This is a genomic window from Flavobacterium sp. NLM, assembly GCF_002210235.1.
In the GTDB taxonomy this organism is placed as follows: domain Bacteria; phylum Bacteroidota; class Bacteroidia; order Flavobacteriales; family Flavobacteriaceae; genus Flavobacterium; species Flavobacterium panici.
The window spans coordinates 57,672-103,305 of sequence record NZ_LIAC01000019.1 but is presented as its reverse complement, the minus strand read 5'-3'; the positions used below and the strand labels follow the sequence as shown (position 1 = coordinate 103,305).

Sequence of the window (45,634 nt, the reverse complement as noted above, 5' to 3'; positions counted from 1 at the left end):
TTTGTCATTTCGACGAAGGAGAAATCTCCGCGAGAAGCTCTACAAAGATTGGACTTTCGTTGCAGAGTTACTTGTGGAGATTTCTCCTTCGTCGAAATGACAATGATTGGGATTATATTGTTTAAAACTAAAGTTTCCCTAAGGTCTTGTTTTAAATTTATATTTTTAAACAAACTCATACCCCGCATAAACCTGCTCAATTTCTTTCATAATGGCAAACAAATCTTCTGGAGCATCAGTCGTAACTAATTTCTGTTTGAATTCTTTAAAAGAATGAATCCCTTTAAAATAGTTCGTATAATGACGTCGCATTTCAACAATTCCCAAACGCTCGCCTTTCCAATCCATTGACCATTGCAAATGATTTCTCGCAGCTTCAACACGATCAATAACAGTTGGGGCAGGTAAGTGTTCACCCGTTTTAAAATAATGCTTGATTTCATTAAAAATCCACGGATAACCAATCGCCGCTCGGCCAATCATGATACCGTCAATTCCGTATTCATTTTTATATTTTAATGCTTTTTCAGGACTGTCGATATCACCGTTTCCAAAAATGGGCATTGTAATTCTTGGGTTATTTTTTACACGCGCAATATGCGACCAGTCAGAATGACCTTTATACATTTGAGCGCGAGTTCTGGCGTGAATAGTCAAAGCCTGAACACCAATATCCTGAAGTCTTTCGGCAACTTCATCAATATTAATAGAATTTTCGTCCCAGCCTAAACGTGTTTTTACCGTAACAGGTAAATCTGTCCCTTTGATAACGGCTTGCGTCAAACGCACCATCAAATCAACATCTTTTAAAACCCCGGCACCGGCACCTTTACAAACTACTTTTTTTACCGGACATCCAAAATTGATATCCACTAGATCCGGTTTTACAGTAGAAACAATTTTAGAAGACATCTCCATTGCTTCTTCATCACCACCAAAAATCTGAATTCCAACTGGACGTTCATAATCAAAAATATCCAGCTTCATGCGGCTTTTTATAGCATCACGAATTAATCCTTCCGATGAAATAAATTCAGAATACATCATGTCAGCGCCATGCGTTTTGCATAATCTGCGAAACGGCGGATCACTAACATCTTCCATCGGTGCGAGTAATAAAGGAAATTCGGGTAATTCTATGTTGCCAATCTTGACCATCTTCATAATTTTTTGCAAAATTACAACATTTAGTTTAATTCACAGCAAAACATTCAAGAAGCTGGAAATAAACCATATAAGTGATATAAGTTCATTTAATTAAAGCACTCATATGCGCAATCTTTTAAATGAAGTTATATTACTTATATGGTGGAAAAAATTTCTATATGTTTCTATAATCAAAAAATCGAATTGGTTTTCTACTCATTGGGTTAAAAACTAAAGGATTTAAAGTTTCTTTTGAGGCGAATTCTATTTTTGGCGTTACTCTCAATTTTGCTCTAAAGTGATCTTTAATTTCCTGCAGAAATTCTGGTGTTTGATTTTTAACCGCAATTTTTATCACGATTTCATCAGTGCCTAAGTCGTTTGTAGAAATTTCGATAATATGATTTTCGATATTGTCAAATCCGCTTAAAACATCGTTCATTGCTGGCGGATAAAGTGTTGTCCCTTTATATTTTATCATTTGCTTTTTGCGGCCAAGAACAGGACCAACACGCAAAGTATTCCTTCCGCAGCCACAAGGTTCGTTATGAAGCTGTACAATATCTCCGGTTTTAAAACGCAGTAATGGCATCGCTTCAATTCCTAAAGTAGTAAAAGTAAGTTCGCCAGTTTCTCCGTGTTTAACAGGTAAATTATTTTCGTCCAAAACTTCAACGATGATTAATTCCGGATGATGATGTCCGCCATTTCCGTGTTCACATTCTGTAAAAGCCGTGCTCATTTCGGTAGAAGCATAAGTCGAAAACAACTTAATATTCCATTTATCCGTGATTTTTTTAGACAAAGTATTCATCGAAAAATCCTGATCTCGCAAAGATTCTCCAATGCAAATAGCCCCTTTTATACTCGAATTATTATAATCGATTCCGTGAATTTCGGCATATTCAATTAACTTCAATAAAAAGGACGGAACGGTAATTAAATAACTCGGATTGTATTTTAAAATCGAATCCCATTGCATTTCCGGAATTCCGGCGCCAACGCGAACTACACCGACTTTCAATTTTCGAAGGCCAAGAAAATAAGCCAGACCCGCCATAAATTTCCTGTCAATTGTGGTCATTAATTGTACAACATCGCCTTCGGCAATTCCGGCGCAGGCAAATGAAATAGCTTCATTATAAGCCAAACGATCTAAATCAGAATCGGTTAAACCAAAAGTTACAGGATCGCCTAAAGTTCCAGAAGTCGAGGCGTAGTCGATAATTTTATTTTGCGGAACACATACAAAATCATCGTTATATTGCTGTAAATCTTCTTTTGTAGTAACAGGTAAATGTTGTAAATCTTCTAAAGTTTTGATTTTTGAAATATCAATATTCTGTCCGGCAAAAAGTCTTTTATAAAAAGGAGAATTTTGACTGATATATTGTAAAAGTTCAGATAGTTTTTTTTCTTGAAAAATTTTAATTTCTTCTAAAGAATCTTTTTCTATTGCTGGAATCATTTTAATTTTCTTTTGATTTTTTTTAAATATTTTTCAATTTTTTCTTTTTCAGGCAGTGTCGTAATTTCTTTGGTCAAAGCTTTTTCAAAATTAAGTTTTGCCTGCTGAAAATCTTTTATTTGGTAAAAGTACAATCCTGCCTTATAATATACAACCCAATAATCAGGGTTTAATGATTGATAATTTTGAATGAATTCTGGAGAAATTGTTTCCTTATTTTCAATAAACGAATCTATTTTATGATCTTCAACTTTGAATTTTTTATAATTGCGAAAAGCGGCTGTTTCTAAAAACGGATCTTTGGCAATATTTAAATTTCCTTTTTGAAAAGAATTTAGAGCATCATTTTTTCTTTCGCCAAAAACAGAATTCAAATCGTAACAAACAAATTCGCCCAATTGATACGGATTTGCCGAAACCCAAACCAATTTTTCTTTCGGTTTAAAAATAATTCCGTGATGCGCCATTAATTGATTCAAAGCTTTTTCTGAACCATAACCTAGCGGAATATCTTTTAAACCATTTTTATTTCGGAGAATTTCTGAAGCAATTTCTGGGTTCACTTTTGGATTTTCTGCCAAAAGTTCCTGCATTCTTTCAAAGCGATATTCAGAATGACTGTTTACAATTTGTTCCTGATTTCGTTTATCAGTTGCAAATTCATCGCCCTGAAAATGATTCGAACATATTAACTGATCAGTGTTTGGAACATCATAAACGTCCATTTTTGTTGGTGAAACTTCAATTAAAATTGCTTTATTGTCGTTTGCACTTCCCACCATTATAGATTCTGAAACAAAAACTTTTCTCTTTTTCGCAATCGAAACGGCTTCATCTATATTCTTGGTGTGCTGTAAAATTTCACGTGTCAAAATCGAAATTGGTGTTTTGGCAATTAGCGGAATTTTAGATTTCGAAGCATTAATCGTTACCGTTAAACCTTCCTGGTTCATTCCGGAAACAGCACCAACCATTCCCGGCCAGGTAACCATCATAAATTTATAACCAACTTTCGGATTTATAAATGCCACGATTTTATTTTCCGCGAAAGCGTCATTTACATAAAAATCAAAATTACGTCCGAGAATTAAATTTCCATCTTCTGTTTTTTCATTCCACGCCGCAAAAGACGAACAGCCAACCAAAGCCAAATCTTGTAAAGCGTGGCCAATATCGTGTGCCGCATGAAGATATAAACCACGCTGATATTTGGGCGCAATGTTATCAAGTTCATCCGAAGTATATTCAGAAACGCCATAAATTTCCGTTTGATATTCTTCGGGAACATTCAAATATAATTTTCGATTGTACCATCTTAAAAACTGGCGGAGTATTTTTTGCTGAAAATTAGACGGGATAAAATCTTTTACTTTGGAGAAAAAAACGCGCTGCTGATTTTTTAAAAGAGAATCGGTTAAAGCTCCCGTGTTTAAACCAATTTCCAGCGGATCGCCTTCGGCATACAATTCCCAAATACCTTGTTTATTTTTTAAAAGCGAATTTTTACCTGAAATAAAAACCGAATCAGATTTTTTTACAACGATTGGTTTTGCCGAATTATAGTGAGAAAGATCCGGTTTATGATGCATTGATTTTGATGTTCCGCAAGAAACAAGCAAAAATGTAAAACCGATAAAGAAGATAAATAAAATTCGGTTTTTCATGATTTCTATTCAGATTCGGAATTGATTTTCGTAACCAAATATTCTTTGCCCACAATTTCAGAACAGGTTGAAACAGCACCAATTGTTACGCCCAAAACACCGTGCATATTGATACTCTGCCCTGTAAGATATAAATTATCCAATTTGGTTTTTGCCGGAATCAGCGTTTTCATCGGATTGTTAGAATCTTTCACATATCCGTACATATTTCCGTTGTAACCGCCAATATAATCGCGATACGAAAGCGGAGTAGAAGTGTGAATTGATTTTATACAATCTCTGATTCCCGGAAATTTAAGTTCGATTTCGTTTAAAAATTTTTCGGCTTTTCGGGATTTAAATTCCTCATAACTTTCGCCGCGCTCGCTTTCTTCTGCAGTTGTATTAAAAGTGTCGGCCCAGGGCGCAACATCTTCATATTTCATATAAGTAATAAAAGTCATTCCTTCGGCCCAGATTTCTTCTTTTTTTGAAGCATTCATAGAAGCCATAAAACCTTTTGGCCAAGAATCTTCATCATATTCATGTGCGCTCCAGACTTCGCTGGTTTTCTTAAAATGATAAAAATTATGATTGATATATTTAAAAGTTTCCGGCTTAAAAACAATATATAAACTAAAGGCAGAAATAACGCCTTCAAGACTTTGCACGCGATTGACAAAAGCTTTCCTGAAGTTTTCTTCCCCCGCCATTTTTAAAGTCGTTTTCGGTTCAATATTCGAAATAAACATGGAGCCAAAAACTTTTGTTCCGTCTTTTAATTCAACAAAATTGACTTTATTATCTTCAACATTAAAACGCGTAACTTCTTTATACTTGTAAAATTCTCCGCCGTATTTTTTGAGTTGTTTTAAAAGCTGTTTTGTAATCTGGCTTCCGCCGTTAATACATCGCCACGAACTTTGAATATAAGAGTTTACAGATAAGGCATGAACGTAAAAAGGCGATTTATCCGGAATGCCGGCATACAAAAAATTGGAACCCGCAAGAACCGCTTTTAGTTTTTCATTCTGCGTACATTCTTCAATCATTTCTTTTGCATTCAATGCCAGAATTTCGTTGTCGTATTTACCTTCCCAGTTTAAATTATAAAGCGGAAAAGCATCGCAGATGGTTTGTAGCTTTTCGCAGTATTTTTCAATATTTGCTTTTTCTTTGGGAAAAAAAGCAGTTAGTTGATCGACAAAATTTTGATAACCCTGCGCATGCGGATATTCGTTTTGATCGTCTTCAAATGAAATCATATCGTAACAATTCTCGTCTAATTTTTTTAAGTTGAGATGATCAATAATGCCGATATATTTAAAATATTTATACAAATTTTGACCTTCAGACAAACCTCCGATATAATGAATTCCGGTATCAAAAATAGTTTTATCGCGAACAAAAGTCTGCAGATTCCCGCCGTATTGATTGTTCTTTTCGAGCACACAAACGCTGTAGCCTTCTTTAGCTAAAATTATAGACGAAACCAATCCGCCTAAACCGCTGCCAACAATTACTACATTGTATTGCTCTTTCATTGCTTTTTATTTAATACAATTATCGCATTTTCTTCTGAAAAAATTTCGAAACCATAATCAGCTAATTTCATCTTTAAATTAGAAGAATTAACTAAAATTATTGAAGAAGCTGCAGTCACTTTTTCAAGATCCGAAGTATAATTTTCATCAGAAATTAAAACTATTTCGTATTGATTTTCACCCACAGAATCTAATTGATCCAGATAAGATATTTTTCTCTTTTTTAGAAAATAATTTGTTTTGGCAACCAATACTTTTTCTTCATCATTTATAAAAGAAACTATTTTTCGCTGCGGTTCCTGCAATGCCAATAAAACGTCTAATTGTCCATAATCATTGCCAAGATGCAAAATTTTAGCTTTAGGATTAATGTATTTATTTAAATTGAAATAGGTTTCTAAATTTTGCTTTAAATCTTTTTTTACAGCATCGCCAATTTCAATTTCTTTATAATCGTAACTATTAATCAGCATTTTTTTGAAATAATCCGGCCCTTCTAACTGCTGACGAATTTTGCGATGCTCTCCTTTAAAAAAGGTGCTTATTTGTTTTGTTCTTTCGGCATAATTATTCCCGAAAGAAGTATTTTCCGGAGTAATTCTTTCTAAAATGGTAACCGTTAAAGTTCCGTCGTGAATGACAAAATCACCTTTCGGAATTAACTCCGAAGCACCATGAATAACAACTGGAATGATATCTAATTTAAATTCTTCGGCAAGGAAAAAAGCACCTTTATGGAATCGTTTAATAACATTATTTTCTGAGCGTGTTCCTTCCGGAAAAACCATTAATGAATAACCTTCGTTTACTTTTTTACGCAAATGTTCAACGCCGCCTTCCAAACCTTCAGAAACTGGATAAAAACCTGCTTTCCTGACAACGCCGCCAAAAATAGGAGAGTTGTAAACCCAGTCGCTTACCAAAAATATAATTTTTGGACTCAGCATTCCAATGGATAAAATATCTAAAAATGAAGAATGATTGGCAATAATAACGGCTGGTTTTTCAAACGTTTCATTAAAATTGTTAACGACTTTTTTGTGTATAAACGGGTTCGAATATAAAACCGATTTCATGTATTTTGAAACCACATATCGAAAACCCTGCATTTTTGTTTTTTTACTAAGTGGTAAAATCGGCATTAATGTGAAACTGAAAAATGACATTAAAATTCCACCCAAACCATAATAGAAAAATGACATTACACCAAAAATAAAAGTGCGTAATTGAAAAGGCGGATTTCCTTTTTTAGGTCTGTTTGACAAAAATAATTTGAACAGAATTGGATAAAAAATGAACGTAATAATTAACGCAGCAAAAACCCCAATTAATGATACGGAAGAAATAGAACGCAGCGCCGGATGTTTGGCAAAAATCATTGCGCCAATTCCTAAAATGGTTGTAATTACCGCCAGAATAATGGAAGTTCTGTAAATGGCAATTTCGTTTTTTCCGTTTGTATATTCTTTCTGTAAAGCACTTGTCATGAAAATACTAAAATCGACACCGTGACCAAAAATCAAAGTGCAGACAATCATGCTGAAAATGTTCATTTGAATGCCAAAAATGCCCATAATTCCGGCTGTTACAATTCCCGTTAAAGCAATCGGAATACAGCTTACGATTACCAATTCAATTCTTCTAAAAAAGAAAAACAAAATCAAAATTACCGCAACAAAAGAGTAGTTGACAAGCGAATTAAAATCGGTTTTTAAAGTGCTGAAAAAAGTTTCGTTCATTTGCTGACGATCAATTGCAATAAGATTTTCTTTTGCAGAAGTCGATTTTACAAATTTATCACGCTGTTTCGGCGTAACTTTTACCAAAGTCGAAATCGTATAAAAACCATTTTTTTCGGTTACGAATTCTTTCAGCTGTAATGCCTGAATTTTTAAATAATCTTGGGTAGAAATTGGTTTGAAATCAAAATCTAAATGATCAAAAAACAGTGAATAAGTAGTTGGCTTAAAGCCGAGTTTTGAACCTTCAGTAATTAATTGAGATTTTAAAATTTGTTTTTTTTCTGAGTTCCAAAACGAATTCCATTTTGCAATTTTTTGAATTTGTTCTTTCTGCGAAAGTACAATTCCGCCAACAGAACTAAAATTCAATATTTTGTCTTGCTTTTTTTCTTCGGATAAATCGGTAAAAAGCTTGCTGTTGTTTTGCAAAACTTCTTCCATGCTTTTTCCGTAAGCCGCAACATAAATGGTTTTTGAAGTTAAGCTGGTACTTTCTTCCAATTGTTTTTCGGCCGCCTTAATATCTTTGGGAACAAAATTTAATTGTGACAAATCGTTGTTGAAACCAACATCGTTATATGTAAAACAGCAAATAATGGTAATAATAACGCAAAAACCAATTAAGAATTTGTTGTTATGAAATGAAAAATGAGCCAGTTTATCGATCGCATTTTTCTTGTGTTCAACATTGTTTTCTTTTGGTTTATACAAATGTGGAACAATTAAAAGAGAAAAAATTCCGGTTGCCATAACGATTACGGCGGCGAAAATTCCGAGATCATTCAACGCATCAGATTTTACAAAAAGCAGACATAAAAAGGCAACGGCAGTTGTTGAGCTGCTCATAATTACTGGCATCGTAATGTCTTTGTATAGCGTTTTGATGTCGCTGTTATGCTTATAATGTGTAAGAATGTGAAGCGAATAATCGATCGTAATTCCTAATAAAATAGAACCAATTCCGAGAGAAATGGCTGAGATTTGTTCTTTTACAAAATATAAAAACGCCACTGCAAATAAAGCCCCGAAAACGGTTGGAAGGAAAATGATTAACGGAATCAATATTTTTCTGTAAAACAAAATCAGGATCAGCATTAGCGTAATCATCGCAATTGTTGTCGTTAAAACAATATCACTTTTAATTTGATTGGCATTTGCAACGGCAATCAAGGCAGAACCAAAATAACTTACAGAAGTTTTTCCTTTAAATTTGGTATTTAAATTTTCCTGAATTGATTTTAGTTTTTCGGCAAAAAGGGTATTCTTTTCTGTTTCGCTCGATGAAATATCTGAAGTTATAAAAAGCAATAATTTCTTTTTATCCTTTGTCATTACAAAACCATTGTCGAGCGTAAAATCATCGCCAATATTTAATTGCTGTAATTTTTTTAAAGCGATAAACGAAATTCCAAGTGGATCTTGCAGAATAAAATCTTTGGTAATAAATCCCGAAGGCGAAATAATCGATTTGTAATTTCCCTGAACGGTTGCTGCAATACTGTCTTTTTGAAGTTTAGTTTGAATAGCAGTATAATCTTTATCTTCAAGAAAAAGCGGCAGATTATTGTAAACGAAATCAATAGTTTCCTGAATGTTTTCTTCATCAACTTTTCCCTGAATTCCGGTTATGTAAGGTTTACAGGATTTAGCAACGCTGTCTGAAAAAGCAGCAGCCATTTCTTTTAAATCTTCGGCAGAACCGTTTTTTTCGAGTTTGAAAATAACGGTCGTTTTATCGGCAAAGTTTAATTGTTTTAAAACTTTTGCTGTTGCATCGGCTTTGTCGTTTGTTGGGATAAGTTTGGTAATGTCTTCTTCAAACTTAATTCGGGAAGCAAAAAATCCGAATACCAAAAGCATCAAAACAGCCAATAGAACCGAGAGCGATTTTCTTCGGTTTACAAATAAATGAATGGCGTAAAAGTATTGATGCATAATTATTTATTATTGTTTTTTTGCCACAGATTATACGGATTAAAATGATTTTACTATCTGTGTCAGTTTGCCACGAATTTCACGAATTTCCACGAATTGATTTGTGTTAATTCGTGAAATTTGTGGCGAAAAAAAATCTTTGTAAATCCTTTAATCTGTGGCAAAACCTTATTTAATATTCGTTTTGTTTTTAGAACTAAAAGCGCTTAAAAGTAAATAACTTATAAGTCCGGCTGATAGTGCTAAAACGGATGCTAAAATAAGACTTCCGACGATATATTGTGCAGCGTTTTTTTGAATATCGTCAAGTGTGGCCGAACTATCTAAAATTAGCGGCGCATCGCTCGAAATAAAAAGACTTCCTGTTTTTAAAGAACCGTAGATTACCAGCGGAATAAAAGGCGGGAAACTTACATTTGACGACAAAAAAGCAATTACTTTATTGAGCCTGAACAAAGCAGCAAAAGTAAAAAGAAGTATGGTTTGAAATCCCCAAAAAGGCGAAATCCCGATAAAAATTCCCAGAGCAATCGAAGCCGATTTAGTGAAATTAGAATCGTTGCTTTCTAAAATATCTTCTAGGAAAAACTTTTTAAAACCTTTTTTTTTTGCTCGCCGAAAGAAATCGCGAGGTTTAATATACAGCAAAGCGTTTGTTACCAAAACAGTATTCAAAATACTGATTCGGGTAAAATCCCTGAAAGGGCGAAAATGCGAAACACGTTCTGCCGGATCATATAAAACCTGAATTGGAATGTTTTTTACCACAATTCCTTTCCACGCTGAACGAACAATCACTTCGATTTCAAACTCAAATTTATTGGTATAAAATCGCTTTGGAATTAATTTTAGAGGATATAATCTAAAACCGGATTGTGTGTCCTGAAGTTCAATTCCGGTTTCAAACTTAAACCAGAAATTGGAAAATTTATTACCGAAACTGCTTTTCTTAGGAACATTTTCCTGTGTCATGTTTCGGCTTCCAATTAAAAGAGAATTCGGTTCGTCTTGAATTGCTGAAATGAAACCTGGAATATCAGAAGCGAAATGCTGGCCGTCAGAATCTATCGTGATAGCGTATTCAAAATTTAGCTCAATCGCTTTTCTAAAACCATTTCGCAGTGCTCTTCCTTTTCCTAAATTTTTAGGATGATGAATTTGGGTAAACTGCGAATATTGTTTTAAAATTTCGCTGGTTTCATCTGTTGAACCATCGTTGACAATAATGATATTTTGAGTGAAATCTAAAATAGAATCCAACACTTTTTTCAATGTTTTCTGGTTATTGTAAGTGGGTACAATAACACAAAAAGAAGTTGAATCGAGCAATTCCTGCTTTGATAAAATAGGTTTCATTGAGAATTTTTCATGAGCTTATTTTACAAACTGCTTCTCTTTTTCGGAGAAACTTTTCGATTGCAAAACAAAGTCTTTTAGATAATCTTTCAAAGCGCCATTTTGCTCGGCATAATGTGCTGTGATGAATTTTTTATCTTCTTTAATATTTTTTCTGTAACCTGTAATTCCGGGAACATTTTCCTGAATACTCAATCGAATCATTCTGATTTCGATATTATTAGGCTCACTTTTTATAGTCGATTCCAAAAGTTTAGCACCTTCTTTAAAACGTGAAATTTTGCTTCCTAATACACTTTCAAATTTAGAATCTAATAAAATTGAAGCCGCTTTGTAAGCCACTAAAATTTTATCATCGTTGTTTGAAACACCGGAAAGTTTTTCGATAAATTCCTTAGAATTGGTTTCTGATTTTGCAACATCAGTATACATTTTGCGGATAGCGGCCAAATCCGGCGTTCCCGCAAAATTTATCCATAGAAGTAATGACAATAGTAATTTCATAATTATAATTTTTTATACACATTGCTTAATTTTAAAGCTGTGGTATCGTTAAAATATGTGGTGTTTTTCACCTTTACCAAATCATCTTCTGTGGTTGTAATATCAATTTCTAAACGCAGTTCCGGATTTGTTTCCGGATTTATTAATGCCATGAATTTTACATTCGAAAGTGTTTGTATAATCAACGAACTTTTTGTGATTGACTCCGCAAGTTCTTTAATAATCTGAATCATGCAAACACCCGGCATTATTGGGTTTCCAGGAAAATGACCTTTAAAAACCTCATGATTGGCATTAACTAATATACGAAAATTATATTTAGCATCGCCTGTTTTCTCCTCTGAAAGCACTTTGTAAAAGTCTTTTAAAACCATATTTTTTATTATTTCACATCAAAAGAATAGGTAACACCTATTTGAAAATTGACATTAGTATTATAATCACCAAAAAAATAATGTTCGTTTGAATTATTATGATAATAATCGCTGTCTAAAACATCATAAAGGCCTTTTTTAAATCGAATCTCAAACCCAAGTCCCGAAGGCATTTTATAAGCAAGGCCTGTAACAAATGAAAGATCATTATTTGTTTTTCTAAAAGCTAAATTATCATCTAAAAGAACGTCTAAAGCCGGACCAAACTGTACTTCTAAACCTTGTCCAAATTTAAATTTGTTAATCAAACCAATCGACAAATAACTTATTTGTAAATCCTGATAAACAGTTCTTTCTGTCTGTGTATTTGGGTCAATAAAATTTCGTGCAACATTATTAGAACCCTGCCTGATATAATTTATTTCGGGCTGAAGCGCATAACGTTTCGATATATTTATTTCTCCAAAACCGCCAATATAAAAATCAGGTCTGTAATCAGCATGCGTTTCGGAAATTGTCGATAAACTCAAACCAGCTCTTAAACCAGGATTAAAAGTTACCTGAGCTTTTGAGGCAAAGATTCCTATAAATAAAAAAGCAAATACGATTATTTTCCTCATTATTTTACTTTAAAAGTATAGCTGATTCCTATTTGGAAAACCTGATTTAAAATAACATCATTATAATAATAATCATCATTGTTATTATTAAGTCCGTCATAGCCATAAATATCAATCAATCCTTGTTTGATTCTCGCTTCAAAAGACAATCCATTTGGCAGCGTATATCCAACACCTCCAACAATTGCAAGGTCAAAACCTTCAGGATTGCTGTTGATATAATTATCACCAACTTTTATATCTAAAGATGGACCGGCTAAAACATGAAAACCTTTACCTCCAAAATGATATTTGGCAACGGCACCAAGTGTAAGATAGTTTAATTCATACTTTTCAGAATAATAACGGCCGTTTTCGAAATATCTTCCTTCATCCCCTTGTCTTGAATACGTTATTTCAGGCTGTAACGAAAAATATTTATTAAATTTAATGTCCACTAGTCCACCAATATAAAAATCTGTTTTAGATCTGTTATCGTCAATATTGGTTAATGTTGAAATATTTAAACCGCCTCTAAGGCCGGGACTAACTTTTACCTGCGCTTGTGATTTTACAAGACCGATAAATAAAACGAATGCAATTAAGGTTATTTTTTTCATCTTTTTATTAGTAATTTTATGGTTAGTTTAAGTTTCTACTCTGATTTAAAATAATTTAGCTCAATTTTAAGCTTAATATTTTGATGAATTATCTGAATCTTCTCAGCAAAAATATTGTTTTCTGAATGGAAAAACAGTGTAAATTTTTCTTTTGTTTTAGATGCGTGAACGATCTTTTCTAATTTTTGATCTTTTTTTGAGATAAAAATATAATTGTCCCTTTTGCCATCTGCTGATTTATAAATATCATTTGATTCGTTTTCAAATTGTTCCTGAATCAAATATTGCTTTTTTAAAAGCAGTCGAAAATCTTCTTTTAATGTATTAATTAAAATTTTTCGATCTAATTCTGAAACAATCGAATTGACTTTAAAATCATTTTCAGAAATTTCAAAATCCATTAATTTATTTCCGAATTCCGTTGTAAAAACAATTCGGTGTGTGGTGTCGTTTATTTTTTTTGCAATGAAAATTCCCGACAATTCATTTCCGTAAACAGATATATTAGTTTTATAAACATAATCCGTTTTTGAATCTGAAAAATACGGAACCTCTACAGCCGTTTTGTCTAATTTTTTCGGCGTATAGTTTTTTGTGACCGAGCCGCAAGAAACCAAAACAATTGCCAGAAAGCAATTAATTAGTAAAAACTGAATCGTCGATTTTTGCATTGATTACTTTATTTTTAAGTACAATTCTGGTATAATCCTCAGATGATTCTAATAATTTTACCTGAACAACAGTTGCTTCTTCCTTGTCAAAAGTCAGTTCGATTTGTTTGATGTATTTTTTCAGCGTCGCATCTTTCGGAATAAATTTCGCTAAGTTCTGACCTTTCAGTTTAAAATACGAAATCGTAAATTCTTTATCATCAAACATATTTCCGCTTACGCTTCCCACGATTAATTTATTAATTCTCGCAAAGATTTTACTGTTGCCAATATCAACCGCGCTTTTCTTTCCTTCGTCGTTAATCAGGATTTTTCCGTTCTTGAAAACAATGCTGTAATTATATGGTTTTTTATATTGCCATTGCAAAAGTGCAGGTTCTTTAAAAACCATTTTTCCCGAAGTTTCAATGTCTTTCGAAAGAAAGTCCAAATGTTTATACTGAACAAAATCAGTACTTAAAGTTTTGATTTTTTTCGCCACAACATTTACATCTTGCTTAAAAGAAGCAATTTCGGCATCGGTCATTTTTTGTTCCTGAGCGAACAAATTCCCAGAAATAAATAGAATTAATAATGCTATTTTAGTTTTCATGTTTTTTTAATTTTTTTTTGCCACGAATTACACCAATTTTCACGAATTTTAATTTAATAAAATCCGTTTTAATCTGCGTTTTCGCTTTAGCGAATCTGTTTAATCCGCGTTCAATTCATAAGCATTAAGATTCAAAAGTTCCTCAATCGAAACCACTTCATAATTATTCTGCTGTAAAAATTGCAAAAACTGTTCCAATACTAAAACAGAGTGTGATCCGGTATCGTGCAAAAGTACAATTCCGCCCGGAGAAACCCGTTTTATAATTCGATTGAAAATTAATTCCTGATTTTTAGTTCCTCCATCAAGAGAACGAATATTCCAGCCAATTGTTTTATGTCCGGTAATTTTTAAAGCTCTTCGAATCGAAGGTGTCGTTACTCCGTAAGGCGGACGAAACAAGTTTATTTTCTTAGAAGTGAATTTTTCCAGCAGTTTATCTGTTTTACGAAGTTCCTCAGTTACTTTATCTTCATTATAAAAATCGAAAAATTTAGAATGAGAATAAGAATGATTTCCAACCAAATGTCCTTCTTCAATAACTTTTTGAATAATTTCAGGATGTTTTTCAATGTTTTTTCCAATGCAAAAAAATGTGGCTTTAGCATTGTATTTTTTCAGAAGATCTAAAACATCTAAAGTAAATTCACTTGGACCATCATCAAAAGTTAAGGCAATTTTTTTCTCTGTTTCCAGCGGATTACTGCAGAAAGCTTTTACATGATAATTAGAAGAAATTCTCGAAGAACCAACAGCATTTATTCCGATCCAGATAAAAATTATAGCAAAAAAATACCACAGATTTATTGCCATAAAAAAATTCAGAAGAAAAACTAAAAGCAATAAAAAGATAAAAAAGATCGAAATGTTTTTATGCGTTATCATTTTGAAAGTAACGTAAAACTATGATTTTTTCCGTTTAATTGATTGTACAATAAAATGGTTTTGTAAACTGGTTTTACAGCCGAATTTACTTTTATAATTTCTGGAATTTCCTGTGTTTTTAAAATCTTCGAGGCCATCCAAAAAGCAAAAGCCGAAGCCGTATCATATTCGCCGCTCAAATGTTTGTAGTATAAAACCGGAGTTTTTGCGAAAGCATTTTCGGCAAGATTTTTATAATAATTTTCGAAAGATGCATTTCCATCAAAACCTAAAACCAAAGCATCAACATCAGAAATTTCTAAATTATTTGATTTCAAGAAAGATTTAATTTCAGCTTCAATTTCGTTTTCTTCCAGCGTATTTACAATAGCAATATCCAGAAGTTCAGCGTATGTGTTTTCTTTTCTTTCGTTTTCTAAAACAAAAAAACTCGCACCTTCTCCGTAAACGGCACCGCTTGTTTTAGAATTTAGAACATCATAAGGAGAAGTATTATCTGCTTTGATTCGGCCGTTTAATTTAAAAAGAGAAGTAGTGTATTCTCCATTTTCATCAACGCCGCCTACTAAAATAGAATTCGCTTCGTCTTCCTCAATCTGCATTTTAGCATCCAAAAGTGCCGATTCAAAAGAAACCGCGCCGTTTACATAAGTAAAATTATAACCTTTACATTGCTGTAAAAGTGCAATTTGCGCACCAACTGTATTGTGCGTAGATTGGATAAAAGAAGTTGGTGTTAAAAATTCTTCTTTATTATCTAAAATGCTTTTCAGGAATTTTTCAGAATCTTCGATGCATCCTAAACCGGTTCCGGTAATAATGGCATCGACTTTTTCAACATTCGCATCTTTCATGGCTAAAGCCGAAGCTACGATTCCGTTTTTCACGCCTTTTGCCATTCTGCGGCTTGCAGCTGGCGAAATATATTCTTTGTATGCCGGCGAAACAATCGCCAGTACATTTTCATCGTGATTTACATTGGCCTCTTCTAAAAAAACAGTATCAAATGTTTTTTGAGTCGAAATACAGCCTACTCCATTTATATATGTTTTTTTCATTAGCTTTTTGAAAATATAAGAGTGGAACAATTTCCTCCAAATCCAAAAGAATTAGATAAAACGTGTTCGATGTTTTTATTTTTTAGAGAAGTCTGCGGAGTCAAATCGAATTCTTCCATTTGCGTTTCAAAATTCAAATTCGGATAAACAACATTATTCTGAATCGCCAAAACACTGTAAACAGCTTCAATTGCCGCTGCGGCCGCTAAAGTGTGGCCCGTAAACGGTTTTGTTGAACTAAAATCAGGAACTTTTTCTTCTTCATAAATACGACGCAAAGCTCTGCCTTCAGATAAATCGTTGTTTGGCGTTGCTGTTCCGTGAACGTTGATATAGTCAATTTCAGAAGGTTTTAAACCCGAAACTTCAAACGCTTTTTTCATCGCCAGAAAAGCGCCATCTCCATTTTCTGAAGAAGCCGTTTGGTGATAAGCATCATTTGCATTTCCGTAACCGGAAACTCTTGCCAATACTTTTTTATTTTGTTTGGCCACAATTTCATCCGATTCTAAAACTAAAAAAGCAGCAGCTTCTCCCAGATTTAATCCTTTTCTGTTATTGTCGAAAGGTTTGTTATAATCGTCAGATAAAATCATCAAAGTCTTAAATCCGTTGATCGTGAATTTTGACAAAGCATCGGCTCCGCCCACAATAACGCGATCCAGTTTTCCGGTTTTGATTAATCTCGCACCCAGCATAATAGAATTTGCTGCAGAAGAGCAAGCCGTGCTAATAGTCGAAACCATTCCTTTTAAACCCAGTTCTTCGGCAATTTTATCGGCAACATCGCCGCCGTCGTGACAAGTGATGTATTTAACCAGTTCCGGTTTTTCGAAATAATCGTAATAATGTTTCTCCGTCATGTCCATTCCGCCCACACTAGTAGCAGAAATAAGTCCGGTTCTAAATTCGTTGATAGAGGTAATGCCGGCATTTTCAACAGCTTGTTTTGCTGCCAAAGTACCAATCATAGCGGTTCTCGAAAAATTATTATCACTGTTTAATTCCAGTTCAGCGATAAGTTCATCGTTGGTTTTTTTGATTTCACCCACTTTAATAACATCCGCATGAACTGTAGAAATATTAGAGATATGGGAAATCCCGATTTTATTTTCGATTAATGAATGATAATTTTCCTCAACCGAATTCCCGATCGCGGAGATAATTCCCATTCCCGTTATTGCAACACCTTTTGCCATTTTAGATTTTAGAGTTTTGATTTTAGATTCTAGAACTTTGTCAAAGTTTAAAACTTTGACAAAGTTGACGGATTTTAAAACATTTTAGATTTTAGATAACGAGATAAGAAATCTAAAATCTGAAGTCTAAAATCTAAAATTATTTCGTTCTGTTAGCGCTAATGTAAGCCGCCATAGTTTCGATAGACTGGAAAATTGTTTTCCCTTCTTTCGGATCTACTAATTTAATTCCGTAATCTTTATCTAAAATCACGATCAATTCAAGTGCATCAATCGAGTCTAAACCTAAACCATCTCCAAACAAAGGATCGTTATCAGCAATGTCTTCGATTGTGATATCTTCAAGGTTTAAAGTCGTAATGATTTTATTTTTTAATTCTTCTTTTAATGCTTCCATGATTATTTATTGTATAATGTATTGATAGTTTCGTTTTTATATTCTGTGTTTTCGTCTTTACCTATTGTACAGAGAAAAGCTTTATAATTGTCATTAAAAAATTCTACCCAGCCGCATAAAACCATATCTGCTTTATTCGTATTCAACAGAATATTAGAATAATTCGACATAAATTCCGTGTTAAAGGTGTCAAATATAAAGAAAGAATTTTCACTTTTTAGCTGATGACGGATACTTATTTCGCCCAGACAAATATTTGGGAGCGTATAAACGAAAACTGCCGGACTCGGAAAATAGTTTTCTTTGTCTGAAATTGATTCCTGATATTTTACATCGGTATCTAAACTAGACGATTTATTGGCTAAAACTAAAGCAATATTATGCTCTTTTTCTTCTGAAGTTATCGGACTCAAAAGCAATTCTGATCCTAAAAAAGCGAGTTTGCTCAAAGCATCCATTTTGAAAAATTTTGGATATTGCATTTCAAAATTACGATAGGCTTGTTTGGAAAAATCAGCAAAATCTGTTGGTTCAGTTTTGAATACAGAAGTTCCGTTCAAAACAATTTCGTTGTTTTGGATGGTGATGTAGGATTGTATGTTGGTTTTGTTTTGAGTCATTGTTATAATTTAAACACGAATTTCACGAATTGCCACAAATTATTTTAGGTTTAAAATTACACTAATTAATCCGTCAGAATTAGTGTAATTGGTGTTTTACTTCTAGGAATCCCAAGTATGAATAATTTTACTGACTTTCCATTTTCCGTTTTTATTCTCAATTATAATTAAAAAACCTCTTCCACATTTTCCACCGCCACATGAAGCTCCAGCTGTTAAAACTCCTTTTGTTTTTGTTTTATTAAATTGAATTCTGGATATAAAAACAGTTCCAAGAGGTATCAAGGAATTACTTATGTCGTTTAAGTTCCAATCTTTTTCATGAGGATATTTGGAAGCTTTTTCAAAATGAAATTTTTTGTTATTTTTAAAAGGCGTTAAATCAAATGTATATTCTTCAGCGTTTTTTATGGTATCATATTTATAGCTTGAAAGATCAATTTCTTTTTGAATCATTTCTGTTTCCAAAGAGCTTATTTTTGTTATGGTATCATAAACACCAATCAATATTCTTGTTCTGTCATTTTTAATACTATCTCGATAGTGCCAATATTCTTTTAATTCTTTATGCTGACCAGTTGTGTCGACTTTATTTGTTTTTTCATTAAATCTTGGCGGCGGCGGTGGAGAAATAATTCGTCTATCCATATAAATAGAATCTACGATTTCGACAAAGACACTATTTAAGACATCTTTTTCAAAATTAGATTCAGGCACTTCTTTCTTTTTACATCCAAAAGATGAAAGCAGAATTAGAGTTATAAATATGAATTTTGATAATTTCATCTTATTTCATTTTTTCAAAAACAACAGCCGTATTACAACCTCCAAACCCAGAAGCCGTCTTCAAGAAAAATTCAATATTTCTTTCTTCATTTTTCTCAATAACATTTATAACTTCACTAACTCCAATTTCATCAAAACCTTTTGATTCAAAAAGCATATTTTGATTGGCAGATTCTATTGCAATTACGGTTTCCAATAATCCCGAAGCGCCCAATGTATGACCGTAAAAACCTTTTAAACTATTTACAGGAACATTTTGTAAACCTAAACGATTAAATGCAATTGCTTCCATTTCGTCGTTAAACGGAGTTGCAGTTCCGTGTGCTGAAATATAATCTAGTTTGTTAGCTTCTATTTGAGCTTCTTTTAAAGCATTCTGAATACTTCGAAACAAACCTTCACCTGTTCTTGACGGACCCGAAATATGATTCGCATCGTTTATTGAACTGTCGCCAATTACTTTTATTTTGGCATTTTTGGCATCCGCCGAAATTAAAACTGCTGCTGCTGCTTCGCCTAAACTTACTCCGGTTCTGTTTTTTGAATACGGTTTACAGGGTAATTCGCTCATTGCCTGAAAGGCATTAAAACCAGACAAAACAAATTCTGAAACTTCATCGCCGGCAACAACAAAAATGTTGTCATAAAGTTCAGACTGAATCATTCTTTTGGCAATTGAAACTGCCAAAATTCCCGAAACACAAGCATTTGAAATAACAATGGGCTGTGTTTGAAATCCGAAGAAATCTGAAATGGTTTTTGCTAAAATATCTAAATGTGCGTTATTAAAACTTTCGTCAGAATCATTTGCTAAAGCCGTAACATTTCCTTTTGTGGTAGAAAGTATAAAAGCCGTTTTTGAATTTAATTCAACTCCAGAATTTTTGATAATGGGCTCTAAAGCCAAAATCATCATTTTCTCTAAACGGGAATATTGAGTTTCAGTGCTTATTTTTGAAAAAGCACTGTTTATTTTTTCATTAGAAATAATCGAAGCATAAAATGAATTGGGCATTAAAGAAATATCATTATGAAGCTGAATACCAGAATCGCCGCGAAGAATAGCTTCAACATTCGATTCGACATCAAAACCTAAAGGTGTGATACAATTTGTTTCTGTAATGTATATTTGTTTTAACATTTTATGATTCTCAGTTTCTCCTGCAAGGTTTTCAAAACCTTGTAGGTATTTATTTTAAAGCTTTGTCTGAAAAAATGGCTCGCAGATTTTACAGATTAAACAGGTTTACACAGATTATTTTATTTTATACCTACAAGGTTTTGAAAACCTTGCAGGAAACGAATCTTGGTTATTTTATTTTTTTATTCGTGAAAATTAGTGCAATCCGTGTTTTATAATAGTAATCCAACTTTCTTTTTCCATTCCGCATAAAAAGGAGGATTTGTCAGCATTAAATTTCCTTCTTTATCTAAAAAAACCTGAACAGTTTCGCCTGTGCAGGCAATTTCACCTTTGTCATCAATAATTTTAAAACGGTAAATCATTTTTGCAGCGGGCGTATCGACAACTGTTGTTTCGATTGTAACTACATCGCCGTAACGCAAAGACAATTTATGTTCGCAGGTCGATTTTACAATTGGCGTTGTATATCCGGTTTTGGCAATGTCTAAATACGTAAGTCCGTGCTGGCGGCCAAACGCTTCGCGTCCATCTTCAAAATAAGTTATATAGTTGCCGTGCCAAACGATTCCAAGCGGATCAGTTTCGTTAAAACGAATTCTGATTTCGTGTGTAACGGTCAGGTCTGTGGCTTCGTTAAACTGCTCTTTTCTTTTTATCATAAAATAATGCGATGGCTGTGGTAAGAATAAAAAACAAAAATAGTAAACTTATTTTTGGGATGATTTCCAGGAAAGTAACGTTACGTAATAAAACGTCATAGAAAGCATCTAATCCCCAGTTCATTGGAGACGATTTAGCAATAATCTGCATGATTTTTGGCATGGCAAAAACCGGAACCCAGATGCCGCCAATTGCTGCTAAAATGATCACGCTTGTTGCGCCAAACGGAGCCGATTGTTCCTGTGTGCTTGCAATTGTTCCCAATAAAATTCCAAATCCGATGGCGGCAAAACCTGAAAATAAGGCAACGACACTCATTAATGCTAAATGTCCTTCGATATTTAAAGACGGCAATCCGATGGATGGAAATAGAAAAACGGCAACGGCAACCATCATATAAAACTGAATCATACAAATGACAGAATAAGTGATCGTTTTACCAATAATCACAACTAAACTAGAAACAGGATTTGTTCTTAATCGAACAAAAGTTCCTTGCGATTTTTCTTTTACAATATTAATTGATAACGGAATCACGATAAAAAATATCGCAAAAAGTGTCCACGCCGGAACGTTATGCTGAACCGAATTTGGACGAACTTCTTTGTTATTAATCTTCGGAATTATCTCTTTGAAAGAAATGAAACTTTTTTGCTCAAAATTGGTGCTACCTTCTCCTAATTGTTTTTCGAAAGTGGTGTAAATTGATTTGGTTTCAATTTGCGAAATCATTTTGTCGATCGAACTCATGACCGCATTTTTAAAACTCATTTGAACCGCCGGATCAAAATACAGTTTTACTTCTTTTTCTTTAATTATGGGTTGAGGTTCGCTTGTCGCAGTACTGTCAGTCATGCCTAAACTGCTGACAATTTTTTCGACATTTTGATCAACTTTGGCTTGTAAATCTGAGCTTAATTTTTGTGGAATTATAATCGCCAGCTGAAATTTCCCTTTGTAAACATTCTCTCGGGCAACATCTTCTGTAATTGTTTTATTGTCGATTTGTGTTACGACGGTAAACAGATTGCTTTTTTCTAAATTATCGAAAACGGTTTTCGAAACAGAACCTTTATCATTATCCACCAATAAAATTGGAATTTTAGAATCGCTTACGGTTTTAAAAGTGCTGTCCTGAATTAACGTAACGGTAATGACCAAAACCAAAGGCATTACAAACAGAATAATCAATCCGCCTAAATCGCGTTTAAGCAGTAAAAATTCTTTTACGATCGACATCCAAATTTTATATAGCATCTCTCAAATCTTTACCGGTTAATGAAATAAAAACGTCTTCGAGATTTCGGGCATCTTCAACAGAATTAATTAAAGTTGAAGGCGTTCCTTTTGCGTAAATTCGGCCTCGGTCTAAAATGGCAATATTGGTGCAGAAATCTTCGGCTTCAGCCAAATGATGCGAAGTATAAATAATAGATGTTCCGTTTTGGTTCAACACTTTTAGATAATCTATAATGGCATTTTTAGACTGCACATCAACACCAACAGTTGGTTCATCTAAAAATAAAACTTTTGGTTTATGCAGAATTCCGGCAATTAAATTGACACGGCGTTTCATTCCGCCCGAAAAAGTTTCAACAGGTTTGTCGGCAAATTTTAAAAGACCTAAAAGATCTAAAGTTTCGATCACTTTATCTTTTAAGTCAGAACCTTTTAAACCGTACATACTTCCAAAATAATGCAGATTTTCTCTTGCTGTAAGAGTAGGGTATAAGGCATATTCCTGAGGAACAACGCCTATGATTTTTTTGATTTTTGAAGAATGATGCTGATAATCTAAATCATCAATTGTAAAATGTCCCGATGTTGGTTTTACCAATCCGCAGAGCATTGAAATTAAGGTTGTTTTTCCGGCGCCGTTTGGACCGAGTAAACCAAAAATTTCTCCTTCATTTATATTTAACGAAACGTCGTTCAAAGAAAACTGATCGGCTTCTTTGTACTTTTTCGAAAGGGATTCTATTTTAATTATGGATTGCAAAATATTAGCTGATGGCTTTTTTTAATTTTTTAAAAAAGATTTCTTCTCTGTTGGCAATGTCCAAAAGTTCATCGGCAATAGTGTTGTAAGCGTCTTCTTTGGCACTTCTGTTTTTATAAATTCGTGATGCTTCAACGGCAAAATCTCGCCATGAATCGCCAATTTTTGTCATTTCTTTGGAAAGTTCTTTTAGTTTTTCATTACCCAAAACAACAGAAGCTTCCTGCAAAAATGCGGCATAAATAAAACGGAAACCACCGCCTCCGGTTCCAATTTCTTCCTGCATACGAACCATTTGTGCCAAATAATGATTGGCTTTTTTGGTTCCATGTTTTATCGGCCATTTTCTAATTTGCTTGGAAACAAATTTGATGCCGCGAACGCCTACAATTGGCATAGGCGCAAGCATGTCTCTACACGTATTTTTTATTCCTTTAATGATCGCGCTTTTTAAATCAACGTCTTTCGGAACTTGAATTGGATAATACATTTGTCCGCGAGGCGCAAAAGCACCTTTGGCAAAACGAACTTTGTCTAATTCTTCGTGCGTTAAAGTAGTTACGGTTTCCATAACGGGATCACTTACTAAATAATCCGTTTCGGTTTTTCCGTAAACGACTAAATTGTGTGCGTTGAAATGAAAACGGTATTCATCTGGAAAATAACTTAAGTTGTAAACGCCGACTTGTAATCCGGTTGGAATATTATTTTTTAAATTTTCGTCTAATGCTTTAGTGGCATTTGATACCGATGAAAATTTTTGTCTTTTTATTTTTAAATTTAATCGATTGGCTACTTTATTAAAAATCTGTCCAGGCAAAGTTCTGTAACTAATTGCCGGAGCATAATTGACTTTTATAAAAGGCAGATATACAAAAAACAATCCTGAGCCAATACCAAAAACCATCGGTTCGCTGATGTTTAGTCCGCTGTTTTTTAGCAGATTCGACGCTACTCCATTCTCACAATGAGCAGACTGATGATGTGTGAAAGTTAATTCCATTATTTGGTGATGCTGTTTTTTAATTCTTCAATTGAAATTTCAAATGTGTCGGCATATTTCTGTAAAACTTTATCGTTTAGTTTTGCAAAAACGCTTGGTTTAAAATGTCTTTTTACGCGCCATTTCCAAAGTCCTACATAACTTGATAAAATAGTTAAATCCATTTTATTGACTTCCATAAAATACACAATCGGACTTGCTTCGCCATTTAAAACCTGTTGTCTGGCATCGGCAATACGTACGTTTATTTCGTCGATAGAATTGGAAAGGGCAATTGTTTTGGGTTCCCAGCCTGTGCTTAACGTTGTGGTATAATTACCGTTTTCATCTGTTGCGTATAAAAGCTCTTTTACATTGTTTTTAGTTAAGTTGCTTTTATCCTGAGGTACTTTATCTTTTTCCATTACCTAGTTATATTTTCAAGTGGAATTATTACGAAACCGAAACTGTTTTTTGAATGAACAAGTTAATTTCGCATTCTAAGAGTATCTGATCTTCTACTGAACTTTGACAGCTCATAGTGCATAAAGTGTAATCGTCGCCGGCAAATTTTGAAACTAAATCTGCTTTGGTAATTATAGTATCGCCAACTTTTGGCAGCGAATGAATTTTTACATTTTTTAAGGCACTGATAAATCCAATTACATTTATGTTCTCATTTTCTGTTCCGTCTTCGTCAAAAAAGTATTTTTTTCCCACGATTGATGAACAAGTCTGCGCCGTATTTTCAATTAAACCTGCTTCGATAAAAACAGTATCCTGAACAAAAATATTGTCTTCTTTTATCAAAAAAGTGGTTTCTACAAAGTTGGCATCAATATCCAAAATCAAATCGACCATAAGCATTGGTGCTCGGTGCGGTAAATAATTTTGTATGTCAACTCCGGTATTCAAAATCATATTATTTGGCTAAAACGGTTTTCATTTGTCCGTTTGCAATTTCTTCATTATTTAATGTTGTAACGATATTCACCAAAGTGATTCCGGCAAATTCCTGTAAAATAGTTACTTCAGACTGAATGTTGTCGTTTAATTGAGGCAGTTTTTTAATTTCAATTTCTTTAATAGAACCAATATAACCTGTTGGGGCAGTTTCGTTTCTTAAAAAAAACTGATATCCGGTATGCAGTGCCACAGATTGTGCCATGTGTTCAATTAAACCGGCTTCCAGAAAAATATCGTTTTTTACGAAAATATTATCCTGCTGAATTTTTAAACCAGAAACCAAAGAAGTTTCGGTATAAGAATGCATAGCATCAACCATTACAAAAGGGAACTTTTGAGGTAATAAATTTTCGACTGTTTCTTTTTCTAAAAGTGCCATTGTTTCCATTAGCAAACTGTTAAATACGCATACGCAAAAGAGAATCTTCCACTTTCCGGAACTGATAAAAGAACTTTATCTCCTTTTTTCAAATTCCCTGAATTCATCAATTCTTCTAAAGCCAGATAAATTGATGCAGAACCCACATTTCCAACTCTGGAAAGGTTCATGAACCATTTATCGTCGCTCATTCCGATTCCTTTTTCGGTTAACCCTTTTTTCAGTCCTTCCACAAAAAAGTTAGAAGAAACGTGAGGAATAAAATAAGTAATATCGTCAGATTTGATGTTGTTTTTATCCATCGCGTCTTTCATACTTTCGGCACCTTTAGAAAGAATAAATTCATCTAAAAGTTTAACGTCTTGTTTAATTGAGAAAACAGATTCGTTCAGCCATTGTTCCGGTGCGTAATCGCTCCATGATTTTATTTCTCCGTTTTCTAATTTATCACCTCCGGCGTACATGCAGGTTTCTAATTCGTATGCATACGAAAAAGCTTCCATCCATTCTATTTTAAGAGAAATTGTTCCTCTTGGCTTATTTTCTAAAAGAAAAGCTCCGGCACCGTCAGATAACATCCAGCGTAAAAAATCTTTTTTGAAAGCGATAATTGGCTGTTCTTCCAGATTTTTTAAATTGTCGGCTTCGTGATTGTATTTTTGAGCATTCAGCCAGGTTGAAACTTTTTCAGATCCTGTGCAGATTGCATTTTTTGAATTTCCAGAACGTACGGAAAGAAAACCAAATTTAAGGGAGTTCATTCCGGCACAGCAAACTCCTGTTGAAGAGTTTAATTCTATTGATTTATTTTTTAGGAGACCATGAACCATCGCCGCGTGTGAAGGCAGAAAAATGTCCGGCGTTGAGGTTCCGCATGAAAGTACTTCTAAATCCTGAGGCGTAAAATTTTCGTCGAACAACGGCAAAATAGCATTGCGTGTTAATTCGGCATTACTGTGTGTGCTTTTTCCTGCTTTATCAACAGCGTAATAACGGCTTGTAATTTTGTTATTGCGCAAAATAATACGTCTTGCTTTTGAGGCAGTATCGTTGATAAGTCCTAAATAAGCTTCCATTTCATCATTTGAAACAGCTTCGTTAGGCAAATATTTTGCAGCTTTTGTTATATATACTTCAAACATAATCTAAATTCTCGTCTAAACTCCTTGATAATATTGAGTTTGTCTTTTTATGGTTTTTAACTTAAAAGGGTAGGAAATAAAGTGCAATATATACACTATTGGTGAGATTAACCAAATTGCCAAGAATAAATAAACATTAAATACTTTTAGAAGCTTTTTTCGGTTTTTTTGATTTTTAAAAATCAGGTTTGACCATTTATTGAAAATTTTATTAGCCGTTTTGTCTACTGTTACTAAGTACGGACTAATTTTTACAGCTCCAATTCCTACCAATTTTGGCTGTAAATCGTCTAAATCATTCTCATTAAATGATGAAAGTATTACTTCTCCAAATTTTGGAGATTCATTAATGTCTTTTTCTGAAACTCCCGGCAATGGAAAAATGCCTAAATATTTTTTCTTAACACCAGAAAACATCCATTCTACAATTGTAATAACACTTATTAAATTTCCAACACGATCTACCAGAGCAACATTGCCTACTAATTGTGCATTGGCTTCTTTTAGTAATGTTTTAATTTTTTCCTGCGCCATAATCCACATGTTTCTTGAACCGCTGATAGTTACAACCGGCGTGTTGTTCAGAATTTTTTTGGCTTCGTCACTTTTCAAAAACGAGTTTATTGGGATTGAAGGTGATAAATACCAAACCTGATAATGGAAAAGTACCAAATCAAATTTTGTGTTTAAAATTTCTTCAGGAACTGGTTTTAATGCCGTTGGAATCTGTAAAAAAGATTCTGGAAAGGCATCAAAAAAAGCATCTTTACTCCACGGAAACGGGAAGGGTTTTTCTAATTGTATTTCGTGAAAAGTCACCTTTATATTCTCTGAATTTAGAAATGGTTTTGCGATGTTTTGCGCAATGGTTTCTAACTGTCCTGATTGAGAATAATAAATAACAAGAACATTTTTCATTGAGGTTTGTTTGCTTTGGTTGCGAACAAAAATAAGTAAATTTATTTAAACGGATTTTTCTTGTTTAACGGATTAAGGGTTTGCCACGAATTACACAAATTTTCACGAATGTATTGCGTAAAAAAGAATGTTTTATGCCACTCGTTGAGATTTATAAAATTTCACCAAGCATTAAATTAGTGAAAATTTGTGTAATTCGTGGCAAAACAAAACTTTAAGATTTCAAATCATTCCAGAAATCGAAATAATTAAACCATTGCAACGGGTATTTTTTTAAGATATTTTCTACGCTGGTTACGTATTCTTTGAGCAATCCTTTTTCGTCACGGTGTTTTACTGCGGCTTCTCTTGCGTATAAATGATAATGTAAATTTGGCTCTTTCATAACATAAACAAACACAACCGGAACTTTTAATCGTGATGCAATTAAAAATGGCCCGGCAGGGAAGTTGGCTTCTTTGCCTAAGATGTTTTCAGAAAGTGATTTTGTGCCTTCAAAATAACGGTCTCCTGTAAAACAAACCAATTCGTTATTAGCCAAAGCCGCATTGATCTCAAATATATGAGACAAGTCTTCTTTGATAATGATGAATTTTACGGTTGGTTTTTGGGTAATGCTTTCCAGATAATTTTTAATGGCAGAATGTTCTAAATCTGTAGTAACTAAATTGATTTGAAAATCAAGATCGATATCGCCTAAGAAATGTTCTGCAATTTCAAAATTTCCAACGTGGGCGCTAATTAAAACACCGCCTTTTTTTTCGGCGAGGAGCTTTTTTAAAATTTCAATTCCGTCAAATTCATAGGTGAATTTGTTTCGCATTCCTGCCGAAATGGAAACTTTATCAATAATGGTTTGTCCAAAAGTGTAATAACTTTTGAAAACCATTTTTTTTGATTTAAAATAGGAGTATTGAAGCCTTTCTTTAAAGTAATAAAAAATAGCGCGATTGCTTTTCTTTAAAAATAAAAAGTAATAAGAAGCAACAAAGTAGAGTAAAACATAAGCAGATTTGACACCCGCTTTTTGAATCAAAAAAACGAATATTCTATAACCTAAAACAGTTCCTTTTGATTTGCCATCCCATTCACTCATTAAGCTGTTTTGGCTTTTAATTTGGTTTCGATAAGGTCATAAAAGCTTTGGAAATCAGAAATTCCAACAAAATCTGCCTCAACTAGTTTTACGCCAAAGTTTGATTCTATTGAAACTACTAAATCAACATAATCTAAACTATCTAAGCCAAGCGTATCTTTTAAATTAGCATTTGGTTCAATGTCGTCATTGTCTACTTCAAATTCATCAACTAAAAAACCATTGATTTTTGCTATAATATCTTCTTTATTCATCGTTCAATTTAAACTTTTTAACCACCAACGCCGAGTTGGTTCCTCCGAAACCGAAAGAATTGGACAAAAATATGTCAAATTTTTTGTTTAACGTAGTTTTAACTAAATTTAATTTTGAAGCATCTTCATCTGGGTTGTCTAAATTGATGTTTGGTGCAATGAAATCGTTCAGCATCATGATGATAGAGTAAATAATTTCGCTTGCTCCTGCCATCCAGCATTCGTGGCCTGTCATTGATTTTGTTGAACTTACATAAGGGTTTTTCTCACCAAAAACTTCAAAAATAGCTTTGGCTTCGTTTGCATCGCCAACCGGAGTTGAGGTTGCGTGTGCATTTATGTACTCAATATCTGACGCTTTTAGTTTAGCATCGTCAAGTGCTCTTTGCATTGCTGTAGCGGGACCTTCGACATTTGGAGTCGAAATATGTCCGCCGTTTGATGAAAATCCGTAACCTGAAACTTCGGCAATAATATTAGCTCCACGCGCAATTGCAGATTCGTAACTTTCAAGAATTAAAGTTGCACCTCCGCCACTCGGAATTAATCCGTCACGTCCGGCATCAAAAGGTCTTGAAGCTTTTTCAGGATCACTTTCTCTGTTAGAAAAAACGCCTAAACCATCAAAACTGCTCATTGCATATTTATTGATTTCCTGTGCTCCTCCAGTTATAATGATATCCTGAAAACCACTTTTTATTAAAAAATAAGCTAATCCAATAGAATGTGAACCGCTCGCACAGGCAGCACTTACGGTTAAATTAATGCCGCGAAGTTTAAAAATCGTTGAAAGATTCATCGTTACCGTAGAATTCATCGATTTAAAAATCGCCCCTGAACCAATTAAGGCAGTATCTTTTTTCTCGCGCACGATATCTGTAGCGTCAATTATTGCTTTAGAAACGCTATCGTTTCCGTACATAATTCCAACTTCGCGAGTGTCAAAAAAAGCATCGTCTATATTCGCATTTTTCAGTGCTTCGATAGTAGCCATATAAGCATATTCGGTTTCTTCACCAATGCTCATACGTTGTCTTCGGGTCAATAGGTTTTTTAAATCAGCTTTAGGAACCATTCCGGTTAAGGCTGACTGAAAACCAAATTCTTTTCGTTCTGAATCAAACTGAATACCCGATTTTCCGTTATACAATGATTCCTTTACTTCATCTAAAGAAGTTCCGATACAAGAATAAATTCCCATTCCAGTAATTACAACTCTCTTATTCATCGTCTTTCAAAGTAATTTTTTATCCTTAAAGTGTAATTTTTAAACAAAGGCACAATTTTTTTAATCTATTTATTATGCAAACATAGTATTTTAAGAATATATTCCTCCGTTTATATTAATAATCTCGCCGGTAATATAGCTCGATTTTTTTGAAATCAAAAAGCTTACCAAATCTGCAACTTCTTCGGCTTCGCCAAAACGATTTACCGGAATAAGCTTTAATAATTCTTTTTCGTCAAGCGCACTTGTCATATCTGTTCTAATGAAACCCGGGGCAACTGCGTTTACCGTTATATTACGTTTTGCAACTTCTTGTGCCAATGCTTTTGTTGCGGCAACAATTGCACCTTTTGCAGCCGAATAATTGGTTTGTCCTGCTGTTCCTTTTACTCCGGAAACAGAAACCATATTTACAATTCGGCCGTATTTATTGCGAAGCATTTTTTGAATAAAAAACTGCGTTACATTAAAAAACCCGTTTAAACTTGTGTTTACAACACCGTTCCAGTCTTCTGGAGTCATCCACATAAAAAGACCGTCTTTTGTAATTCCGGCATTGTTTACAATGGCTTCTACAATAGCTTCCGGATTTGATTCCTGCCATTGCGTTAAAACAGTTTGTACTTGTTCAAAATTGGCAACATCAAAACCTAAAATTTCTCCGGTTGCGCCTAATTTTTGTATTTCCTGAAGTGTTTCTTCGGCAGCAGTTTTGTTTGAATGATAATTGATCAAAATATGATAATTAGATTCAACGGCTAATTTTTTACAAATAGCACTACCAATTCCTCTTGAACCGCCTGTTACTAATACACATTTCATTTATGTTGATTTTATTTTTTTTTCTTAGTTGCTGGTTTGCTGGCCGGTTTTGCTGTTGTTTTTGTTTCAGCTTTTGGACTCTCGGCAGCTACGTTTGTTTCCCTTTTTTCTCTTTCTGCTGCTTGCGAAAACAATTCAGCATTTTCAAACCATTGATTTCCTAATACAGTTCCGTCGGGTCTTAGAAAACCCCATTTTCCTTCATTTTTTACTCTTGCAAGACCATCAATAAAACCTTTATCCTGCTGAACAAAAAGTGCAATAACGAATCCGTTTGAAGTGATTCCGTATTGTGTTGGAATTACCAATTTTCCGGCTTCATTAATAAATCCCCAATTACTTTCTTTTACAGGAGCTAAACCATTTGTACTAAAAACTTCTGCATCGCTGTAGGTTGGTTCAATTACAAATGTTCCTTTTAAATTGATATAACCCCATTTTTTTCCAACTAAAACTGGAGCTAAATTTTTTGAGAACGCTTTTCCTTTATCATATATAGGCAGAATTACCCAATTTCCGTTTAAATCAATAAAACCAATCTTTCCGTTCTTTTTGGCATAGGTTAAATCCTGAGTTTCAAAATCCCAGATTTTTTCAGCTCCATCAACAGGAGTGAATTTCCCTCCGCTTACAAGTCCGAAGGTTTTGTCTTTTCTTGCCCAGGTTGTGCCTTTAAAATAGTTTCCAATTTCTGCGTAAGCAGGTTCAACTAATTCTTTTCCTGAAGTATTTATAATTCCCCAGTTTTTATTTAGTTCTACTCTTGCATAACCATTTTCAAAAGGTTTGATCTGATCGTATTTTGGTTCTAAAACTACGGCAAGTTTTGAATTGATTAATCCAACTTTGTTTCCTTGTCTTATAAAAGCAACGCCGTTATTAAAATCGAATATTTTTTCGGTAGCAGTCGCTTTTAAAATTTCGCCTTTTGTATTAATATAAACCCAGTCCTTATCTTTTTGTACAACTGCGATTCCGCTGTTAAAATCTTTAGCATTATTAAAAGACGCCGGAATTACCCAGCTTCCTTTGGTATCAATAAAACCCCATTTTCCGTTGTCTTCTACGGCTGCTAAACCTTCAGAAAAACTTTTGGCAGATTTGTATTGAGGTTCAATTTTAAAGGACCCGTCTTTGGAAATATATCCAATTTTTGAATTCTTTTTAACTAATGCCAGTTCTTGACTATTAACAAATTGAATAAAACTTAGCAACAAAAAAATAAGTGTTTTTTTCATAATTTTTAAGATTCAATATTAATAATATAAAAATTCTTTTTTTATTCCTGAAAGAGTTCAGCATTTTGAAACCATTCGATTAAAAGCTTTCCATCTGGTTTAAGAAAACCCCATTTACCGTTGCGTTTTACTCTTGCTAATCCGCCAATAAATCCTTTTTCTTCACGCATATAGCTTCCAAATGCTGCTGAAATTTCATAATCTGCCGGAATAACTACTTTTCCGCTTTCATTAATAAATCCCCAGCCGTATCCTTTGTTTACAGCAGCAAGTCCGTTTTCGCTAAAAGGTTCTGCATCATTGTACATTGGCTGTACCACACATATTCCTTCTAAATTGGTATAACCCCATTTTTCCCGAATGCGAACAGGCGCTAGATTATTAGAGAATGGTTTTGTTTTGTCAAATAGAGGTTTAAGAACCCATTGTCCTTCAAAATTTATAAATCCCCATTTTGCGTCTTTTTTCGCAGCAATTAAATCCTGCGTTCCAAAAGCGCCAAATTCACTTACATCGTCTATTTTAATAAACTGTCCGTTATGAACCAGTCCATAATCTTTTCCTTTTTTTGCCCAGGTTGTGTTGTTGTAATAATCACCAACTTCGTCATAAATGGCTTCAACAACCTCTTTTCCAGATGGGTCAACAATTCCCCATTTATCATTTACGGCAGCTTTTGCATAACCATTATAAAAAGCTCTGATCACATCATATTTTGGAGCCAGAACAATTTCAAATTTATTATTGATGATCCCAACTTTATCTGCTTGTCTAAAAAAAGCTGCTCCGTAATGAAAATCAAATAATTTATCAGATTCAGGATTACCTTTTAATATTTCACCTTGTTTGTTGATGTAATACCAAACGGCTTTTTTTTCAATAGCAGCAATTCCGCTGTTGAAATCTCTTGCATTATCAAATGTTGGAGGAATTACAAAAGTTCCCTTTCTATCCACATATCCCCATTTTCCATTTTGTTTAACAGCTGCTAATCCATCAGAAAAATCTCTTGCGCTGTCAAATTTTGGTTCAACGGCAAAAGTTCCTTCTTTTGTAATAAGACCAAATTTACCGTCTTTTTTAACTAAAGCAAGTTCTTGAGCATTAACTAATTGAAAAGCTATTAGAAATAAAAAAAATATTTTCTTCATGTTTTTTAAAATATGATTCCTGTCCAATTAATTGTTAATCAAATAATCTTTTACATTTTGAACAAATGGATACATTACCTGATCTTCCTTAAATGTTGGAATTATATTTCTAACATCATCATACCATTTTTTGCTTACAGACGAAATTTTATCTTTTTGTCCTAAATAATCAATTGCCTGAACAATGGTAATCATTTCGATTGCCAATACTTCAAAAGCATTTTCGATTACTTTTGATGTAATTACCGCAGCGTTTGTTCCCATACTTACAATGTCCTGATTGTCATTGTTGTTTGGAATACTGTGAACGTACATTGGGTTGGATAGCATTTGACTTTCGGCAGTTGTTGAAGTTGCTGTAAACTGAACTCCCTGCATTCCGAAATTAAATCCTAATGTTCCTAAGTTCACAAACGGAGGCAGTAATTCGTTGATTTTTGAATTCAATAAATAATTCAGCTGACGTTCTGCAAGCATCGTTAATTTTGTAATAACGATTTTCAGTTTATCCATTTCCAGCGAAATATAATCTCCGTGGAAATTTCCTCCGTGATAAACGTGCTGATTTTTTACGTCGATAATTGGATTGTCGTTTGCCGAGTTAAATTCGTCTTCCAGAATAGAGGCTACATTATTGATCGTTTCTAAAACAGGTCCTAAAATTTGAGGAACACATCTTAATGAATAATATTCCTGAACTTTTTCTTTGAAGATTTCTTCGGTGTTTTCACCAGAATATAAATGGTCTTCTCTTTTACGGATTAATGTACTGTCTGAAAGATTCTGACGCATTTTAGCCGCAATTTCCTGCTGTCCTTTATGACGTTTTGTTTGGTTTAATTCTGCAGAAAAATGATCATCATATGCCTGAACCAATTCGTTTATGGCGCAAGAAGATTTTAATGACCAGTCTAATAATTTTTTAGCGTGATATACATTTACAACGCCAATTCCTGTCATTACAGAAGTTCCGTTGATTAATGCCAGACCTTCTCTAATTTCTACCTGAATTGGTTTTAAACCTTCAATTTCAAAAACTTCAGGAGTTGGTCTTCTTTCGCCTTTATAAAAAACTTCACCTTCGCCTATTAAAACTAAAGCTAAATGTGATAACTGCACTAAGTCACCGCTGGCACCAACGCCGCCGTGTTCAAATATTAAAGGTGTAATATCTCTGTTAATAAGTTCAGACATTAAATGAATTACTGACGGATGAACACCAGAATTTCCTAATGAAAGTGTATTTAATCGAGCCAAAATAGCTGCTTTTGCACAAGCTGCATTTAATGGTTTTCCAGTTCCAGAAGAGTGGCTGCGGATTAAATTATATTGAAGCTGAATTTGATCAGACTCTTTAATTCTGTATTGCGCCATTGGGCCAAAGCCTGTGTTTACGCCGTAAATTACTTTATTTCCAGAGAATTCTTTTAAGAAATTGAAGCTTTCATTTACTCGGTTTAGAACTACATCACTAATTGTAACTTTTTGATTCCCAAAGATTATGGCTTCAAACTCTGCTAAACTTAAATATTCATTAATTGTATTCATTAACTCGTTTTTGGTTGTGCTAATTTAATTTTATTTATCAAAATAAATGTAGTTATTTTGATGATGGCAAATGTAGGTTAATAATTGATAATATTTTTATTATGACAAAGGAGTTTGTAGATGTTTTAGTAATAGGCGCCGGACCATCTGGATGCGTATCGGCATCGTATCTTCATAAAAACAATGTTAAGGTGAAAGTTGTTGAGAAACAGAAGTTTCCAAGACTTGTTGTGGGCGAAAGCTTAATTCCAAGAGTAATGGATCATTTTGCAGAAGCAGAATTATTTGATGCTCTTAATTCGATGAACTTTGAAAAGAAACTTGGAGCCCGTTTTATTAGGGGCGAAGAGATTTGCGTTTTTGATTTCAGCAAGAAATTTGGAGAAGGCTGGGACTGGACCTGGCAGATTCCGAGAGCTGATTTTGATAACACAATGGCGCAGGAAGTGGTTCGTAAAGGTGTTGACCTGGAATTTGAAACGGAAGTTTTAGAAGTTTCTTTTGAAGGAAAAAATTCAAAAACAATTGTAAAAGATAAGGACGGAAATTTAAAAGAAATCCATGCTAAATTTATCGTCGATTCCAGCGGATACGGACGTGTTTTGCCAAGACTTTTAGATTTAGATACTCCGTCGAAATTAGACCCGCATTCTTCGATTTTTACACACGTAAAAGATATTAACAGACCGGAAGGTGAGGAAGGAACGCAGATTTCATTTGATATTTTAGAAACTGAAGTATGGCTTTGGGTAATTCCGTTTTCTAACGGAAATACGAGTTTAGGTGTTGTTGGGCCAACAGATTTTATTAATTCACTTTCTGAAAATAAAGATAATGCAGAAGCTTTGAAAAACGCTATTCAGCTATCAGATTATTATATTAAAAGATTTAAAGGCACAGAATTTTTATTTGAACCTGTAAAACTGGAAAATTATTCGAGGGCGGTAAAAAGAATGTACGGCGATGGTTTTGCTTTAACAGGAAACAGTTCTGAATTTCTTGATCCGGTTTTTTCGTCTGGAGTAGCTTTTGCAACGGAGTCTGGAATGCTGGCGGCAAAATTATACTTAAAAGAATCGCAGGGAATTCCTGTGGACTGGGAAGTTGAATTTACACAATATATGAAACGTGGAATTTCAGTATTTACAACATATGTGAAGGAATGGTATACCGGAAACCTTCAGACTTTATTTTTCCATCAACCGGAAAATCCTGAAGTAAAAGAAAAAATTTGTGCTGTATTAGCAGGATATGTTTGGAACGAAGAGAATTCGTTTGTCAAGAAACATGATCATGTAATAGCCAATATGGCGTATTTACTAAATATGCAAAAAGAACAAAGCCCTGAATAATCAGGGCTTTTTTTTATTCGAAAAACAATTCATTCCGTAGGAATGTCTGCTTGGTAGAATTAAAATTCAAATTGCGGTACACGTTCCATAGGAACGTTTGATTGTTGTAACAGATGTCCCTACAGGACAAAATGCGAAACAAAACTATTTTTCTACCAACGAGATATTCCTACGGAATATTAAATGTTTTTATTTAAATGCTTTTTTCAATAAAAGCTTAGATAATGATTTTGCAGTTTTGGCGAATCCTTCACCAATTCTTGTTTCATTGCTAAAATTACTTCCCCATTGATCTCCGGGAGCTTCTTCGCTTGTAATCTCTAATAAAACATTTGATTTGTTTGCCGTTTCAACAAATTTAAGATTTGTAGTAACTTTTGCAGGTTGTTTCATAATTCCTGCATCCCAGCCCGGATAAATCCATACCGTTTGTACAATTAAAGTATAAGGAGTATTTAATCCTTCCTGAAAATTTACATCTTTTCCAGCTTTAGATAATACGATGTTTCCTATTTCTAAAAATTTAGGAGTCCAGATTTGATCTTTTGCAACAACCCATCTTTTTTCCCAAAGATTTCCGTTTCCTTTTGCTTTTTCGTCTAAATCGGCTTTGTGTTCTTTAATGTACTGCGCTTCAGATTTTTTTTCTTTCATCATAGTGAAGCTGCTATAATCAAATATGGTATTGATTTCTTTTTGATCTTTTAAGAAATCAAAGTTTCCTTTTACTACTTCCATGTCCTGAGCAAAAGCGGTTCTGGAAATAATAAATAAAGCAAAAATTAATTTTTTCATTTTTTATTTATTTTGGTTAATTACTGGGCTAAAAGTAATTAAAATGTTTAGATAAACATTTTTCTTGTTAAAATAAAATTATAATTTAAATTACTTGAAATAAAAAAGGGATCCCATACAGGATCCCTTTTCACTTCAAAATTACTTATTAAAAAATTACCAGAATTTAACGTACAATGCTACGATAATCAGTAATGTAATTACAATTAAAACTGTTGTTTGTGGTTTTACTTTAAACATTTCAGAGTCTATTTCAAACGCTTTTGGATTTACTTTTGGTCCAGCAAAACTGATTCCAATCATAGCTAACATCGTAAAGAAGAATGATAATCCCATGCAAATGTGGAAAGGAATTTCGAATGCACCTTTTCCATTAGGATAAGCCGTATATAATAAAGTTTCGTTTCCAAATAAAGCCGGAGCATATTCGTTGAATAATACAGATAAAAGAAATCCTAAAATTACCCCAACAATAGCGGCAGTTCCAGTAGTTCTTTTCCAGAACATACCAAGGAAGAACATAGCGAAAACTCCAGGGCTAATGAAACCAGTGTATTTTTGAATGAATGTGAATCCACCTTCTCCTCCAATTCCAAGAAGGTCATTCCATGTAAATAAAACAGCCAAAAGCATAGCAGCGAAAACAGCAATTCTACCAATATTTACCTGTTGTTTTTCGCCAGCTTGTTTTTGAATGTATTTTTTATGAACATCTAAAGTATAAATAGTAGAGATACTGTTTACTTTTCCAGCTAATGAAGCTACAATTGCAGCAGTTAATGCCGCAACAGAAAGTCCTTTAAGGCCCGTTGGAAGAAACGTTAACACAGCCGAATAAGCTCCATCTTTTCCACCAACTAATTGAGGTAAATGACCGTCTTTGTACAAAACAAAAGCTGCAATTCCAGGAAGCATTACAATTAAAGGCATTAATAATTTTAGCATACCAGCAAATAAAATTCCGGTACGAGCCGTTTGTAAATCTGCACCAAGAGCTCTTTGTGTAATGTATTGGTTACATCCCCAATAGTTTAAGTTGATGATCCAGATACCTGCAAGGTAAGACATCAAACCTGGGAAAGTTAAATATTTATTGATTTCAAGTTGAGATGAAGTTGCGGTTGGTCTTGGTATAATCATTTTGAAATGTTCAGGAGCTTCTCTCATTAAAACTTTAAAACCTGCAATTGCATTTTCTCCAACTCCAAAAGCACTCCCAACAGTTGTAAGCGCAATGTATGAAGTTACTAAACCTCCAATGATTAAAACCGCTACCTGAATAACATCTGTATAAGCCACAACTTTCATTCCTCCAAGAGAAATAAATAAGGCAAACACAGCCAGACCGATCATAATAATGTGAAGATATCCTCCACCGGCAAGACCGTCAATGGCAACTGCCCCTAAATACAGGATAGAAGTTAAGTTTACAAATACATATAAAAACAACCAGAAAACAGCCATAATCAACGCAGTCGATTCGTTATAACGTGTTTTTAAGAATTGAGGCATAGTATATATCTTATTTTTAAGATACACCGGAATGAACCAAACGGCTACAATAATTAAGGCAACAGCAGCAAGCCATTCATAAGCAGCAACGGCGATTCCTAAAAAGAAACCTTCACCACTCATCCCGATGAATTGTTCTGCTGAAATGTTTGATGCAATTAACGAAGCTCCAATTGCCCACCAGGTTAAATTTCCTTCGGCAAGAAAATAAGCTTTAGCATCGTGCTCGTCTTGTTTACGTTTGCGATAAACGGTGTAACCGTAGACAGATACTACGATAAAATAAATAATAAAAACCGCATAATCTGCGAGTGCGAGGTTTGACTTCATTGTTAATAGTATTTTAGATAATTAGTATAGGTGATTGTTTAAGTTAAAAGTTGAAATTAATATTTATGTGGTTTAATGTGTTTAAAAATGAAATATGTGTTTTTATTCTGTTATTTTTTTATTAAAACAAGAACGAAAGCCAAATTTAAAATAAAAACTTAAAAAACAATCATTTTAAATGTGTTATTTACATTTATAAACAAATTATTCTGTTAAATTTTCAAATTACAGGCTATCAGCGTAAAAATTTAGTCAATTTTTACTGCATTTTTATAATGCACTTCCGCTTGTTGTCTTAAAATTTCGGCACTTTTCTCCGGAGTAATATCTCTTTGCGATTCTCCCATCATTTCGTAACCCACCATGAATTTTTTTACAGTTGCAGAACGAAGCAACGGCGGATAAAAATGCATGTGGAAATGCCATTCCGGATGATCAAAACCATCTGTTGGTGCCTGATGAATTCCTGACGAATACGGAAATGAAGTGTTGAATAAATTATCGTATTTGATTGTTAACTGCTTTAAAATTTTGGCATAAGCCGAAACTTCTTCAGCCGTAAAATCAGTGATTTTGCTGATCGCTCTTTTGCTTACAATCATTGTTTCATAAGGCCAGATTGCCCAAAACGGAACTAATGCCACAAAATGTTCGTTTTCGATTACGATACGGCTTCCTACTTTTAATTCGGCCTGAACGTAATCTTCTAATAAAGTTCTTTGGTTTTTATCAAAATAGGATTTTAAGCTGTTATGCGTTTTTTCAACCTGAGTTGGCAATGAAGACTGTGCCCAGATTTGCCCGTGCGGGTGCGGGTTGCTGCAGCCCATAACACTTCCTTTATTTTCAAAAATCTGAACGTGATTAATATATTTTATATTTCCTAAATCAGTATATTCTTTCTGCCAGGTTTTTACAATATTTTCAATGTCTGAAACTTCCATTTCCGGAAGTGTAAGATCGTGTCTTGGAGAAAAACAAACCACTCTCGAAATTCCCTGTTCTGGTTTTGCCTTAAAAAATGTGTGCTTAATATCTTCTTCAAAAATAATTTCATCCTGTTTTAAAGCAGCAAAATCATTGTCGAAAACAAAGCTGTTTTTGTATGCCGGATTACTTACTCCGTTTGCACGAACATTTCCCGGACATAAATAACACTCGGGATCGTGTTTAGGAAGTGATTCAGTCGAAATGGTTTCATTTTGTCCCTGCCACGGACGTTTTGCACGATGAGGTGAAACCAAAACCCATTCATTAATTAAGGGATTAAAACGTCTGTGGGGATCTTCGTTAATGTCAAAATTTTTCATTGTGTTGTGTCGGTATTAAAGTAATGTTGTTCCGTTTGAGATTTTTACATCATAAAATTTTAATTCAATCCCAAATGTATCTAAATAAAGATTTGAAAACTTACTTTTTACCTGATTTTCATGTCCTTTTTTTATTAAATTTATAGTACAGCCTCCAAAACCGCCTCCCATAACGCGAGAACCAATAATGGCATCATCTGCTTTTGCAGTGTCTACAAGCATGTCTAACTCAGCGCAGCTTACTTCATATTCCTGGGATAAACCATAATGCGTTTCAAAAAGCAATTGTCCTAAAAGTTCAATATCTCCATTGTCCAGCGCTTCGCAGGCTTTTATAACCCGGTTGATTTCTTTTACAACAAAATGAACCCTTTTAAAAACCGTTTCGCTCATTTTATCCTGAATACTTAAAAGCTGTTCTTCAGAACAATCCCTGAAACTTTTTACTTCAGGAAAATTACTTTTAATAATAGCCAAACCTTGTTCACACTCAATTCTGCGCGTGTTATACTCCGATGTAAAAAGAGAATGTTTTACATTACTATCCATTAAAATCAAGGAATAATCTTTAAAATCGGCATTGTGATATTCAAAATCAAGCGTGTTGCAATCTAGTTTTATAACCTTGTTTTCAAGACCGTGAACGCTCGAAAACTGGTCCATAATTCCGCAGTTAATTCCAACCCAGTGTTCTGCTTTTTGTCCTAATAATGCTATGTCAACTTTTTCAATTTTTAAATCAAAAAGTTGTTTGATTCCAAATAAAGTTCCGCACTCTAAAGCCGCAGAAGAAGACAATCCGGAACCAACCGGAATATTACTGCTAAAAACACAATTGAAACCGTCAAACGAATATCCGTTATCCTGCAATTGTTTTATAACACCGCGAATGTAATTTGTCCAGACAACATCGCTCAGTTTTACTTCCTGAGTTAAATCAATTTCAAATTCTTCATTTAAATCAATTGCGATTACTTTTGATTTTTTTGAATTGTTTTTTTCAAAAGCAAAACAAATCACTTTATCAATTGCAGCCGGTAAAACAAAACCGTCATTGTAATCAATATGTTCTCCAATAATATTAATTCTTCCCGGAGAAAGCACCACTTTTTCTGGCTTCGAGCCAAATGATTTCTCAAAAAAAGCAGTAGTATTTTGTATTAAAATATCATTCATTATATTGTAATAGGTAGTTAGTTTATATTTTCAAATTTGTAAACCGTTTTCTGAATATACTCTTCGCCTTTTTTCAAAACCGAATTCGGAAAATGTGCGTGGTTTGGAGCATCTGGAAAATTTTGAGTTTCAAAACAAATTCCGCTTGTTTTATGGTAAACTACATCATTTTTTCCTTTTAAAATATCAAAACAGTTTCCGCCTACATATATATGTACACTTGGCTGATCTGTATAAACGCTCATTTTTAAATTATTTTTTGAGCTCGATAAAATTGCCGCAACGTTGTTTGTCGGTTCGATCACAAAAGAATTATCTATTGAAGCGAGACAATTTTTAGCTGTTCTAAAATCAAATTCATGATTTGTAAGATCAATAAATTTTCCGGTTGGAATATTCTCGTGATTTGTTTCTACTATTTTTTCAGCATCAATAAAAACGTTCTGATTCAAAACACTTCCATCGTGTCCGTCCAGATTGAAATAACTGTGATGCGTTAAATTTATAATGGTATCTTCTGTTGAAACTGCTTTATAATCTAATTTCAATTCATTTTCTTCTGTCAAAGTATACGTTAAATCAACATGTAATTCTCCCGGATAATTTTCGTCTAAATCTTCACTTATAAGACTAAAAGTTATCGAAGGATTTTCGCCCAAAGTTTGATTCGTAACATTCCATACTTTTCTTCCAAAACCATTATTTCCGCCATGCAGCGAATTTCCATTATTGTTTTTGGCCAACTCATAGGTTTTTCCATTCAATGAAAAAGTTCCTTTATTGATTCTTCCCGCGTAACGTCCAACGGTTGTTCCAAAATAAGGAGCACTTGGCAGCAAATAAGATTCTAAATAAGAAGAAACAGAATCAAAACCTAAAACCACATCAACAAGATTTCCGTTTGAAACCGGAACTTGTATTGACGTCACAGTCGCTCCATAATTTGTAATCTCGACTTTCATACCATTTTTATTCGATAATTCTAAAGAAAGAATTTCGTTATTATCTGGGGTGAAACCAAAGGATTTAGAATTATAAGTTTCCTTTAAATGCGATTTATGTTTTATTTCCATGTAAATTTTGCCAAAAGTGAAATTCAAAAATAGAAACATTTCTTTAGTTTTGCATACCAGTACCTACCAGTTTTTGTATATTGCACAAAATTTCTCTTTTCCTATGAATATAATTTCGATTCAAAACAACATTGGTCTGCCAAAATATAAGCAGATAATTCTTTCAATAGAAAAAGCAATTGAAGAAGAAAAATTAGTAAAAGGCGACAGGCTTCCATCAGTAAATAAAGTCTGTCTGGCGTTTTCATTATCGCGCGATACCGTATTGCTGGGCTATGAAGAACTCAAAAAAAGAGGAATTATTTATGCCATTCCCGGAAAAGGATATTACGTTAAAAGCGTTGAAATCACTATAAAACAAAAGATTTTTTTACTTTTTGATGAGCTGAATATTTTTAAAGAAGATATTTATAACTCGTTTTTAAACAACATTGGAAAAAATGTTCAGGTCGATATTTTCTTCCACCATTTCAACAGTCAGGTTTTTCAAAAGCTCATAAATGACAGCAACGGCAATTATACCAAATACATTTTGATGCCCACAAATTTAAAAGATATCGTTGCTTCAATAAAAACCCTACCAGTAGGTGACGTAATTATACTGGATCAGACTAATCCTGATTTGAAAATATATCCGGCCATTTATCAAAATCACCAAAAAGATATTTTTGAAGGATTGCATAGAGGAAAAGAACGCTTGCGTAAATACAAAAAACTGATTTTGATTTTTCCTGGTTTTCGCGAACCGCTGGGAATGAAATTGGGTTTTGAAGATTTTTGTGCCGAATATAATTTTGAATCGGAAGTTATTGCCGAATTTACAAACAGAGAAATTACCGAAGGAGATTTATATATAATTCCGAATGATCGTGATTTAGTTCGCGTAATCGAAAACGCCAGAGATAAAAATTTAAAACTCGGAGCTGATTTTGGAATTATATCTTATAATGAAACACCTTTGAAAAAAATTGCAGCAAACGGAATTACTACTATTTCGACACATTTTGAAGCCATGGGAAAAATCCTCGCCGAAATGGTTCTTAAAGGAAAGAAGGAACAAATTGAAAATAAATCATCCTTAATTATGCGAAATTCTTTGTAATGACTCAACAAAGAGTTTTAGCAAAATGATTGTTTATATCACAGTAAAACAGCTTTTTGTTTGAAAAATCTAATAGTAAATTAATAAAAAACAATTTCTTGTTTTTGAAGATATATTTTGCTTACATTTGCAAATGTAAATTTTACACTTATTAATTTGTTTTAGCGGTTAGTGTTCATAATGACCGCTTAAAGCAAGGTTAAAAAAGATAATAAATAATTTTGTTTATTTTTTTAATAGTAGTTTTATTGAAGAAAAAACCCTGAAAATTGTGGATTTCAGGGTTTTGTTTTTTTATAGATATTGCCACAGATTAAAAAGATTCACACAGATTAAAAAAAATCATTTTAATCCTTTTAATCTGTGGCTAAACTTAAAACGTATAATCTGCGGTATCTGCAAAATCTGCGTGAAAAACTTTATTCGGTTTCCCAGAAAAAAAATTAAGATTAGTCCAAATCCGTAAAATCCGTGGGCTAAACTTTCTTATAAATTCAATACAAAATCATTAAGTAATTTCTCTTCATACTTTTCCTTATTAAAAGTATAGAGATAAGATCCTTTTCTGGACGACTGCATATCTTTTTCTTCCAGTTTATTCAGGATTTCAAGAGAATTTATTTTACTGATAAAGTTTCTCTTATCTAATTCTTTGCTTAAAATCGCTTCATATAATTCTAAAAGCTGACGCATGGTAAACTTTTCCGGAAGTAATTCAAACCCGATTGGTTTTATCGAAGTTTTATAACGAAGTCTTTTTATCGCATTTTGAACCATGTCATTGTGGTCAAAAATTAAATGCGGTGCTTCGTTAATAGGAAACCATTCAGCGTGATAATTTTTAATTAGTTCTTCATTATGGTTTTCGATATTAATCAAAGCAAAATACGAAACCGAAATTGTTCTTTCGACAGGGTCACGATCAATTTCACTGTAAGCATATAACTGCTCCATGTAGATATCGTTAAGACCTGTATATGTATTTAAAATTCGGATAGCCGCATCGTCTAAAACTTCATCACGTTTTAAAAACCCCCCAATTAAAGACCATTTTCCCTTTTCAGGTTCAAAGTCCCTTTGAATTAAAAGTATTTTTAAACCATCACTGTCGAATCCAAAAATAATACAATCTACCGCTAGTAAAACCTTATCGGCAGAGCTATAACTGTTTAGCATATTCAATATTTTATTGGTAAAGATATAAACTTCCTCAATTGTTTCATAATTTATTAATGTAGATTTCACACTTACAATAATAACACTTCAAAAATAGAGTTAAAAAAATCACTTTTTGGACAAAAATAACATTCATTTTTCTTTTTTATGATTTTTTTAATTCAAAAACAGGATAATACAGGACAGTTTTTTGAAAAAAACTTAAAAACACCTACTATTTAAATAAGTTTTTATTTACAAAATTAGTAAACAAATCACATTTAAATGATTAAAAAACAACTCATTTATATCTTTTTTCATCAAGCCATTTTTTTGATTAAAAAGTGGCTTTTTGATTAAAAGTGTAGTTTTTACACAATTAACACATCAAAAACGTTTCTTTTTTTGAAATAAACAACAATTTTTTAAATGTTATAAACACACTTAAATTATGATATGTGTTTTTTTTCAGATGTTTTTTTGTCATATTAATTTGTTTTTGCGCATTTTTTTTATTTAAATTTACAAATGTAAGATTAACACTTATTAGCTAACCACAAAACCAACCTTAAACAAACCAGTATGATAACAAACCAACAATTAATTTTTTACTGCAATTTTTTATTGCCAAAAAAAGACTGGATTTTAGCAATTTGCATGCTAATTTTTTCTGTTAATCAAATGTCGGCTCAAGGCAAAACGATTAATGGAGTTGTCACTTCGGCACAAGACAATTTGCCTTTGCCGGGAGTAAATATCATGATAAAAGGAACCAAAACAGTTGTCACAACTGGATTTGACGGAGAGTATTCGATTAAAGCATCTTCTACAGATGTTTTAGTTTATTCATTTATAGGATTTCAAATTCGTGAAATCCCGGTAGCAAATCAATTAAAAATAGACGTAGCCTTAAACGAAGACACAAACAAATTAAACGAAGTTGTTGTTATTGGTTACGGAACCCAAAAGAAATCAGACTTAACCGGTTCTGTAAGTGTTGTAAATTTAGAGTCGGCAAAAAAAACAGTTACTTATGATGCGGCAAAAATGCTCCAAGGACAAGTTCCGGGTGTAACCGTACAATCATCAGGAGAGCCGGGAGGTTTTGTCAATATAAAAATTAGAGGGATAACTTCCTTTACCAATAATAATCCGCTTTTTGT

At 33.5% G+C, this 45,634-nt stretch carries 44 protein-coding genes (1 of these 44 running past the window's edge); 3 read left to right on the top strand and 41 right to left on the bottom strand.

What is annotated here, in order from left to right:
- Positions 1-165 precede the first annotated feature (165 nt).
- The 35 genes from dusB to hutH form a co-directional block, all read right to left on the bottom strand.
- Positions 166-1,158: a tRNA dihydrouridine synthase DusB gene (gene dusB / locus APR43_RS21495; RefSeq protein ID WP_053472964.1), complete on the bottom strand. Its 993-nt coding sequence runs from the start codon at positions 1,156-1,158 to the stop codon at positions 166-168.
- A 163-nt stretch (positions 1,159-1,321) separates the two neighbouring features.
- Positions 1,322-2,614, bottom strand: a complete 1,293-nt coding sequence (locus APR43_RS21490) for a phenylacetate--CoA ligase family protein (protein WP_053472963.1) — start codon at positions 2,612-2,614, stop codon at positions 1,322-1,324.
- A complete protein-coding gene (locus APR43_RS21485) occupies positions 2,611-4,278 on the bottom strand; it encodes a C45 family autoproteolytic acyltransferase/hydolase (protein ID WP_053472962.1) in 1,668 nt (555 codons plus the stop codon). The genes APR43_RS21490 and APR43_RS21485 overlap by 4 nt, the downstream gene beginning before the upstream one ends.
- A gap of 5 nt (positions 4,279-4,283) precedes the next feature.
- Positions 4,284-5,801: a phytoene desaturase family protein gene (locus APR43_RS21480; protein WP_053472961.1), complete on the bottom strand. Its 1,518-nt coding sequence runs from the start codon at positions 5,799-5,801 to the stop codon at positions 4,284-4,286.
- Positions 5,798-9,478 (bottom strand): 1-acyl-sn-glycerol-3-phosphate acyltransferase, encoded by a 3,681-nt coding sequence (locus APR43_RS21475; RefSeq protein WP_053472960.1) that lies wholly within the window; start codon positions 9,476-9,478, stop codon positions 5,798-5,800. The genes APR43_RS21480 and APR43_RS21475 overlap by 4 nt, the downstream gene beginning before the upstream one ends.
- 168 nt (positions 9,479-9,646) lie before the next feature.
- Positions 9,647-10,834 carry a DUF2062 domain-containing protein gene (locus APR43_RS21470; RefSeq protein ID WP_053472959.1) on the bottom strand — a complete coding sequence of 396 codons (1,188 nt, stop codon included), beginning with the start codon at positions 10,832-10,834 and terminating at the stop codon, positions 9,647-9,649.
- A gap of 18 nt (positions 10,835-10,852) precedes the next feature.
- Positions 10,853-11,338: a hypothetical protein gene (locus APR43_RS21465; protein ID WP_053472958.1), complete on the bottom strand. Its 486-nt coding sequence runs from the start codon at positions 11,336-11,338 to the stop codon at positions 10,853-10,855.
- 2 nt (positions 11,339-11,340) lie between these two features.
- Complete coding sequence (locus tag APR43_RS21460; protein ID WP_053472957.1) at positions 11,341-11,712, bottom strand: 3-hydroxyacyl-ACP dehydratase; 372 nt, start codon at positions 11,710-11,712, stop codon at positions 11,341-11,343.
- Between the two features lie 8 nt (positions 11,713-11,720).
- On the bottom strand, positions 11,721-12,332 hold the full coding sequence (locus tag APR43_RS21455; protein WP_053472956.1) for an outer membrane beta-barrel protein: 612 nt from the start codon (positions 12,330-12,332) through the stop codon (positions 11,721-11,723).
- Positions 12,332-12,931 (bottom strand): porin family protein, encoded by a 600-nt coding sequence (locus APR43_RS21450; protein WP_053472955.1) that lies wholly within the window; start codon positions 12,929-12,931, stop codon positions 12,332-12,334. Before APR43_RS21450 ends, APR43_RS21455 begins: the two co-directional genes overlap by 1 nt.
- Positions 12,932-12,966: 35 nt before the next feature.
- On the bottom strand, positions 12,967-13,602 hold the full coding sequence (locus APR43_RS21445; RefSeq protein ID WP_053472954.1) for a hypothetical protein: 636 nt from the start codon (positions 13,600-13,602) through the stop codon (positions 12,967-12,969).
- On the bottom strand, positions 13,568-14,194 hold the full coding sequence (locus tag APR43_RS21440; protein ID WP_053472953.1) for an outer membrane lipoprotein carrier protein LolA: 627 nt from the start codon (positions 14,192-14,194) through the stop codon (positions 13,568-13,570). The genes APR43_RS21445 and APR43_RS21440 overlap by 35 nt, the downstream gene beginning before the upstream one ends.
- Positions 14,195-14,293: 99 nt before the next feature.
- Positions 14,294-15,007, bottom strand: a complete 714-nt coding sequence (locus tag APR43_RS21435; RefSeq protein WP_240514979.1) for a polysaccharide deacetylase family protein — start codon at positions 15,005-15,007, stop codon at positions 14,294-14,296.
- A gap of 68 nt (positions 15,008-15,075) precedes the next feature.
- Positions 15,076-16,137 carry a beta-ketoacyl synthase N-terminal-like domain-containing protein gene (locus tag APR43_RS21430; protein WP_053472951.1) on the bottom strand — a complete coding sequence of 354 codons (1,062 nt, stop codon included), beginning with the start codon at positions 16,135-16,137 and terminating at the stop codon, positions 15,076-15,078.
- Positions 16,137-17,336, bottom strand: a complete 1,200-nt coding sequence (locus APR43_RS21425) for a beta-ketoacyl-[acyl-carrier-protein] synthase family protein (RefSeq protein WP_053472950.1) — start codon at positions 17,334-17,336, stop codon at positions 16,137-16,139. Before APR43_RS21425 ends, APR43_RS21430 begins: the two co-directional genes overlap by 1 nt.
- A gap of 139 nt (positions 17,337-17,475) precedes the next feature.
- Positions 17,476-17,733 (bottom strand): phosphopantetheine-binding protein, encoded by a 258-nt coding sequence (locus APR43_RS21420; RefSeq protein ID WP_012023174.1) that lies wholly within the window; start codon positions 17,731-17,733, stop codon positions 17,476-17,478.
- Between the two features lie 2 nt (positions 17,734-17,735).
- Positions 17,736-18,353, bottom strand: coding sequence for a 3-oxoacyl-ACP synthase (locus APR43_RS21415; protein ID WP_053472949.1), 618 nt, complete (start codon positions 18,351-18,353; stop codon positions 17,736-17,738).
- Between the two features lie 102 nt (positions 18,354-18,455).
- Positions 18,456-19,139, bottom strand: coding sequence for a hypothetical protein (locus APR43_RS21410; protein WP_053472948.1), 684 nt, complete (start codon positions 19,137-19,139; stop codon positions 18,456-18,458).
- A 1-nt stretch (position 19,140) separates the two neighbouring features.
- Entirely contained in the window at positions 19,141-20,280 is a 1,140-nt protein-coding gene (locus APR43_RS21405) for a beta-ketoacyl-[acyl-carrier-protein] synthase family protein (protein ID WP_053472947.1), read from the bottom strand.
- Between the two features lie 212 nt (positions 20,281-20,492).
- Positions 20,493-20,942 carry an acyl-CoA thioesterase gene (locus tag APR43_RS21400; RefSeq protein ID WP_053472946.1) on the bottom strand — a complete coding sequence of 150 codons (450 nt, stop codon included), beginning with the start codon at positions 20,940-20,942 and terminating at the stop codon, positions 20,493-20,495.
- Entirely contained in the window at positions 20,917-22,200 is a 1,284-nt protein-coding gene (locus tag APR43_RS21395; RefSeq protein ID WP_053472945.1) for an ABC transporter permease, read from the bottom strand. The genes APR43_RS21400 and APR43_RS21395 overlap by 26 nt, the downstream gene beginning before the upstream one ends.
- Positions 22,190-22,942 (bottom strand): ABC transporter ATP-binding protein, encoded by a 753-nt coding sequence (locus APR43_RS21390; protein ID WP_053472944.1) that lies wholly within the window; start codon positions 22,940-22,942, stop codon positions 22,190-22,192. Before APR43_RS21390 ends, APR43_RS21395 begins: the two co-directional genes overlap by 11 nt.
- 4 nt (positions 22,943-22,946) lie before the next feature.
- On the bottom strand, positions 22,947-23,945 hold the full coding sequence (locus APR43_RS21385; protein WP_053472943.1) for a BtrH N-terminal domain-containing protein: 999 nt from the start codon (positions 23,943-23,945) through the stop codon (positions 22,947-22,949).
- Complete coding sequence (locus APR43_RS21380) at positions 23,945-24,349, bottom strand: hypothetical protein (protein ID WP_053472942.1); 405 nt, start codon at positions 24,347-24,349, stop codon at positions 23,945-23,947. Before APR43_RS21380 ends, APR43_RS21385 begins: the two co-directional genes overlap by 1 nt.
- 28 nt (positions 24,350-24,377) lie before the next feature.
- A complete protein-coding gene (locus tag APR43_RS21375; RefSeq protein ID WP_053472941.1) occupies positions 24,378-24,845 on the bottom strand; it encodes an ABC transporter permease in 468 nt (155 codons plus the stop codon).
- A 1-nt stretch (position 24,846) separates the two neighbouring features.
- Positions 24,847-25,278 carry a FabZ gene (locus APR43_RS21370; RefSeq protein ID WP_053472940.1) on the bottom strand — a complete coding sequence of 144 codons (432 nt, stop codon included), beginning with the start codon at positions 25,276-25,278 and terminating at the stop codon, positions 24,847-24,849.
- Positions 25,278-26,411, bottom strand: coding sequence for a beta-ketoacyl-ACP synthase III (locus APR43_RS21365; RefSeq protein ID WP_053472939.1), 1,134 nt, complete (start codon positions 26,409-26,411; stop codon positions 25,278-25,280). Before APR43_RS21365 ends, APR43_RS21370 begins: the two co-directional genes overlap by 1 nt.
- A gap of 15 nt (positions 26,412-26,426) precedes the next feature.
- Positions 26,427-27,329 (bottom strand): hypothetical protein, encoded by a 903-nt coding sequence (locus APR43_RS21360; RefSeq protein ID WP_053472938.1) that lies wholly within the window; start codon positions 27,327-27,329, stop codon positions 26,427-26,429.
- A 214-nt stretch (positions 27,330-27,543) separates the two neighbouring features.
- Complete coding sequence (locus APR43_RS21355) at positions 27,544-28,425, bottom strand: lipid A biosynthesis acyltransferase (protein ID WP_053472937.1); 882 nt, start codon at positions 28,423-28,425, stop codon at positions 27,544-27,546.
- Positions 28,425-28,679 (bottom strand): acyl carrier protein, encoded by a 255-nt coding sequence (locus tag APR43_RS21350; protein ID WP_053472936.1) that lies wholly within the window; start codon positions 28,677-28,679, stop codon positions 28,425-28,427. Before APR43_RS21350 ends, APR43_RS21355 begins: the two co-directional genes overlap by 1 nt.
- A complete protein-coding gene (locus tag APR43_RS21345; RefSeq protein ID WP_053472935.1) occupies positions 28,672-29,907 on the bottom strand; it encodes a beta-ketoacyl-[acyl-carrier-protein] synthase family protein in 1,236 nt (411 codons plus the stop codon). The genes APR43_RS21350 and APR43_RS21345 overlap by 8 nt, the downstream gene beginning before the upstream one ends.
- A 90-nt stretch (positions 29,908-29,997) precedes the next feature.
- Entirely contained in the window at positions 29,998-30,729 is a 732-nt protein-coding gene (gene fabG / locus APR43_RS21340; protein WP_053472934.1) for a 3-oxoacyl-ACP reductase FabG, read from the bottom strand.
- Between the two features lie 11 nt (positions 30,730-30,740).
- Positions 30,741-31,967, bottom strand: coding sequence for a WG repeat-containing protein (locus APR43_RS21335; protein ID WP_053472933.1), 1,227 nt, complete (start codon positions 31,965-31,967; stop codon positions 30,741-30,743).
- A gap of 41 nt (positions 31,968-32,008) precedes the next feature.
- Positions 32,009-33,118 carry a WG repeat-containing protein gene (locus APR43_RS21330; RefSeq protein ID WP_053473034.1) on the bottom strand — a complete coding sequence of 370 codons (1,110 nt, stop codon included), beginning with the start codon at positions 33,116-33,118 and terminating at the stop codon, positions 32,009-32,011.
- Positions 33,119-33,145: 27 nt separating this feature from the next.
- A complete protein-coding gene (hutH, locus tag APR43_RS21325) occupies positions 33,146-34,666 on the bottom strand; it encodes a histidine ammonia-lyase (protein WP_053472932.1) in 1,521 nt (506 codons plus the stop codon).
- 101 nt (positions 34,667-34,767) lie between these two features.
- Here hutH and APR43_RS21320 point away from each other — a divergent pair, with 101 nt between their 5' ends.
- Complete coding sequence (locus tag APR43_RS21320; RefSeq protein ID WP_053472931.1) at positions 34,768-36,018, top strand: NAD(P)/FAD-dependent oxidoreductase; 1,251 nt, start codon at positions 34,768-34,770, stop codon at positions 36,016-36,018.
- 189 nt (positions 36,019-36,207) lie between these two features.
- Here APR43_RS21320 and APR43_RS21315 read toward each other — a convergent pair whose 3' ends face one another.
- From APR43_RS21315 to APR43_RS21295, 5 genes are all read right to left on the bottom strand, one after another.
- Positions 36,208-36,813 (bottom strand): hypothetical protein, encoded by a 606-nt coding sequence (locus tag APR43_RS21315; RefSeq protein ID WP_053472930.1) that lies wholly within the window; start codon positions 36,811-36,813, stop codon positions 36,208-36,210.
- Positions 36,814-36,969: 156 nt separating this feature from the next.
- The gene (locus APR43_RS21310) at positions 36,970-38,655 is read right to left on the bottom strand and encodes a sodium/sugar symporter (protein ID WP_053472929.1); all 1,686 of its coding nucleotides are present in this window, start codon (positions 38,653-38,655) and stop codon (positions 36,970-36,972) included.
- A 248-nt stretch (positions 38,656-38,903) separates the two neighbouring features.
- Complete coding sequence (locus APR43_RS21305) at positions 38,904-39,965, bottom strand: UDP-glucose--hexose-1-phosphate uridylyltransferase (RefSeq protein WP_053472928.1); 1,062 nt, start codon at positions 39,963-39,965, stop codon at positions 38,904-38,906.
- 15 nt (positions 39,966-39,980) lie between these two features.
- On the bottom strand, positions 39,981-41,141 hold the full coding sequence (gene galK / locus APR43_RS21300; RefSeq protein ID WP_053472927.1) for a galactokinase: 1,161 nt from the start codon (positions 41,139-41,141) through the stop codon (positions 39,981-39,983).
- Between the two features lie 17 nt (positions 41,142-41,158).
- On the bottom strand, positions 41,159-42,214 hold the full coding sequence (locus tag APR43_RS21295; protein WP_053472926.1) for an aldose epimerase family protein: 1,056 nt from the start codon (positions 42,212-42,214) through the stop codon (positions 41,159-41,161).
- A 103-nt stretch (positions 42,215-42,317) separates the two neighbouring features.
- On the opposite strand from APR43_RS21295, the gene APR43_RS21290 reads away from it, so the two are divergent.
- A complete protein-coding gene (locus APR43_RS21290; protein WP_053472925.1) occupies positions 42,318-43,316 on the top strand; it encodes a GntR family transcriptional regulator in 999 nt (332 codons plus the stop codon).
- Between the two features lie 486 nt (positions 43,317-43,802).
- Here the strand turns inward: APR43_RS21290 and APR43_RS21285 are convergent, their stop codons facing one another.
- A complete protein-coding gene (locus tag APR43_RS21285) occupies positions 43,803-44,492 on the bottom strand; it encodes an NUDIX hydrolase (protein ID WP_053473033.1) in 690 nt (229 codons plus the stop codon).
- 561 nt (positions 44,493-45,053) lie between these two features.
- Between APR43_RS21285 and APR43_RS21280 the strand changes: the two genes are divergently transcribed.
- Positions 45,054-45,634, top strand: partial view of a SusC/RagA family TonB-linked outer membrane protein gene (locus APR43_RS21280; protein WP_053472924.1) — the 5' portion only. The gene runs 2,476 nt beyond the window's last position; the window shows 581 of its 3,057 coding nt (coding positions 1-581); the start codon lies at positions 45,054-45,056; the stop codon falls past the right edge of the window.

Coding starts and splice junctions, on each gene's coding strand:
- dusB (WP_053472964.1), bottom strand. CDS start 1,158: ATGGTCAAGATTGGCAACATAGAATTACCCGAATTTCCTTTATTACTC.
- APR43_RS21490 (WP_053472963.1), bottom strand. CDS start 2,614: ATGATTCCAGCAATAGAAAAAGATTCTTTAGAAGAAATTAAAATTTTT.
- APR43_RS21485 (WP_053472962.1), bottom strand. CDS start 4,278: ATGAAAAACCGAATTTTATTTATCTTCTTTATCGGTTTTACATTTTTG.
- APR43_RS21480 (WP_053472961.1), bottom strand. CDS start 5,801: ATGAAAGAGCAATACAATGTAGTAATTGTTGGCAGCGGTTTAGGCGGA.
- APR43_RS21475 (WP_053472960.1), bottom strand. CDS start 9,478: ATGCATCAATACTTTTACGCCATTCATTTATTTGTAAACCGAAGAAAA.
- APR43_RS21470 (WP_053472959.1), bottom strand. CDS start 10,834: ATGAAACCTATTTTATCAAAGCAGGAATTGCTCGATTCAACTTCTTTT.
- APR43_RS21465 (WP_053472958.1), bottom strand. CDS start 11,338: ATGAAATTACTATTGTCATTACTTCTATGGATAAATTTTGCGGGAACG.
- APR43_RS21460 (WP_053472957.1), bottom strand. CDS start 11,712: ATGGTTTTAAAAGACTTTTACAAAGTGCTTTCAGAGGAGAAAACAGGC.
- APR43_RS21455 (WP_053472956.1), bottom strand. CDS start 12,332: ATGAGGAAAATAATCGTATTTGCTTTTTTATTTATAGGAATCTTTGCC.
- APR43_RS21450 (WP_053472955.1), bottom strand. CDS start 12,931: ATGAAAAAAATAACCTTAATTGCATTCGTTTTATTTATCGGTCTTGTA.
- APR43_RS21445 (WP_053472954.1), bottom strand. CDS start 13,602: ATGCAAAAATCGACGATTCAGTTTTTACTAATTAATTGCTTTCTGGCA.
- APR43_RS21440 (WP_053472953.1), bottom strand. CDS start 14,194: ATGAAAACTAAAATAGCATTATTAATTCTATTTATTTCTGGGAATTTG.
- APR43_RS21435 (WP_240514979.1), bottom strand. CDS start 15,007: ATGGCAATAAATCTGTGGTATTTTTTTGCTATAATTTTTATCTGGATC.
- APR43_RS21430 (WP_053472951.1), bottom strand. CDS start 16,137: ATGAAAAAAACATATATAAATGGAGTAGGCTGTATTTCGACTCAAAAA.
- APR43_RS21425 (WP_053472950.1), bottom strand. CDS start 17,336: ATGGCAAAAGGTGTTGCAATAACGGGAATGGGAATTATCTCCGCGATC.
- APR43_RS21420 (WP_012023174.1), bottom strand. CDS start 17,733: ATGGAAGCATTAAAAGAAGAATTAAAAAATAAAATCATTACGACTTTA.
- APR43_RS21415 (WP_053472949.1), bottom strand. CDS start 18,353: ATGACTCAAAACAAAACCAACATACAATCCTACATCACCATCCAAAAC.
- APR43_RS21410 (WP_053472948.1), bottom strand. CDS start 19,139: ATGAAATTATCAAAATTCATATTTATAACTCTAATTCTGCTTTCATCT.
- APR43_RS21405 (WP_053472947.1), bottom strand. CDS start 20,280: ATGTTAAAACAAATATACATTACAGAAACAAATTGTATCACACCTTTA.
- APR43_RS21400 (WP_053472946.1), bottom strand. CDS start 20,942: ATGATAAAAAGAAAAGAGCAGTTTAACGAAGCCACAGACCTGACCGTT.
- APR43_RS21395 (WP_053472945.1), bottom strand. CDS start 22,200: ATGCTATATAAAATTTGGATGTCGATCGTAAAAGAATTTTTACTGCTT.
- APR43_RS21385 (WP_053472943.1), bottom strand. CDS start 23,945: ATGGAATTAACTTTCACACATCATCAGTCTGCTCATTGTGAGAATGGA.
- APR43_RS21380 (WP_053472942.1), bottom strand. CDS start 24,349: ATGGAAAAAGATAAAGTACCTCAGGATAAAAGCAACTTAACTAAAAAC.
- APR43_RS21375 (WP_053472941.1), bottom strand. CDS start 24,845: ATGATTTTGAATACCGGAGTTGACATACAAAATTATTTACCGCACCGA.
- APR43_RS21370 (WP_053472940.1), bottom strand. CDS start 25,278: ATGGAAACAATGGCACTTTTAGAAAAAGAAACAGTCGAAAATTTATTA.
- APR43_RS21365 (WP_053472939.1), bottom strand. CDS start 26,411: ATGTTTGAAGTATATATAACAAAAGCTGCAAAATATTTGCCTAACGAA.
- APR43_RS21360 (WP_053472938.1), bottom strand. CDS start 27,329: ATGAAAAATGTTCTTGTTATTTATTATTCTCAATCAGGACAGTTAGAA.
- APR43_RS21355 (WP_053472937.1), bottom strand. CDS start 28,425: ATGAGTGAATGGGATGGCAAATCAAAAGGAACTGTTTTAGGTTATAGA.
- APR43_RS21350 (WP_053472936.1), bottom strand. CDS start 28,679: ATGAATAAAGAAGATATTATAGCAAAAATCAATGGTTTTTTAGTTGAT.
- APR43_RS21345 (WP_053472935.1), bottom strand. CDS start 29,907: ATGAATAAGAGAGTTGTAATTACTGGAATGGGAATTTATTCTTGTATC.
- fabG (WP_053472934.1), bottom strand. CDS start 30,729: ATGAAATGTGTATTAGTAACAGGCGGTTCAAGAGGAATTGGTAGTGCT.
- APR43_RS21335 (WP_053472933.1), bottom strand. CDS start 31,967: ATGAAAAAAACACTTATTTTTTTGTTGCTAAGTTTTATTCAATTTGTT.
- APR43_RS21330 (WP_053473034.1), bottom strand. CDS start 33,118: ATGAAGAAAATATTTTTTTTATTTCTAATAGCTTTTCAATTAGTTAAT.
- hutH (WP_053472932.1), bottom strand. CDS start 34,666: ATGAATACAATTAATGAATATTTAAGTTTAGCAGAGTTTGAAGCCATA.
- APR43_RS21320 (WP_053472931.1), top strand. CDS start 34,768: ATGACAAAGGAGTTTGTAGATGTTTTAGTAATAGGCGCCGGACCATCT.
- APR43_RS21315 (WP_053472930.1), bottom strand. CDS start 36,813: ATGAAAAAATTAATTTTTGCTTTATTTATTATTTCCAGAACCGCTTTT.
- APR43_RS21310 (WP_053472929.1), bottom strand. CDS start 38,655: ATGAAGTCAAACCTCGCACTCGCAGATTATGCGGTTTTTATTATTTAT.
- APR43_RS21305 (WP_053472928.1), bottom strand. CDS start 39,965: ATGAAAAATTTTGACATTAACGAAGATCCCCACAGACGTTTTAATCCC.
- galK (WP_053472927.1), bottom strand. CDS start 41,141: ATGAATGATATTTTAATACAAAATACTACTGCTTTTTTTGAGAAATCA.
- APR43_RS21295 (WP_053472926.1), bottom strand. CDS start 42,214: ATGGAAATAAAACATAAATCGCATTTAAAGGAAACTTATAATTCTAAA.
- APR43_RS21290 (WP_053472925.1), top strand. CDS start 42,318: ATGAATATAATTTCGATTCAAAACAACATTGGTCTGCCAAAATATAAG.
- APR43_RS21285 (WP_053473033.1), bottom strand. CDS start 44,492: ATGCTAAACAGTTATAGCTCTGCCGATAAGGTTTTACTAGCGGTAGAT.